This is a genomic window from Nocardia sp. NPDC005978 (assembly GCF_040614455.1).
GTDB lineage: Bacteria > Actinomycetota > Actinomycetes > Mycobacteriales > Mycobacteriaceae > Nocardia.
The window spans coordinates 1-57,671 of the sequence record NZ_JBEXUS010000014.1 but is presented as its reverse complement, the minus strand read 5'-3'; the positions used below and the strand labels follow the sequence as shown (position 1 = coordinate 57,671).

The 57,671-nt window shown below is 69.2% G+C and carries 49 protein-coding genes and 4 tRNA genes; 23 read left to right on the top strand and 30 right to left on the bottom strand.

The window, feature by feature from the left end; translation table 11 throughout:
* Nucleotides 1-297: 297 nt before the first annotated feature.
* From ABZ319_RS09240 to ABZ319_RS09215, 6 genes are all read right to left on the bottom strand, one after another.
* Nucleotides 298-933, bottom strand: coding sequence for an FABP family protein (locus ABZ319_RS09240; RefSeq protein WP_354985894.1), 636 nt, complete (start codon nt 931-933; stop codon nt 298-300).
* A gap of 268 nt (nt 934-1,201) precedes the next feature.
* Nucleotides 1,202-1,507 (bottom strand): DUF1416 domain-containing protein, encoded by a 306-nt coding sequence (locus tag ABZ319_RS09235; protein ID WP_354985838.1) that lies wholly within the window; start codon nt 1,505-1,507, stop codon nt 1,202-1,204.
* A 6-nt stretch (nt 1,508-1,513) separates the two neighbouring features.
* On the bottom strand, nt 1,514-2,347 hold the full coding sequence (locus tag ABZ319_RS09230; RefSeq protein WP_354985837.1) for a sulfurtransferase: 834 nt from the start codon (nt 2,345-2,347) through the stop codon (nt 1,514-1,516).
* 64 nt (nt 2,348-2,411) lie between these two features.
* Complete coding sequence (locus ABZ319_RS09225) at nt 2,412-2,900, bottom strand: DUF4395 domain-containing protein (protein WP_354985836.1); 489 nt, start codon at nt 2,898-2,900, stop codon at nt 2,412-2,414.
* Between the two features lie 257 nt (nt 2,901-3,157).
* Nucleotides 3,158-3,610, bottom strand: coding sequence for a thioredoxin family protein (locus tag ABZ319_RS09220; RefSeq protein WP_354985835.1), 453 nt, complete (start codon nt 3,608-3,610; stop codon nt 3,158-3,160).
* Nucleotides 3,607-4,452: an LmeA family phospholipid-binding protein gene (locus tag ABZ319_RS09215; RefSeq protein WP_354985834.1), complete on the bottom strand. Its 846-nt coding sequence runs from the start codon at nt 4,450-4,452 to the stop codon at nt 3,607-3,609. The genes ABZ319_RS09220 and ABZ319_RS09215 overlap by 4 nt, the downstream gene beginning before the upstream one ends.
* Nucleotides 4,453-4,674: 222 nt before the next feature.
* Here ABZ319_RS09215 and ABZ319_RS09210 point away from each other — a divergent pair, with 222 nt between their 5' ends.
* The 7 genes from ABZ319_RS09210 (at nt 4,675) to ABZ319_RS09180 (ending at nt 12,430) form a co-directional block, all read left to right on the top strand.
* Entirely contained in the window at nt 4,675-5,430 is a 756-nt protein-coding gene (locus tag ABZ319_RS09210) for a response regulator transcription factor (protein WP_354985833.1), read from the top strand.
* Entirely contained in the window at nt 5,430-6,326 is an 897-nt protein-coding gene (gene mshD, locus ABZ319_RS09205; protein WP_354985832.1) for a mycothiol synthase, read from the top strand. The genes ABZ319_RS09210 and mshD overlap by 1 nt, the downstream gene beginning before the upstream one ends.
* A gap of 280 nt (nt 6,327-6,606) precedes the next feature.
* Entirely contained in the window at nt 6,607-7,731 is a 1,125-nt protein-coding gene (gene pstS / locus ABZ319_RS09200; protein ID WP_354985831.1) for a phosphate ABC transporter substrate-binding protein PstS, read from the top strand.
* A 115-nt stretch (nt 7,732-7,846) separates the two neighbouring features.
* Nucleotides 7,847-8,815: a phosphate ABC transporter permease subunit PstC gene (pstC, locus tag ABZ319_RS09195; RefSeq protein ID WP_354985830.1), complete on the top strand. Its 969-nt coding sequence runs from the start codon at nt 7,847-7,849 to the stop codon at nt 8,813-8,815.
* Nucleotides 8,812-9,711 carry a phosphate ABC transporter permease PstA gene (pstA, locus tag ABZ319_RS09190; protein WP_354985829.1) on the top strand — a complete coding sequence of 300 codons (900 nt, stop codon included), beginning with the start codon at nt 8,812-8,814 and terminating at the stop codon, nt 9,709-9,711. The genes pstC and pstA overlap by 4 nt, the downstream gene beginning before the upstream one ends.
* 18 nt (nt 9,712-9,729) lie before the next feature.
* Complete coding sequence (gene pstB, locus ABZ319_RS09185) at nt 9,730-10,506, top strand: phosphate ABC transporter ATP-binding protein PstB (RefSeq protein ID WP_354985828.1); 777 nt, start codon at nt 9,730-9,732, stop codon at nt 10,504-10,506.
* A gap of 331 nt (nt 10,507-10,837) precedes the next feature.
* Nucleotides 10,838-12,430 carry an MFS transporter gene (locus ABZ319_RS09180; RefSeq protein WP_354985893.1) on the top strand — a complete coding sequence of 531 codons (1,593 nt, stop codon included), beginning with the start codon at nt 10,838-10,840 and terminating at the stop codon, nt 12,428-12,430.
* 162 nt (nt 12,431-12,592) lie between these two features.
* Here the strand turns inward: ABZ319_RS09180 and phoU are convergent, their stop codons facing one another.
* From phoU to ABZ319_RS09150, 6 genes are all read right to left on the bottom strand, one after another.
* On the bottom strand, nt 12,593-13,264 hold the full coding sequence (gene phoU, locus ABZ319_RS09175) for a phosphate signaling complex protein PhoU (protein WP_354985827.1): 672 nt from the start codon (nt 13,262-13,264) through the stop codon (nt 12,593-12,595).
* A 109-nt stretch (nt 13,265-13,373) separates the two neighbouring features.
* Nucleotides 13,374-15,629 carry an LCP family protein gene (locus ABZ319_RS09170; RefSeq protein WP_354985826.1) on the bottom strand — a complete coding sequence of 752 codons (2,256 nt, stop codon included), beginning with the start codon at nt 15,627-15,629 and terminating at the stop codon, nt 13,374-13,376.
* A 424-nt stretch (nt 15,630-16,053) separates the two neighbouring features.
* Nucleotides 16,054-17,205, bottom strand: a complete 1,152-nt coding sequence (gene dusB, locus ABZ319_RS09165; protein ID WP_354985825.1) for a tRNA dihydrouridine synthase DusB — start codon at nt 17,203-17,205, stop codon at nt 16,054-16,056.
* Between the two features lie 348 nt (nt 17,206-17,553).
* Nucleotides 17,554-18,531: an acyl-ACP desaturase gene (locus ABZ319_RS09160; protein ID WP_354985824.1), complete on the bottom strand. Its 978-nt coding sequence runs from the start codon at nt 18,529-18,531 to the stop codon at nt 17,554-17,556.
* A gap of 211 nt (nt 18,532-18,742) precedes the next feature.
* Nucleotides 18,743-19,357 carry a DUF937 domain-containing protein gene (locus tag ABZ319_RS09155; protein ID WP_354985823.1) on the bottom strand — a complete coding sequence of 205 codons (615 nt, stop codon included), beginning with the start codon at nt 19,355-19,357 and terminating at the stop codon, nt 18,743-18,745.
* A gap of 143 nt (nt 19,358-19,500) precedes the next feature.
* Nucleotides 19,501-19,573, bottom strand: a tRNA-Lys gene (locus ABZ319_RS09150).
* Between the two features lie 1,088 nt (nt 19,574-20,661).
* Here ABZ319_RS09150 and ABZ319_RS09145 point away from each other — a divergent pair.
* The 6 genes from ABZ319_RS09145 to ABZ319_RS09120 all read left to right on the top strand — a co-directional run bounded on the left by ABZ319_RS09145 (nt 20,662) and on the right by ABZ319_RS09120 (nt 22,768).
* Entirely contained in the window at nt 20,662-21,327 is a 666-nt protein-coding gene (locus tag ABZ319_RS09145) for a TetR/AcrR family transcriptional regulator (protein WP_354985822.1), read from the top strand.
* Between the two features lie 91 nt (nt 21,328-21,418).
* A tRNA-Glu gene (locus ABZ319_RS09140) sits at nt 21,419-21,491 on the top strand.
* A 36-nt stretch (nt 21,492-21,527) separates the two neighbouring features.
* Nucleotides 21,528-21,601, top strand: a tRNA-Asp gene (locus tag ABZ319_RS09135).
* Between the two features lie 35 nt (nt 21,602-21,636).
* Nucleotides 21,637-21,710 (top strand) — tRNA-Phe (locus tag ABZ319_RS09130).
* Between the two features lie 87 nt (nt 21,711-21,797).
* Complete coding sequence (locus ABZ319_RS09125; protein ID WP_354985821.1) at nt 21,798-21,968, top strand: hypothetical protein; 171 nt, start codon at nt 21,798-21,800, stop codon at nt 21,966-21,968.
* 59 nt (nt 21,969-22,027) lie between these two features.
* Nucleotides 22,028-22,768 carry a polyprenol monophosphomannose synthase gene (locus ABZ319_RS09120; protein ID WP_354985820.1) on the top strand — a complete coding sequence of 247 codons (741 nt, stop codon included), beginning with the start codon at nt 22,028-22,030 and terminating at the stop codon, nt 22,766-22,768.
* Between the two features lie 125 nt (nt 22,769-22,893).
* Here the strand turns inward: ABZ319_RS09120 and ABZ319_RS09115 are convergent, their stop codons facing one another.
* Nucleotides 22,894-24,417, bottom strand: coding sequence for an HAD-IB family hydrolase (locus ABZ319_RS09115; RefSeq protein WP_354985819.1), 1,524 nt, complete (start codon nt 24,415-24,417; stop codon nt 22,894-22,896).
* The gene (locus tag ABZ319_RS09110; RefSeq protein ID WP_354985818.1) at nt 24,414-26,780 is read right to left on the bottom strand and encodes a glycerol-3-phosphate 1-O-acyltransferase; all 2,367 of its coding nucleotides are present in this window, start codon (nt 26,778-26,780) and stop codon (nt 24,414-24,416) included. The genes ABZ319_RS09115 and ABZ319_RS09110 overlap by 4 nt, the downstream gene beginning before the upstream one ends.
* Before the next feature lie 210 nt (nt 26,781-26,990).
* Here ABZ319_RS09110 and ABZ319_RS09105 point away from each other — a divergent pair, with 210 nt between their 5' ends.
* On the top strand, nt 26,991-28,337 hold the full coding sequence (locus ABZ319_RS09105) for a salicylate synthase (RefSeq protein ID WP_354985817.1): 1,347 nt from the start codon (nt 26,991-26,993) through the stop codon (nt 28,335-28,337).
* On the opposite strand, the gene ABZ319_RS09100 is transcribed toward ABZ319_RS09105, so the two are convergent.
* Together ABZ319_RS09100 and ABZ319_RS09095 are read right to left on the bottom strand one after the other, a co-directional pair.
* Nucleotides 28,338-29,213, bottom strand: a complete 876-nt coding sequence (locus tag ABZ319_RS09100) for an oxidoreductase (protein ID WP_354985816.1) — start codon at nt 29,211-29,213, stop codon at nt 28,338-28,340.
* Nucleotides 29,214-29,352: 139 nt separating this feature from the next.
* Complete coding sequence (locus tag ABZ319_RS09095; RefSeq protein WP_354985815.1) at nt 29,353-30,975, bottom strand: AMP-binding protein; 1,623 nt, start codon at nt 30,973-30,975, stop codon at nt 29,353-29,355.
* Between the two features lie 137 nt (nt 30,976-31,112).
* On the opposite strand from ABZ319_RS09095, the gene ABZ319_RS09090 reads away from it, so the two are divergent.
* Nucleotides 31,113-34,985, top strand: coding sequence for an amino acid adenylation domain-containing protein (locus ABZ319_RS09090; RefSeq protein ID WP_354985814.1), 3,873 nt, complete (start codon nt 31,113-31,115; stop codon nt 34,983-34,985).
* Between the two features lie 96 nt (nt 34,986-35,081).
* Here ABZ319_RS09090 and ABZ319_RS09085 read toward each other — a convergent pair whose 3' ends face one another.
* Together ABZ319_RS09085 and ABZ319_RS09080 are read right to left on the bottom strand one after the other, a co-directional pair.
* Nucleotides 35,082-35,744: a disulfide bond formation protein B gene (locus ABZ319_RS09085; protein ID WP_354985813.1), complete on the bottom strand. Its 663-nt coding sequence runs from the start codon at nt 35,742-35,744 to the stop codon at nt 35,082-35,084.
* Nucleotides 35,738-35,902 carry a DUF5993 family protein gene (locus ABZ319_RS09080; RefSeq protein WP_354985812.1) on the bottom strand — a complete coding sequence of 55 codons (165 nt, stop codon included), beginning with the start codon at nt 35,900-35,902 and terminating at the stop codon, nt 35,738-35,740. Before ABZ319_RS09080 ends, ABZ319_RS09085 begins: the two co-directional genes overlap by 7 nt.
* 168 nt (nt 35,903-36,070) lie before the next feature.
* On the opposite strand from ABZ319_RS09080, the gene ABZ319_RS09075 reads away from it, so the two are divergent.
* Both ABZ319_RS09075 and ABZ319_RS09070 read left to right on the top strand, forming a co-directional pair.
* Entirely contained in the window at nt 36,071-36,955 is an 885-nt protein-coding gene (locus tag ABZ319_RS09075; protein WP_354985811.1) for an oxidoreductase, read from the top strand.
* Nucleotides 36,956-37,365: 410 nt separating this feature from the next.
* Nucleotides 37,366-38,457, top strand: coding sequence for a 3-deoxy-7-phosphoheptulonate synthase (locus ABZ319_RS09070; RefSeq protein WP_354985810.1), 1,092 nt, complete (start codon nt 37,366-37,368; stop codon nt 38,455-38,457).
* 19 nt (nt 38,458-38,476) lie between these two features.
* Here ABZ319_RS09070 and ABZ319_RS09065 read toward each other — a convergent pair whose 3' ends face one another.
* A complete protein-coding gene (locus ABZ319_RS09065) occupies nt 38,477-38,983 on the bottom strand; it encodes a class I SAM-dependent methyltransferase (RefSeq protein WP_354985809.1) in 507 nt (168 codons plus the stop codon).
* Nucleotides 38,984-39,018: 35 nt separating this feature from the next.
* Nucleotides 39,019-39,609, bottom strand: coding sequence for a GNAT family N-acetyltransferase (locus ABZ319_RS09060; RefSeq protein ID WP_354985808.1), 591 nt, complete (start codon nt 39,607-39,609; stop codon nt 39,019-39,021).
* Nucleotides 39,610-39,700: 91 nt separating this feature from the next.
* Between ABZ319_RS09060 and ABZ319_RS09055 the strand changes: the two genes are divergently transcribed.
* The 3 genes from ABZ319_RS09055 (at nt 39,701) to ABZ319_RS09045 (ending at nt 42,895) form a co-directional block, all read left to right on the top strand.
* On the top strand, nt 39,701-40,624 hold the full coding sequence (locus ABZ319_RS09055; protein WP_354985807.1) for a sigma-70 family RNA polymerase sigma factor: 924 nt from the start codon (nt 39,701-39,703) through the stop codon (nt 40,622-40,624).
* Between the two features lie 204 nt (nt 40,625-40,828).
* Nucleotides 40,829-42,010, top strand: a complete 1,182-nt coding sequence (locus ABZ319_RS09050; protein WP_354985806.1) for a pyridoxal phosphate-dependent aminotransferase — start codon at nt 40,829-40,831, stop codon at nt 42,008-42,010.
* A gap of 240 nt (nt 42,011-42,250) precedes the next feature.
* Nucleotides 42,251-42,895, top strand: a complete 645-nt coding sequence (locus ABZ319_RS09045; RefSeq protein ID WP_354985805.1) for a LysE family translocator — start codon at nt 42,251-42,253, stop codon at nt 42,893-42,895.
* A 94-nt stretch (nt 42,896-42,989) separates the two neighbouring features.
* On the opposite strand, the gene ABZ319_RS09040 is transcribed toward ABZ319_RS09045, so the two are convergent.
* The 4 genes from ABZ319_RS09040 to ABZ319_RS09025 form a co-directional block, all read right to left on the bottom strand.
* On the bottom strand, nt 42,990-44,399 hold the full coding sequence (locus ABZ319_RS09040) for a M1 family metallopeptidase (RefSeq protein WP_354985804.1): 1,410 nt from the start codon (nt 44,397-44,399) through the stop codon (nt 42,990-42,992).
* Between the two features lie 131 nt (nt 44,400-44,530).
* Complete coding sequence (locus tag ABZ319_RS09035; RefSeq protein ID WP_354985803.1) at nt 44,531-45,172, bottom strand: LysE family translocator; 642 nt, start codon at nt 45,170-45,172, stop codon at nt 44,531-44,533.
* A gap of 51 nt (nt 45,173-45,223) precedes the next feature.
* The gene (locus tag ABZ319_RS09030; RefSeq protein WP_354985802.1) at nt 45,224-45,889 is read right to left on the bottom strand and encodes a DUF3239 domain-containing protein; all 666 of its coding nucleotides are present in this window, start codon (nt 45,887-45,889) and stop codon (nt 45,224-45,226) included.
* Nucleotides 45,890-45,927: 38 nt separating this feature from the next.
* Nucleotides 45,928-47,595 carry a DNA repair helicase XPB gene (locus ABZ319_RS09025; protein ID WP_354985801.1) on the bottom strand — a complete coding sequence of 556 codons (1,668 nt, stop codon included), beginning with the start codon at nt 47,593-47,595 and terminating at the stop codon, nt 45,928-45,930.
* A 345-nt stretch (nt 47,596-47,940) separates the two neighbouring features.
* On the opposite strand from ABZ319_RS09025, the gene ABZ319_RS09020 reads away from it, so the two are divergent.
* Nucleotides 47,941-49,530 (top strand): cellulase family glycosylhydrolase, encoded by a 1,590-nt coding sequence (locus ABZ319_RS09020; RefSeq protein WP_354985800.1) that lies wholly within the window; start codon nt 47,941-47,943, stop codon nt 49,528-49,530.
* Between the two features lie 316 nt (nt 49,531-49,846).
* Nucleotides 49,847-50,374: a hypothetical protein gene (locus ABZ319_RS09015; protein WP_354985799.1), complete on the top strand. Its 528-nt coding sequence runs from the start codon at nt 49,847-49,849 to the stop codon at nt 50,372-50,374.
* A gap of 156 nt (nt 50,375-50,530) precedes the next feature.
* Here the strand turns inward: ABZ319_RS09015 and ABZ319_RS09010 are convergent, their stop codons facing one another.
* From ABZ319_RS09010 to ABZ319_RS08995, 4 genes are all read right to left on the bottom strand, one after another.
* Nucleotides 50,531-52,807 (bottom strand): helicase-associated domain-containing protein, encoded by a 2,277-nt coding sequence (locus ABZ319_RS09010; protein ID WP_354985892.1) that lies wholly within the window; start codon nt 52,805-52,807, stop codon nt 50,531-50,533.
* A 199-nt stretch (nt 52,808-53,006) separates the two neighbouring features.
* Nucleotides 53,007-53,195, bottom strand: a complete 189-nt coding sequence (locus ABZ319_RS09005) for a hypothetical protein (RefSeq protein ID WP_354985798.1) — start codon at nt 53,193-53,195, stop codon at nt 53,007-53,009.
* Nucleotides 53,196-53,276: 81 nt separating this feature from the next.
* A complete protein-coding gene (locus tag ABZ319_RS09000; protein ID WP_354985797.1) occupies nt 53,277-53,900 on the bottom strand; it encodes a resuscitation-promoting factor Rpf1 domain-containing protein in 624 nt (207 codons plus the stop codon).
* A gap of 506 nt (nt 53,901-54,406) precedes the next feature.
* A complete protein-coding gene (locus tag ABZ319_RS08995) occupies nt 54,407-54,637 on the bottom strand; it encodes a hypothetical protein (protein ID WP_354985796.1) in 231 nt (76 codons plus the stop codon).
* 183 nt (nt 54,638-54,820) lie between these two features.
* Between ABZ319_RS08995 and ABZ319_RS08990 the strand changes: the two genes are divergently transcribed.
* The gene (locus tag ABZ319_RS08990; RefSeq protein ID WP_354985891.1) at nt 54,821-55,261 is read left to right on the top strand and encodes a cold-shock protein; all 441 of its coding nucleotides are present in this window, start codon (nt 54,821-54,823) and stop codon (nt 55,259-55,261) included.
* 164 nt (nt 55,262-55,425) lie between these two features.
* Here ABZ319_RS08990 and ABZ319_RS08985 read toward each other — a convergent pair whose 3' ends face one another.
* A complete protein-coding gene (locus ABZ319_RS08985) occupies nt 55,426-55,965 on the bottom strand; it encodes a DUF2771 domain-containing protein (RefSeq protein ID WP_354985795.1) in 540 nt (179 codons plus the stop codon).
* A 16-nt stretch (nt 55,966-55,981) separates the two neighbouring features.
* A partial coding sequence (locus ABZ319_RS08980) for an MFS transporter (RefSeq protein WP_354985794.1) occupies nt 55,982-57,671 on the bottom strand: 1,690 nt, incomplete at its 5' end.

The following is a 57,671-nucleotide window of genomic DNA, read 5'->3' as shown; positions in this document are numbered from 1 at the left end:
GCTGCCCGCTAGGCACCCATCGCTGCAAACGGATTCACGTAGCGCGAAGTGCTGAGCGAATCCCAGGCAGCCACCCGGCCCCCGAGTCCCGGATCACGTCCTGATCCGGATCGCGTGAGTTGCATCCGCGATACGACTCGGGGGCTGACCCGTCTCTCCGCGAATTCAAGCATGACTCAGGTGCGCCGAAGGTTGCGTCGGCCGCTCTCCGTTCCAGCGTTGAAGAGTCAGCCCGTACCCGGTGAGTTACCCCGATACTCGCGAGATCACGAGTTGCTTTGGGGGAAGAACGAATACCTACCCGATGTAGCGCTGCAGGCGGGCCGACAGGCGGGGTTCCAGGACGCCGTCGGGGCCGATGCGCTCCTCGACGTAGCCGAGGTCGCCGCCCTCCACGATGCCGTAGAGGCGCTTGGCGCCGCCCACCACGATGCCGGACTGGCTGCGGATCACCACGTCGGTGGCGAGCTCCCAGGACGACTGGGTCAGGGCCTGGCCGTAGAACAGTTCGACGATGCCCGAGGAATGGGTGAGCAGCAGCTCCAGCACCTCGTCGTCACCGTCGATGCCGACCCGCCAGAAACCGCTCTCACGCAGATCCGGTCCGGTGTACGTGCCGTCGGTGTCGATGACCCACGAACGGGCCTCCCACGTCAGGTAGTCGCCGCCGTCGTGCGAAACGATGATCTGCTGACCGAAGCGATAGTCGCCGGTCTCGGGATCGTTGCCTTCGCCCTCGCCGCGCCAGACACCGACCAGCGGCAGCAGCGCGAGCATGGAGGAACTCAGGTCCGGACCCTGCCGCAGATTCGCGGTATCGATCGGTAGCGGGAGATCGGGGAGCGAGGGGATGTTCCGCGGCGCGGTCGACTTCGCCCGCTCGACCGCTTCGGCGACCGCTTGGTCACCGCTGCGGCGGGGCGACTCGTCCACACGCGCGGAAGCGTCGCGACCACCGGCGGACGCGTCCTGCGTCGTACCGTTGGCCACGTGTTCGGCGTTCTCGCTCGCCGACTCGCTCACGACTCGGTGAACAGCCGGTAGAGGACGTACAGACCGAACCAGGCGATCAGTAGCGATACGACGACCAGGAGGATCTCGAAGGCAAGCACCACGCCTCGGAGTCTAGCCGTCCGATTGCCGAGAACTGAAAACGACCCCGGGAAAATGAATCCCGGGGCCGTTCCCTGTATTTCGCTTCTTACTTGGCGACCGTGACGTCCACGTTGTGGATGCCGTTGCCCTCGGGGGCAACCTCGGCGGTGCCGTTGCCCGACGCCGAGAGCGCGCGAATGGTCCACGCGCCCGGCGCGGCGAAGAAGCGGAAGTCGCCGGTGCCCGAGGCCACGACCTCGGCGGTGAAATCGCCATTGCCGTCCAGCAGGCGGACGAACGCGCCACCGACGGTCTGGCCGTCAGCGGTCAGGACGCGGCCGGTGATGACCGTCTCCTTCTCCACGTCGACGCCCGCCGGAATGGCCTGTCCCTGGGTAGGTGCTGCACACATATTTGATTACGCTCCCAACTCGATCGGTGCACCGACGAGGGAGCCGTACTCGGTCCAGCTCCCGTCGTAGTTCTTGACGTTCTTGTGGCCCAGCAGCTCCTGCAGCACGAACCAGGTGTGCGAGGAACGCTCGCCGATGCGGCAGTAGGCGATGGTCTCCTTCTCGCCGTCCAGGCCCGCTTCCTTGTAGATGGCGGCGAGCTCGTCGTCGGACTTGAAGGTGCCGTCCTCGTTCGCGGCCTTGGACCACGGCACGTTGATGGCGGTCGGGATGTGGCCCGGACGCTGCGACTGCTCCTGCGGCAGGTGGGCCGGGGCCAGGATCTTGCCGGAGAACTCGTCGGGCGAGCGCACGTCGACCAGGTTCTTGTTGCCGATGGCGTTGATGGCCTCGTCGCGGAAGGCGCGGATCGACAGATCCTGCTCCGACGCCTTGTAGGCGGTGGCCGGACGGGTCTTGATGTCCTTGACCAGCGGGCGGGCGTCGAGCTCCCACTTCTTGCGGCCGCCGTCGAGGAGCTTCACGTCCTGGTGGCCGTAGAGCTTGAAGTACCAGTACGCGTAGGCCGCGAACCAGTTGTTGTTGCCGCCGTAGAGCACCACGGTGTCATCGTTGCCGATGCCGCGGGCGGACAGCAGATCGGAGAACTGCTCGCGGTTGACGAAGTCACGCCGAACCTGATCCTGCAGGTCCTGCTTCCAGTCCAGACGGACGGCGCCCTCGATGTGGCCGAGGTCGTAGGACGAGGTGTCCTCGTCGACCTCGACGAGGACGACGCCGGGGGTGTTCAGGTTCTCTTCGACCCAGTCTGCGGAGACCAGGACCTCGGAGCGAGCCATGTTGTTCCTTTCGGTGGTGCCGGGGTCAGGCGGTAGTGATGCGTTGGTTGGGATACAGGGTGGTTCAGGGGTTCTGGGTCGCGGTGGCCGCGGACTTGGGCAGCAGGCGCGCGGCGACGGGATAGATCAAGCAGCCCAGGCAGATTCCGAAGGCGGCGTTGAGGAAGGCGGCGAAGAGCGCGAAACCGGTGAAGATCGAGCCCGCCACCGGACTGCCCGCGGCGAAGCCGATGACGCCGAGCGCGGCGAAGACGAAGCCGACCAGCTGCGCGAACCGCAGCGGGGCAACGGGTTCGACCTCGGACGTAGGCCCGATGCGCGGCGCGACCAGGGCGGCGAAGATCCGCCCGTAGGGGCTGCGACGGGGACCGGAGAGCGCGCCGGCCGCGAAGACCACGGCCTGCACGGCCAGCAGGATCGCGGCGGCGGGAACGGAGAACACGGAGATCACGAGCACGAGCGCCAGGACGGCGGTGGTGATCCAGGCCGCGAAGCGCGGCCCGCGTACATCCACCTGACCATTGGGCGGTTTACCGGGATTGGGGTTCGACATGTGTGTGCTCCTGCGCTGAAGGGATTTCGGCCAGATCGCCGGAGGATCGAAACGACCTCATCTACGGCGGGGCATGTACCGGTCGGCGTCAGAAGTGAACGAAAGGCCGACCGGCTAGCGGCACAGGCAGCAACAACCACCGAGGCGGCACAGGTCTACCGTGCGGCGTCGGGTGAGCATCAGCTCGCGGTTGGATTGCACGAAAGGGAGTTTACCCGGTTTTCGGGGGAAATTGGACCCGGGGCCCGTAATACTGGTCACTCGACCGCCCCGGAAACCGTTAGCGAAGCCAATGACCTGCGGATATCCGCCGCTTTCGGAACACCCGAAATCCGGAAGCGCTCCTGCCCCGCGGCGTCCAGGACGAAGGTCGTGGGCAGCGAGAGCACGTTCAGCACCCGGGCCAATTCCGGATTGGCGTCGATGTCGAGTTCCAGATCCAGCGGTGCGTCCGGTTCCCCGGCGAGCTCGCCGGCCACGCCCGCCACGACTCGGCGCACGGCCGCGCAGGGGCCGCACCAGTCCGCGGAGAAATGCAGAACAGTCGGACGGCCGGGCAGTACGCCCGCGGCGGCGAGCAACGCCGCGCGTTCGTCACCGGCCCGCTCGGGGGCGGCGCTCGCGCGCACCCGGCCCTCGTTGCGGCGCAACAGCAATCCCGCGCCCACCGCGGCAGCGAGCGCGACCAGCAGTACGGCCAGCGCGGTCACGGCTGCTGTAGCCGATCCAGATCTACGGTCACATCATCGCCTTTGCCCTCGACCACGATCTGCCCGCCGATCGCCTCCACCTTCGTGGGCACGATGCCGAACGGGAGATCCCGAGTATCGATGGTACGGGTGAACATGGCGAGCACCCTGGGCTTGTCGGCCTCGGAGATCACCCGGGGGGAGGTGTCCGCGCCGCTCAGCACGGTGTTCTCGGTGCCCCGGTAGATATCGGTCGCGGTGATCTGAATCTGATCCCCGACCAGGCGCAGCGTCGCCAGCACGCTCACCGCCTCCTTGCTGCGGGTGCTGACGGTCAGCGGGCCGGGGGACTCCGGGGCCGAGTCCAGGGGCATGGTGCCGGTGAGGATGATCACGCCGTCGTTGGTCATACCCGATCCACCGGAACCGCCGAGGCCGTCCGACTTGTCCGCGGGCGGGCCGAACACCTGCAGATCCGGAATCTTGAACAGCCGGCCGAGTTCGTTGGGCTCCACGCGCATCCGGGCCTCGACCAGGTCCACCGGCACCTTGCTGACGTTGCCGTCGGTGAGATCCCCGAACGGCAGATGCACGCCGCGCAAGTTGGCTTCGACCCGAATTTCGCCCGGAATGTCGGGACGCACCGCACGCGCCCGAATGTCCACGTTCTGGAACTCGCCGTTCATGGCCTGCAGTACGAAGGGGAAGCCGTGAAAGGTCACCTCGGGGTCCGCGCCCAGGTCCGAACCCTCGCGCAGCAGCCGCGACACCCGGTATTCGGAATAGGCGGCCATGCCGAAATCGAGTACGACCGCCAGCCCCGCCAGACAGAGCAGGCCAATGATCACCCTCCGGAAACCCATGCCCGCAACCCTAATGGGGGCGGGCGCGGTCGGTCCCGGCCGCGGTCGCTCCGGTCGCGAATGCCGGTGTTTCGATAGCCGAGCCCCGCTGGGCCGCCTCGATGACTCGGCCCGGCGGCGGGACACGCTAATGTAGCAACCGACTTACCTGTGATAACCAGCATGATGTCGTGGCGTACAGAGCGGTTGCCACGCACGTGCCAGATGGGATGGAGGGCCCCCATGGAGCTGCTCCTGCTGACCTCCGACCCCAACCCCGAGGCGGTCCTGCCGTCGCTGGCGTTGTTGCCGCACCACGTGCGGCCCGCGCCGACCGAGGTCGCGTCATTGCTCGAAGCCGGATCCGCCGATGTCGCACTGGTCGACGCCCGGACCGACCTGGCCGCCGCGCGCGGACTGTGTCGTTTGCTGGGCAGCACCGGTTCCTCGGTGCCGGTCGTGGCGGTGCTCACCGAAGGCGGTCTCGTCGCGGTGAACGCGGACTGGGGGCTGGACGACATCCTGCTGCCCGGCACCGGCCCCGCGGAACTGGACGCCCGGCTGCGGCTGCTGGTCGCCCGCAACGGCGGCGTCGCCAGCCCGGAGAACACCGGCAAGATCACCCTCGGCGAGCTGGTGATCGACGAGGGCACCTACACCGCCCGGCTGCGCGGCCGCCCACTCGATCTGACCTACAAGGAGTTCGAACTCCTCAAGTACCTCGCACAGCACGCGGGCCGGGTCTTCACCCGCGCGCAGCTGCTGCAGGAGGTCTGGGGCTACGACTTCTTCGGCGGCACCCGCACCGTGGACGTCCACGTGCGGCGACTGCGCGCCAAGCTCGGCAGTGAATACGAGTCGCTCATCGGCACCGTCCGCAACGTGGGCTACAAGGCGGTGCGCCCGGCGCGCACCGCGGCCGGCAAGGGCGAGACGGTCACCTTCCCCGATTCCGAAGGCGCCGACGACGAATTGACTACGGCGAACGGTTCTCTCTGATGTCTTCCCCGGCCGACCGCCTGCCCGCCGAGACCGCCGGGGTGGTGCGGGAACTGATCGAACGCGCCACCGCGGCCGACGGCGTCGCGCCCATCTCGGAACAGGCCGTGCTGTCGCTGACCGCGGACGACATCGAGGCCAGGCATTTCGTGACGGTCCGGGACGGCGTGCCCGCCGGATACGCGAATCTGGCTCCCGCGCACGGTGATCACCCCGCCATGGCCGAGGTCGCCGTCGATCCGGAACGGCGCGGGCAGGGCATCGGCTCCGAGCTGGTGCGCACGGCGCTCGCCGCGGGCGGACCCGGTGCGCGGGTCTGGGCGCACGGTGATCTGCCTCCGGCCAAGGCGGTCGCGGCCCGGCTGGGGCTGCGGGTCGCACGCGAACTGTGGCAAATGCGCCGGGATCTCGCTACTACCGAGCTACCGGAACTGACGGTGCCGGACGGCCTGGAATTGCGCACCTACGCGGGTCCGGCGGACGACGCCGAGATCCTGCGCGTCAACAACGCCGCCTTCTCCTGGCATCCGGAACAGGGCGGCTGGACCGAGCGCGACATCGCCGCGCGCCGCGCCGAATCCTGGTTCGACCCCGAGGGTTTGTTCCTCGCCGTCGACCCCGCCGATCCGGACCGAGTTCTCGGTTTTCACTGGACCAAGGTCCATCACGATGAAAAGCCGCCGCTCGGTGAGGTTTACGTGGTCGGCGTCGATCCGGCCGCGCAGGGCCGCGGCCTCGGGCGGGTGCTGACGCTGGCGGGATTGCGGTATCTGCGCGACCGCGGGCTGCCGCAGGTGCTGCTCTACACCGAGGCGGACAACACCGCCGCCGTGCACACCTACACGAAGCTGGGTTTCGCCCCGGCGCACGTGGATGTGGCCTACACCGCCGGATAGCGGATTCCGCGCGGCGCCGGAAGCGCCGCCGTGAATGTCCGGACTTCGAGCCTCCGGCTACCCTGAGGCAATTGTCACAGAACGTGCAGCGTAATCGCGCCGGGTTGTTCATCTCCCGTTCACCTGCCCAGGTCCAACTGGCCACCAGCCCCCCTTACTTTGCTTGTGGGCGGTACCGAACTGCCCGGTGCGCGAGTTCCCAGCGAACAGCCACCAATCATCGCGCCCGTCCGACCGTTGAGGGGTTGGGCGTGCGGACCGTGATTCGCGGAGGAACCAAGTGAATCTCAAGCGCAGCAGCGCCCTGATCGGTGTGCTGGCCGCGGCCGGCGCCCTTACGCTGACCGCCTGTGGCAGCGACGAGAACGACGTCGCGGGCGGCGTCGAGAAGCAGGCTGTCGAGTGTGGCGGCAAGAACGCCCTCAAGGCCAGCGGCTCGTCGGCGCAGAAGAACGCGATGGATCGTTTCGTCGCCGCCTACGAGAAGAATTGCGACGGATTCAAGCTCGACTACACCTCGTCGGGCTCCGGCGCCGGTGTGAAGGAATTCCTCGGCGGCCAGACCGATTTCGCCGGTTCGGACTCCCCGCTCTCGGCCAAGAAGGACGAGACCAAGCAGGCCGAGACCCGCTGCGGCGCGCCCGCGTGGAACCTGCCGACCGTCTTCGGCCCGATCGCCGTGACCTACAACCTGCCCGGCGTGACCGACCTCGTGCTCGACGCGCCGACGATCGCCAAGATCTTCAACGGCACCATCACCACCTGGAACGACACCGCCATCAAGGCGCTGAACTCGGCCAAGGCCGACAAGCTCCCGGGTGACAAGATCGCCGTGATCTACCGCTCGGACGAGTCGGGCACCACCGACAACTTCCAGCAGTACCTCGACGCCGCTTCCGAGGGCGCCTGGGGCAAGGGCGCCGGCAAGGCGTTCACCGGTGGCATCGGCGAGGGCGCCAAGGGCAACGAGGGCACCTCGGCCGCGGTCAAGAACACCCAGTTCTCGATCACCTACAACGAGTGGTCCTTCGCCAAGGCGCAGGGGCTGTCCATCAGCCGCATCCTGACGGCGACGACCTCCAACGACCCGAAGCCGGTCGAGCTGACCTCCGAGACCGCCGGTAAGGCGATCAACGGCGTGAAGATCTCCGGTCAGGGCAACGACCTGGTGCTGGACACCTCCTCGTTCTACAAGCCGACCGTCGGCGGCGCGTACCCGCTGATGATGCCGACCTACGAGATCGTGTGCTCCAAGTACAGCGACAGCGCCACCGCCAAGGCGGTCAAGGCCTTCCTGACCTCGGCGACCGGCAACGGCCAGCAGGGACTCTCGGACGCCGGCTACGTGCCGATCCCGGACGAGTTCAAGACCAAGCTGACCACCGCGATCAACGCCATCTCCTGATCGACCCGATCGAGAGCACATCATGACCGTGCACGACGAAATAGCATCCGCGGGCCAGTCCGTTTCGACCGGCCCGCGGGGGAACCGTGCCCAGCCGCCGGGGGATACTGCGCTCATGCCGACCGAACCCAGCACGAAGCCGGCCGCGCGGCGCGGCGTCTCCAAGTACGGCGCGGAGTTCGTCTTCCGCTCCGCGGCCACGGCGGCCGGCGCCGTCATCGTCGGTGCGATCGCCTTGATCGCGCTGTTCCTGTTGATCAGGGCGGTGCCGTCGGTACTGGCGAATGACGCGAACTTCTTCACCAGCACCGAGTTCAACACCTCCGATGCCAACCATCTGCGGTTCGGCATCAAGGACCTGTTCATGGTCACGGTGCTGAGTTCGATCGTCGCGCTGGTGATCGCCGTGCCGATCGGCGTGGGCATCGCGTTGTTCCTGACGCAGTACGCGCCCAAGGCGCTGGCCCGCCCGTTCTCGATGATCGTCGACTTGCTCGCGGCGGTGCCCTCGATCGTGTTCGGCCTCTGGGGATTCCTGGTGCTGGCTCCGAAGCTGGAGCCGGTCCAGACCTTCCTCAACGACAAACTCGGCTGGTTCTTCCTGTTCGCCGACGGCAATGTGAGCATCGCCGGCGGCGGCACGATCTTCACCGCGGGCATCGTGCTCGCGGTGATGATCCTGCCGATCATCACCTCGGTGAGCCGTGAGGTCTTCGGCCTCACCCCGCGCACCCACATCGAGGCCGCGCAGGCCCTGGGCGCCACCAAGTGGGAGGTCGTGCGCATGACGGTGCTGCCGTACGGCCGCTCCGGCATGATCGCCGGTTCCATGCTGGGCCTGGGCCGCGCACTCGGTGAGACCATCGCGGTGCTCGTGGTGCTGCGCACCTCGGCGCAGGCCGGGCACTGGTCGGTCTTCGACGGCGGGTACACCTTCGCCTCCAAGATCGCCTCGGCCGCTGCCGAATTCAGTTCCAAGCTGCCGACCGGCGCCTACATCGCCGCCGGCTTCGTTTTGTTCGCGCTGACCTTCGTCGTCAACGCCCTGGCGCGGCTCGCCGCGGGCGGGAAGGTGAACGGATGACCACCACCCTCGACAAGCCGGTCAAGGCCCCCACCTTCCGGCACACGAGCACGAGCCGGCGGATTCGCAACAACGTCGCGACCGGCACGGTGTGGGCCTGCTTCGCCATCGCGCTGGTGCCGCTGCTGTGGGTGCTCTACACCGTCATCGAACGCGGTTGGAGCGCAATCGCTTCGGCGGACTGGTGGGCCAAGTCCCAGAAGGGCGTGCTGCCCGAGGTCGAGGCCGGCGGTGTCTACCACGCCATCTACGGCACCATCGCCCAGTCCGCGGTGGCCGCGATCATCGCGGTGCCGCTCGGCGTGATGGCCGCTGTCTACCTGGTGGAATACGGCCGCGGCTGGCTGGCCAAGACCACCACGTTCATGGTGGACATCCTGGCCGGTGTGCCCTCGATCGTGGCCGCGCTGTTCATCTTCGCGCTGTGGATCGCCACCTTCGGCGCCCCGCAGAGCGCGCTCGCGGTCTCGCTGGCCCTGGTGCTGCTCATGCTGCCGGTGGTGGTGCGCAGCACCGAGGAGATGCTGAAGCTGGTTCCCGACGAATTGCGGGAAGCCTCCTACGCGCTCGGCATTCCCAAGTGGAAAACCATTGTGAAGATCGTGGTTCCGACCGCGGCGCCCGGCATGATCAGCGGCATCCTGCTGTCGCTGGCCCGTGTCATGGGTGAGACCGCGCCGGTGCTGGTCCTGGTCGGCTACTCGAAGTCGATCAACTACAACATCTTCGACGGCAACATGGCCTCGCTGCCGCTGATGATCTACCAGGAGCTGGCCAACCCCGAGCCCGCCGGCCGGGCGCGCGTGTGGGGTGCGGCCCTGACGCTGATCCTGCTGATCGCACTCCTGTACGTCGCCGCTGCGGCGGTCAACAAGCTGCTGACGCGGAATCGATAGAGGGAACGGAAAAGACTGATGGCCAAGCGCATCGACGTCAAAGACCTCAATATCTACTACGGCAAGTTCCACGCCATCTCCAACGTGGGACTGACCGTGCTGCCGCGCAGCGTGACCGCCTTCATCGGCCCCTCGGGCTGTGGCAAGTCCACCGTGCTGCGCTCGCTCAACCGCATGCACGAGGTGACCCCCGGCGCTCGCGTCGAGGGCGCGGTGCTGCTGGACGGCGAGGACATCTACGGCGCGAACATCGACCCGGTCGGCGTGCGCCGCACCATCGGCATGGTGTTCCAGCGCCCGAACCCGTTCCCCACCATGTCCATTCGCGACAACGTGGTGGCCGGGCTCAAGCTCCAGGGCGTGCGCGGCAAGAAGGAGCTCGACGAGGTCGCCGAGCGTTCGCTGCGCGGCGCCAACCTCTGGAACGAGGTCAAGGACCGCCTCGACAAGCCGGGCGGTGGCCTGTCCGGTGGTCAGCAGCAGCGCCTGTGCATCGCCCGCGCCATCGCGGTGTCACCGGACGTGCTGCTGATGGACGAGCCGTGTTCGGCGCTGGACCCCATCTCCACGCTCGCGATCGAGGATCTGATCTCCGAGCTGAAGAAGGAGTTCACGATCGTCATCGTCACGCACAACATGCAGCAGGCCGCGCGCGTGAGCGACCAGACCGCGTTCTTCAACCTGGAGGCGCAGGGTAAGCCGGGCAAGCTCGTCGAGATCGACGAGACCGAGAAGATCTTCTCCAACCCGACCCAGAAGTCGACCGAGGATTACATCTCGGGCCGCTTCGGGTAGGAAGCGCTCGTTCGCGGCGGCCCTCGTTCCCGGTGGGAACGGGGGCCGCTGTCGTGAGAGCCGATCGCTATGGCGAGGTGCGCGGCTTACGCCGAGCCGGGTGATCCGGCCGCGCGCCGCCGCCTTCCATCTGGCCCCGGACCAGTCGGTCCGGGGCTTTTCTCGGCCCTATCGGCCGTTCGCGCGCTGTGTGCTGAGTCATAGCGGGCTCGCAGTATTGTATGCAACCGTCAGTTACATCTAACCTATTCCGAGACGGTAAACCGATCGGTCTAGTAGGAGGTGTCGGGTGACGGTTTCAACGGCGAAACACGAAGCCGGGACCGCGGGATTGAGTCAGCGCGGCAAGATCGCGGCGTTGATCGCCATCTGTCTCGCGGAACTGCTCGTGGTCCTGGACAACACGCTCGTGAATGTGGCGCTGCCATCGATGGCGGTGCAGCTCGAGGCCGATATGAGCGGCCTGCAGTGGATCGTGGACGCGTTCACCCTGGCCTTCTCGGGCCTGCTGCTCGCCATGGGTCACCTCGGCGACCGGTACGGGCGGCGCAAGTTCATGATCATCGGCCTGGCCGGTGTGGCGGCCATGTCCGCGGCCGGTGCACTGGCCTCGGGCCTGGGTCAGGTGATCGCCGCCCGCGCCGGCATGGGCGTGTTCGCGGCCGTGGTCTTCCCGGCCACCCTGGCCCTGCTCACCAATATCTTCACCGAGGCGCGGGAGCGGGCCGCGGCCATCGCGCTGTGGACCGCCATGGCCGGCATCGCCATCGCCATCGGGCCCACGGTCGGCGGCTGGCTGCTCGAGTACTTCTCCTGGCATTCGGTGTTCTGGATCAATGTGCCGGTGGCGCTGCTGGCCATCGCCGCGGTGCTGCTCACGGTGCCGGAGTCCAAGGGCGCGCATCCGGGCCGGCTGGACCGGGTCGGCATCGTGCTCTCGCTGGCGGGCATCACCGCGCTGGTGTGGTCGATCATCGAGGCCCCCAAATACGGCTGGTTCGCCGCGCAAAGCCTTGCCGGATACCTGCTTTCGGTGATCGCGCTGGCGCTGTTCGTGACCTGGGAACTGCGGGTCGAGTCGCCGGTGCTCAATATGCGGCTGTTCCGCATCCGGCGCTTCGCGGTGCCGTCGGCGGCCATTACCGTGTCCTACTTCTGCGCCTTCGGATTCCTGTTCCTGATCACCCAGTACTTCCAGGGCGTGAAGGAACTGACCCCGCTCGAATTCGGCATCCATTCCCTGCCTTTCGCGGTCGCGGTGGGTGTGGGCGCGCCCCTGGCGACCATGCTCGCGCAGCGGCTGGGCACGACGGCGATGCTGGTGAGCGGACTGCTGATCCTGGCGGTGGCCATGTACATCGCCGGCCGCACCACGGTCGACACCCCCTACGTGGGACCGGTGGTGGTGTCGATGATCCTCATGGGCCTGGGCTTCGCGGTGGTGCAGGGCCCGGCGACCGAATCCATCATGGGCTCGGTGCCTTTGAACGAGGCGGGCGCGGGGTCGGCGGTCAACGACACCACCCGCGAGGTGGGCGGAGCGCTCGGGGTGGCCCTGCTGGGCTCGATCATGACCTCGGTCTACGCGAGCAAGGTCAGCGATCGGATCGCCGGCATTCCGGCCTCGATCATGAACGACCGGCAGAAGGAATTGGCGAGCAACACCCCGATCAGCGTGCTGGAGATCATCAAGGCGCCGGTGAATCCCCTGGTGGCACAGGCGAAGACCGAGCTGATCCAGGCGATGAAGGTGGCCTCGCTACAGGGCGCCACGGCGGCGTCCTACGTCGCGGTGGGCACGCTGGTGGTCTGTGCCGCGGTCGTCGCGGTGGCGCTGCCCTGGCGGCCCGAACGCGGGCAGTCGATTCTGCTGGGCTGGCGCGAAAAGGATTCCGCCGCCGCCGAATCCGAGGCCCGCGACTGATCCGTCACGCGGCGGAGTTCGGGCCGGGGGCGAAAACCTCCGGCCCGCAACGACGGAACCCCGGCCCGCGCACCGTGTCGTGTGCGTCGGCCGGGGTTCCGGGTTTCACGGTGTTCGGCACACCGCGGGCGTCGTCCGGGGTGCGCCCGAAGGCTCAGCGCCTCAGATGCTTTCCTTCTCCGAATCCGGATCGGGCGGCAGCACGCCGGTCACCAGGAACACCACGCGGCGCCCGATCTCCACGGCGTGGTCGGCGAAGCGCTCGTAGTAGCGGCCGAGCAGCGCGACGTCCACGGCCGAGGCCACGCCGAACTGCCAGTCGCGGTCCATGATCAGCGTGAACAGATGCTTGCGCAGATCGTCCATCGCCTCGTCGTCGTCGTTGAGCTTGGCGGCGCGCTCGGGGTCGCGGGTCTCGAGGACGTCCTTGGCGGTCGCGCCCATCTTGACCGCGATGCGGCCCATCTCCGCGAAGTAGCTGTTGACCGCTTCCGGCACGGCGTGGTTCGGGAAGCGGCGGCGGGTCATCTTGGCCACGTGCAGCGACAGCACGCCCATGCGGTTCACATCGGCGACGATCTGAATGGCACTGACCACCTGGCGCAGATCACCGGCGACGGGAGCCTGCAGGGCGAGCAGCGCGAACGCCTTCTCCTCGGCCAGCTGGATCATCTCGGCGATGCGGTCGTATTCGGTGATGACCTGTTCGGCGAGCTCGAGGTCGGCACCCAGGAGCGACTGGGTCGCCCGCTCCATCGCGGATCCGGCGAGGCCGGCCATACCGCCGAGTAGATCGGCCAGTTCGGCCATTTGTTCGTTGTAGATGACACGCATGAGTCAAGACAGTAGTGGTAGCGCCTGACCAAGTCACCAACGGCAGGTGAATCGTCCGTGCCGGTCGCTCCCGGGCCGGTCGGAGCGTACCGGCCCGCCGCCGGACCCGCTATTTGCAGGTCTCGTCGGCCGCGTTGACGTGCTCGAGATCGGAGGGCAGTGTGACCGGCGCCGCATTGGCCGCTTCGGCGGGGGTGTCGGGCAGCACCTGGCCGAAGGCGGTGGGGGTGCGCACGGTGCCCAGGTAGTCGCTGCCGACCACGACCTCGACGATGCTGCCGAGCCCGGCGGTGGACTCGAGGGTCGCGCCCGGGATCGAGCTGGCGACCGTGGCCGCGGCGGCCTCGTGCCCGCTGGAGTAGCGGACCTTGGTCTTGTCCACGGTGCCGTCGGCGTTGTTGCCGGTGCTGTAGATGTTGAAGCCCTGATTGGAGAGCTTGGTCGCGGTGGTGGAGGCCAGTCCGGCCTTGCCCGAGCCGTTGGAGACCTGCAGCGAGATCGTGCTGGGGTCGACCGCGATCAGCGTGGGCTTGGTGGGCGGGGCCTCGGTGGTGGACTCGGGGGTCTCGTCCTTCTTCTCGCCCGGCAGCGGCTGGTCGTCGATGACCGCGCGGAAGATGGCCTTGATGTCGGATTCGCGCGGAATCTCGTTGCCGTAGGACGTGGTTCCCGCGGTGGGCACGGTGAGGAAGGTGATGGCGCCCGCGTCGACCTTCTGCAGTGAGCGGCCCAGGGTGAGCAGGTCCTTGGTGGTGACGTTGTCCATGAAGGAGTGCTCGGAGAAGGCGTTGATGACGCTGTTCAGCTTGCCCGCGTTGAAGAGCACCTTGCTGGACATGGCGCCGCGCAGCAGCGAGGACAGGAAGCGCTGCTGCCGGTTGATGCGGTCGTAGTCGCTGCGCTCCTCACCGACGACGTGGCGGGCGCGCACGTAGTCCAGCGCGGTGGAGCCGTTGACGACCTGCTTGCCGGGGGTGGTGAGGATGGTGCCCAGGATTTCGTCGACGAGCGGCTTGGTGGAGCACACCTCGACGCCGTCGATGGTGTCGACCATGGCCTCGAAGCCCGCGAAGTCGATGCCCACGAAGTGGTTGATGCTCAGGCCGGACATCTTCTGGATGACCTTGGTCAGGCATTTGGGCCCGCCGAGCGCGTAGATGGCGTTGAGCTTGTCGCCGGGGGCGGCCGGGAAGGTCTCCTTGGTGTAGGCGCCCTTGTCGTTGTCCCAGCCTTCGCACTGCGGCCGGGTGACGTCCAGGTCGCGCGGGAAGGACACGGCCACCACGCGGTCGCGGCTCTTGGGGATGTTGACCAGCATGACGGTGTCGGCGCGCGCGCCTTCGGCGTCGTCGGTGGTGCCCGCGCCCAGTTGGGAGTTCACGCCCGCACGGGTGTCGGTGCCGACGATCAGGAAGTTCTCGTCGCCGTACTGCAGGTTCGGGTCGATGATGTCTTCGGAGTCGGTCTGGACCGCGTCGACGGTGTTGAACGCGTTGTCCTTGACGTGCAGGTAGCTCCAGCCGGTGCCGGTGATGAGCAGCGCGATGGCGGCGACCACGATCAGGGTGGCGCGCCCGGCCATCTGCATCTTGCGATTGCGGCGGCTGCGCCCGGCGGCCAAGCGGGACAGCGGTTTCCCGATGGCCGTCGGCAGCGCGGTGGTGGGGTAGTCGGCGGGGGACTCGACGGCCCGGGTGGCCGGGCGCACGGCCTTGACCCGTTCGCGGGGCGGGTCGGTGATGACGGGTAGCTCTTCGGTGGGCGGATCCGCCGGCGCGGCGCGGCGTGCGCCGCCCGCGGTCTCGAGCGGGGGACGAGAAGCGTTGGGGGCGGCCGGTTCCGGGGGTACCGCGCGCCGGGATCCGGTGGCGGCGGGGGATTCGGGGGGTACGGCGCGGCGAGAACCGGTGGAATTGACCGGATCCTGGGGTACCGCGCGCCGGGAACCCGTCGAGTTGACCGGGTCCTGGGGGACCGCGCGGCGAGATCCCGTGGAGTTCACCGGGTCCTGGGGCGCGGGTCGCCGGGTCACCGTGCTGTCGGCGGCCTCGGGGCTCGGCGTGCGGCGGGCTCCGGTGCCGCCCGGGTCGCTCGCGCCGCGTTCGGCCTCGGGCCAGCCCGCGGAGTTGGCGGGGGCGGGGGTGGCGGGGTCGGAACGCCGGCGGCGCCGGGAGCGGCGCTCGCTGTCCACGCGCTCGACCAGATCCTGCACCGAGATGGGCGCGGAGCCGGGCGACGAATTGTCGTTGTGCCGGGCCCGGCGCGAGGTGGATGGCTGGTCGTCCGCGTCGTCGTCCGTGGCGTAGCGCTCCCACGGGGCGCGACCTCCGGGCCGAGGCGTACGCCCGTACCGATCGTCACCCACCAACGAACCTCACTTTGCTTTTCGATGCCGACCGTCATGATAACGATTCCGCCACGATCGACCACTCGAACGGTGATCCATCGTGCGCAACTCACATTTCTCACGGCCCCGAATTCGGGCCGTACCGCGGTGGGCCGGAAAGCTCCCACCCCGGAAATTCTGCCAGGCTCTGCGCGATCGGTTCGGGAACACGATCGGGTCGTTCGCGGGCGGTGCAGCGTAAATCGTGGCGGGTCGCCGCGTTTACCAGTGTGAATCGGTGAAAAAAGCGCCGGACGGCGGCGAGCGCGAACCGTCCGGAGAAGTGAAAACGGTTCGGCGATAAAGCCGTCCATCGCCGTGGAGCGCGCGGATCGCGTGCCCGGGGGCGGTGCGATTTCACGGCGCGAATGCGCCGCCGTCGCGGTCCGCGCGGAGTGGAACTCTAGCCGCCGCTGTGCATGACGTCGGCGGCGCAGGGGACCGTGGGATCCTCCGGGTCGTCGAGCCAGCCGTCGGGCAGCGCGACCTTGCCGGGGGAGCCCTGGCGGCCGCGCGGGCCCTCGGCGTCCTTGGGGAAGGGCACCTCGGGATCGAGTTGGCCGATCAGGTCCACGAGCTGGTTCATGCTGCCGACGGTGGCGAAGCTGCGCCGCAGATCGCCGCCGATCGGGAAGCCCATCAGGTACCAGGCCATGTGCTTGCGGATGTCACGCATGGCCTTGTCCTCGCCGTCGTGCGCGACGAGCAGTTCCGAATGTCTGCGCAGGATCTCCCCGACCCGGCCCAGGTTCGGGGCGGCGGGCAGCGCCTCGCCGCGCAGCGCGGCCTGTAGCTCGGCGAAAAGCCAAGGGCGGCCCAGGCATCCGCGGCCGACGACGACGCCGTCGCAGCCGGTCTCGGCCATCATGCGCACCGCGTCGGCGGCGCTGAAGATGTCGCCGTTGCCCAGTACCGGGATGGTGGTGACGGCTTCCTTGAGGCGGGCGATGGCGGTCCAGTCGGCCTCGCCCGAGTAGCGCTGGGCGGCGGTGCGCGCGTGCAGCGCGACGGCGGCGACGCCCTCGGCCTCGGCGATGCGGCCGGTGTCGAGGTAGGTGTGGTGCTCGTCGTCGATGCCGATGCGGAATTTCACCGTGATGGGGACGCCGGCGGGTTCGGCCGCGCTCACCATGTTCCGCACGATGTCGCGGAACAGCTGCCGCTTGTAGGGCAGGGCCGCGCCGCCGCCGAGCCGGGTCACCTTGGGCACCGGGCAGCCCAGGTTGAGGTCGATGTGGTCGGCCCAGCCCTCGCCGACGATTATCTTGACGGCTTCGCCGACGGTCTTCGGGTCGACCGCGTACAGCTGCATCGAGCGCGGGCTCTCGTCCGCGTCGAACGCCATCATGTGCAGCGTCTTCTCGTTGCGCTCGACCACCGCTCGCGCGGTGATCATCTCGCACACGTAGATGGAAGTGCTGCTGCCGAATTCGCGGCACAGCTTCCGGAAGGCGACGTTGGTGATACCCGCCATCGGCGCCAGCACGACCGGCGGATCAACCGGGTAGGGGCCGATTCGCAGCGCGGTCGTCGAGGCATCGAGCGAGGTCGTCACGCCGACCAGTGTAGGTTCCGCGCGAAAGTGCCCCGGGACACGTCCCGCTTCCGCGCGTATGACAGCGCCCGATACCGAAGCCCGCGGGTCCACGCACCTGGCGAAGCGATCACGTCCGTGCGGCCGCGCACGACCGGCCGGGCCGGGTGGTGGCGTCGTCGACCGGGGTTGGGTTCTTGCCGACCGGCCGGGTTCCTGCCGACCGGGTGGCGGGACCCTGCCCGCCGGGGTGCCGGCTGTTGCCCGTCTGTCCGGGTGGCGGTGCCACCCACCCTTCGGGGGGCCGGGGGCTGGGCCCCCGGTTCCTCCCTCACGGGGGTTCGGGGGCGAAGCCCCCGGGACCCGTCGTCAGACGTTCGCCATTTCCTTGTCCCGCTTGGCGGCCTCGCGGGCCAGCATGCGGTCGCGCTGCTCCTCGAACTTGAGGACGTCGCCGCCGAGCTTCTCGAGGAAGTTCCCGAGGCGCTCGCGGGTCTCCTCGCCGCGCGCGGTGAAGTCGTCGCGCTCGAAGATGCGCCACTTCTTCAGGACCGGGTTCACGACCTCTTCCAGGTGCTGGCGCAGGTCGTAGATGCCGTGCTTGGCCATCAGGACGCCGTTGCGGCGGAAGTTGGGCATGCCGGCGCCCGGCATCTGGAAGTTCTCCAGGATGAGGGTGATGGCTTCGATGGTCTGGTCCGGCGAAAGGTCCAGCGCCGCACCGCACATGTTGCGGTAGAAGATCATGTGCAGGTTCTCGTCGGCGGCGATGCGCTGCAGCAGCCGATCGGCGATGGGGTCGTCGCACACGCGCCCGGTGTTGCGGTGCGAGACGCGGGTGGCGAGTTCCTGGAAGGTCACGTACGCGACCGAGTACAGGAAGCCGGCGTCGACTTCACCGTCGGTGACCGTTGCGGGCGAAGCGAATCCGTTGGTCATGTGGATCATGCGCGCCTGTTCGAGCGCGACGGGATCGACGCCGCGGGTGACGACGAGGTAGTCGCGCATGGCGATGCCGTGCCGGTTCTCCTCGGCGGTCCAGCGGCCGACCCAGGTGCCCCAGGCGCCGTCCTGGGAGAAGTTCTCGGCGATCTCCCGGTGGTAGGAGGGGAGGTTGTCCTCGGTGAGCAGGTTGGTGATCATGGCCGCCTTGGCCAGCTCGCTCAGCTTCGACTGTTCGGGATCCCAGTCGATGCCGCCCATGGCGGCGAAGTTACGGCCCTCGTCCCACGGCACGTAGTCGTGGGGATGCCATTCCTTGGCCAGGGACAGGTGCCGATCGACGTTCGCCGCGGCAACCGGCTCCAACTCCGTGAGCAGCTCGAGTTGAGTCAGATCCTTTGCCATACATAAGCCCTTCGTATCGTGCGATCTAGCTGGTCGTACCCTCGCTGGTCTGCCGCCGCGGCCCATACCTTACGTCACCGTAGGGTGATGTGAAACTCATCCGGTTGCCATTGCGCGGCCAGTGATGGATGTCATAAGAGTTGCGACCCGGGGCGATGGTCTATCGCCGCGGGCCGCAATTCGTTAGCCGCACATTGTGATCGGGTGCGACCTACTTCTTGCCGCCCAGCAGGCCGCCCAGCACGTTGCCGAGGACACTGCCCGCGTTCTGCCCGACGGCCTTGCCGAGAATGTCTCCGAGACCGCCGGCGCCACCCTTGCCTCCGGTGGCTCCACCCAGCAGGCTACCGAGAATGTCGCCCAAAGGCCCGGCGCTGCCGCCCGCGGCGGCGGTTTCGGTCGCGGGCGCGCCGCCCGCCGCGCCGCCGCCGAGCATCTTCTTGCTCAGGTAGGCCAGCACGATGGGGGCGAGCAGGGGGAGCAGCTTCGCCATGAGGTCCTGACCGTTGCCGCCGCCGACGCCGCCGAGCGCGCTGATCACCGTGTTCTTCTCGGCCCCGAACGTCTGGTCGACGATCTGGTTGCCGCTGTCGGTATCGACCTGGTCGATGTCGACGCCGCCGTCGAGCAGCGTGGCGGGCTGGTTGGCGACCTCGCCCTCGAGATTCAGGCCGACGTCGGGGTTGCCGGCCTGCGCCTGGAAACCGCCGAGGAGAACGGGGATCGCCGCGTTGATCGCGGTGGTTGCGGTCGCTTCGTCAACTCCGAGTTTGGAGGCGATCTGTGCGACGGGGACGTTCGAGATCAGGTCATCGAAGGAAGTCATGAACTCCGCCTGTGTGTTGGCATCCCGGAAAAGCCGTACCGGGGTCACGGTAGGCGAAAACCGGACAGATTGCCACGGATTCGCGGATGTCCGGGATGTGTCGAAGGGCCCGGATTCGGCGTCCGGGCCCCTCGGCGGAAAGGTGCCCCCACCAGGGCTCGAACCTGGGACCTGCGGATTAAAAGTCCGTAGCTCTACCAACTGAGCTATAGGGGCGCGGCGGTGAGTTTAGTGGGTTGAGCGCACAAGTACTAAACGAGTATCCGGTTGCGTTCGGCGGTGCGGTGTTTGCGCTGGTCATGGTGGTTTGTCCGGGCGGGTGGCCGGGGCGTCGAGCGTGTCGGCGGCGTGGGCGGCGGGATCGGGGGGCGGTGGAAGGGGTGGTTGTGGCGGCGGGCGGGTCCGACCAGGGGGCGTCGCCGGGGCGGTGTGCGGGCGGCGCGGGGGCGGTGCGAAGCGTGCGGACCGGTCGGTGGGGATGGGTGGGTGCGTAGGGGATTCGATCGGGGGGCCGGGCGGGCGCGCGCCCGGCGTCGACGCGGCGTTGCGCCGGGCCGGCGGAGAGGGCCCGGCGGCGGCGAGGTGAGCGCGCGCTGACGTACCGGCCGGCGACACCGGAGCAATCGCGTTGCCACTCAGATTGTTTCGATATGGGCACGTGTGAATATCATCCAATGGTGATGTGTGGCAAGCTATTTGGTGCAGGAGGTGGGGACCGGTCTTTGTCGCGGCGTGGGCCGGGACGGGGGCCGGTGGCGGATGCGGTGCGGGCGGGGCTGATTACGGCAGGGGTGATCAATGAGCCGAACACCGATGGGATATCGATGAATTCAGCTATTCAGACCAATCGCCCAGCTGGTAGCTGGGGAATTGCCCTATGTGATAGGGGGCATGCTGGCTAACTGACTCGCCGGTACACCTCACGCAGGGTGCGCTTTCCGGGTACGGTGACCGACTGGTGAATTCCTGAAGAACCGGGATTGCCCCGGACGCACGGGATTCGGCTTATCGTTGATGTGCCCGAACGTGTCGCGGACGGTCTGGCCGATCGCGACTCCATCAGATGTTGCTGCGGGAGGCCAATCCAGACAAGAGGAACGCCCGGGTGCGCACCCCCTGCGGCGCACCCGGGCGGGAAAAACTATACCAGTTGGTGTGTTTCAAGTTTTTCGCGCTTTTTCGTACCAAGAGTTTGGTAATTCGGGCAAAAGCCCGTTCTGAAGTATTTGAAAGACACGTAACTTTGCGTCGAGGACACAGCTAACGCGTCCGCGACGGTAGCTAGCTTCGGAGGCGTTTCGAGCATGGCACGGCAGCAAGAGCGGGCCCGCCGGACACGCGCGGCGATCATCAGGTCCGCCGCCGTTGAGTTCGGGAAGAGCGGCTATGCCGCTGCATCGCTCAACCGCATATTGGAAGGTTCACGCGCCACCAAGGGCGCCATGTACTTTCACTTCGACTCCAAGGAGGATTTGGCCCGCGCGGTCTTGGAAGCGGCAGTCGACCGCTACCGCGTGTCCACTGAAAGATGGCTCGGCCGAGCGGATCTCGGCCCCCTGGACGTCCTGCACGGCATGATCGACGAGATCGCGCTGCGGCTGGAGAACGACATCATCATCCAGGCCGAGTTCCGGCTCATCATCGAACCCGAGTTCTACCGCGACATCCAGGCGGGTGGCGGGCGCATTCTGGGCCGGTCCATCCGTCAGCTCGCGGTCCGCGCCACCGAGCACAAACAGTTGCGCGGTGACTCCGACCCGGATCGCTTCACCCGGACCCTGGCGGCGGCCCTGGCGGGCCAGCGCTACATCGCCGATGTCCTGGGTGGTCCCGCTGATCTGCGTTCCCGTTTCACCGAGGCGCTCGAGGTGGTCGTGGATGCCACCGCGACACCGGAGTGGATCGAGGAGTTCCGGCGGGTCGGCTGGCGGGTGTCCGCGAAGCTGGAAGATCTCAATTTGGCGATCTGACCAGCGGATTTGGGAATCACACGGATGCTGTCATAAGCTATCTCCGCTCCCAACGGAAGCCGTTGAGCAACGGTCCGGAGAAATCCGGCGGGCCCCCTTCGTCTAGCGGCCTAGGACGCCGCCCTTTCAAGGCGGTAGCGCGGGTTCGAATCCCGTAGGGGGTACAACGATGGTGACATCGTTGTAGTTGGAGCAAGCAAGGCCCTGTGGCGCAGTTGGTTAGCGCGCCGCCCTGTCACGGCGGAGGTCGCGGGTTCGAGTCCCGTCAGGGTCGCAAGACTATAGCTTGGCATTCGTTCCGGGTGCCCCGGCCAGGTAGCTCAGTTGGTACGAGCGTCCGCCTGAAAAGCGGAAGGTCGCCGGTTCGATCCCGGCTCTGGCCACAAGATCGGCAAAGGCCGCATCCACCAGGATGCGGCCTTTTTCGTGTGTTCACCCACCCCGGCCGATCTTGATGAGATGCTGGAGTTATGTCTGATGACAACGAGTGGTACTACTGCATCGAGCATCACCGGGCGGAACAGGGCAAACAGTGCTGGGTGGGCGGCCGCATGGGGCCGTACCCCGACAAGGCCACCGCGGAGCGCGCACTCGAAATCGCAAAGGCCCGAAACAAAGCCGCCGACGCCGAAGAAGACTGACGACCCGCGGGAAAAGGTTGTCGCGCGTGAGCTAGGGTTTCTTGGGCGTATGGCCATGAATGCGAGCGGGAGGGCGACCCTTGAAGGTAACCGTGGTGGTGCCGACCTACAACGAGCGGGAGAACCTGCCGGTGGCGGTGGAGCGACTGACGGCGCTCGGGGTCGACGACCTGCACGTGCTGGTGGTCGATGACAACTCACCCGACGGCACCGGCGAGGTAGCCGACAAGTTGGCGGCGGATCTGCCCAACGTCGTCAGCGTGCTGCACCGTACCGAGAAGGACGGGCTGGGCCGCGCGTACATCGCCGGCATCACCCGCGCCCTGGAGGACGGCGCCGACGTGGTGATCCAGATGGACGCGGATCTCTCGCATCCGGCCGAGGTCATTCCGGCCATGCTGGAGAAGCTGGCGACCACCGACGCGGGCGTCGTGCTCGGATCCCGGTATGTGCCCGGCGGTTCCACGGCCGAGGAGTGGAAGTGGTACCGCAAGGCGCTGTCCGCCTGGGCCAACTTCTACGTGAACCTGATCCTGCGCCTGGGCGTCAAGGACGCCACCGCGGGCTTCAAGGCGTGGAAGGCCGATACGCTGCGCGCGATCGACGTGTCCTCCATCAAGAGCAACGGTTACTCGTTCCAGGTGGAGATGAACCACCGCACCGTGCGCAAGGGCATCGCCATCGCCGAGGTGCCGATCAGATTCGAGGAGCGCACGCTGGGCGACTCCAAGATGAGCCTGAAGGTGCAGCTCGAATCGGCCCTGATGCCGTGGAAGCTGTTGTTCGGCAAGCAGGTCTGAGCTCCCCCGCCTCCCCGCATATTCAGCGCACGGCAAAGAGCCGTTGCCTGTTGGGGACGCGTGACTCGGTTGGGAGCCGCGTCAATTTTGGGCGTACCCCGGGAGTTACCCCGATCCTTGCGAAATCAGTTGTCGCGTTGGGAGACTGCGGGGGGTTCGGGCCAGTTCAGTAGGGTGTTCTGCATCAGGGTGCGGACTGCCTCTATCTGGGTGTCCATGGCGGTTGGGTCCCAGGCGCTTACGTCTATCGGTGGTAGGACCGCCACGTCGACCACGCCCTTGCGGACGACGGCTGAATTGCGCCAGGCTATTTCGCCCGCGTTGCGGATGACCACCGGGATGATCGGGGCGCCCGCCTGTAGGGCTATGTGGAACGCGCCCTTCTTGAAGGGGCCTATGCGCGGGGTCAGGGAGCGGGTGCCCTCGGGGGCGATCACGACGGACAGGCCGCCGCGCAGAGTCTCGACCACCGGGGCGAGCGCGGCCCTGGCGGCGATCTTGTCGGTGCGGTCGATGAAGGTGACCTCGACCAGGCGCATCAGCGGTCCGAAGACCGGGTTGTTGGCGACTTCCTTCTTGGCGACGCCGGTGAAGCCGGTGTCGAGCACCTCGGCCAGCACGATGATGTCGAACTGGCTCTGGTGATTGAAGATGAAGACCGCGGGGCGCGGCGCGCGGGTGTGTTCGCGCCCGCTCACCCGGACACGGACCCCGCTGCCGCGCAGGGTGGAGTCGGCGGCGTGCACCAGCATGGAATCGGCCATCTGCCTGCGTTTCTTGGTGGCGGCCTTGGCCGCGACGCCGAACAGCGCCCCGCCGATCAGGCCGCCGAACGCGCCGAAGGTGCGCAGGTAGTCGCCGGTGCGCGGCGTGCGGCGCGGCCGGAAATGCAGGACGGGCCAGTCCTTTTCGGTGGCCTCCAGCACCACGCGCGGATCCGGGTTGACCGCGGTGGGCCGCCCGGCCACCTGCAGCAGCGGTAGATCCGCGGCGCTGTCGGCGTAGACCCAGCTCTCGCCCAGGTCGATGTCGCGGGCGGCGGCGAAGCGGCGGACCGCGTCGGCTTTGCCGTTGCGCCAGAGCGGTTTTCCGGCGACGTGCCCGGTGAGCACGCCGTCCTGCACCGACATGGTGGTGCACAGCACGTGCGCGATGCCGAGTTCGTCGGCGACCGGCTGCACCTGGTATCTGGTCAGCGAGCTCACCAGTAGCACGGTGTGCCCGGCGGTTTCGTGTTCGCGCACCAGCCGCCACGCTTCGGGGAACAGGTGCCCGTGCACGGTCCGCTGGAACAGTTCGGCCCCGAGCTCGGCCAGCGTGTGCTCGGGCACCCCGGCCCAGGTGTACATGGCCTGCTGCAGGAAGCGCTCGTACTCGCCCTCGCTGCGCGCCCCGCGGATGCTGGAGAGCAGGCTGGTGGCCAGGGCCCGGGCGGCCGGGCGGCGGGCCAGGCGGGGCAGCAGGCCGGGCGGGTCGAAGCCGGCGACCACGGTGCCGCCGAAGTCGAAGACGGCGGCCACGCGCGGTCCCCGCGGCCCGGAGCGGATGGCGGCGACCGCGGCCTCGATGTCCGTGGCGCCCGGGGCCGCGCGGGTGATGCCCGCGCCGGGTAGGGGCGGGTGCAGGTCCCCGCTCGCGGGGTGGGTCATCGCGGGTCCAGCCGGTTGGACGGGTCCAGGGTGGCGGCGCGGGAGATGCGCGCGGAGATGTCGCGGAGCTCGGCGGCGAAGCGCACGCGGCGCTCGACGAGGTCCGCCGGGTCGTCGCCGGGGGCGAGCAGATTGTGGTTGGCGGCGAGTTTGAGTGCGCTGCCGAACAATTCCGAGGACACCGATTCCGGGCTGTGCAGCCGCTGTTGCAGCAGCATCTGTTTGCCGACCTGCAGGCATTCGTCCAGGAACGCCTTCTTGTCGACGGGGATCTCGGGGTCGTGCGCGGCGAGCCGTTCGGCCATCACCAGTTGCGCGTCGAAGAACGAGCGCAACACCCGGTGCGCCATCATGAAGCCGGAATCGGCGAGCTGGGCCAGGATTTCGCTGCCGACGGTGCCCGCGGCGGTGCGGCGATGCCAGTGCGGGTCGACCCGCAGCATCTCCGCGGTGAGCTGGCTGGTGAACTCGGCGCGCTCGGGGAAGAAGAATTCGAATTTGAGCAGATCGCGCAGCCGGTAGGCCGCTTCCCAGCCGACGCGCAACTGATCGCCCTCGGGCGCCTCGACCGCGCTGAGCACCGCGAGTTCGAGGATGGCGCGATTGGCGAACCAGTGCACGGCGCTGTTGCGGTAGAACGCGGCTTCCAGGTGCGCGCCGGCCCCGATGGAGTACACCGGTTCCAGCCCGCCCCGGTACACGGTGACGACCTTGGCCACGGCGAGCTGTTCGAGCACCACCGACAGCCCGTGATCGGTGCGCAGGGTGCCGAGTTCGCCGCGCGGCAGGTCCCGGCTCTCGATGTAGCCGAGCACGGGTGCGATGGCCGCGCCCAATTCGGTTCGGGTGAGCGCCCGTTCGTGCACGCCGAGCAGTACCAGGGTGGTGAGGGCGTTGACGGTGATGGGGGTGACCTCGTTGATGCCGACCGCGACCTCGAAGGCCAGGCGCTGTACGGCGCGCTGTTCCAGATCGGCCTGTTCGGGGTTCTCGGCGGCGGTGGGCGGCCCGAGCGGATCACCGTGTGCGGCGAGGCGTTCGCGGCCCGACAGCGGCGTGCCGAAGCGCACGTACACGTGCCCGGCCGAATGCTGTTGATTGCGAACGTATCGCGCGAGCCAGGCCAATCCCTCGGCCTGTTTGCGCCCGCCGGTCTGTTCGTCGGCAATGGCGCCGATCTCGTTGAGCCGTTCGTAGGTAATGGAGACCGGCACCAGCATGACATCGTCGATGCGCGATGAACGCAGAGCCGCCGCAAGGTAATTCAATAACCCGTAGCGCGGCGGCCGGAGTTTTCCGGTGCGGGTGCGCCCGCCTTCGAAGTACCACTCCAGATTGAATCGTTTGGCGAGCAGATAGGCGAAGTATTCTTCGACGACCGCTTTGTACACTTCGTCGTCGCCGAAACTGCGCCGGATGAATACCGTTCCGGTGCGCCGGGCGATGGAGCCGAGCGGCCAGAAACTCAGGTTTGCCCCGCCCACCACATGATTGGGCGGAAAGTCGTTGCGGGCCAGAATGTCACCGAGCACGAACGCGTCGACATAGGACCTGTGCGAGGGCAGGAATACCAGGGGATAGCGGCGATTGAGCGCGCGCAGTCCGTCGAGTCCGGCGGGGTCGTCGTCGACCTTCCAGGTGGAGGCGTGCACCGGCCGCATCGCCTGGGTGAACAGATCCGAGACCAGCCGGCTCTGCGCGGCGACCAGTTCGCGCAACGCCTTCTCCGCGCGCCGGTACACCTCGCGCGCGGGCAGCTCCGCCGCGGCGGCGACGGCGTCGAGCCTGCGCAGGAAGGCGGGGGAGTCCAGGATCTCCTCGACCACCAGGCGCGGCACCTTGTAGCGGTCGCCGATGACGGCGCGTTCGGCGCGTTCGAGGGCGACGATGCCCGCGCGCACGATGGCGCGGGCGAACGCCTCGGGCGCACCGGCCGCGCCCGGATTGTTGGCGCGCAACTCGCTCAGCCGGGCGGGGGCGCCGGTGAGCACCAGGTGCCGGTCGGGGGCCTTGGTGACCAGGCGCCGCTGCATGAACCGGTTCGGCTTGCGCGGGTTGGACATGGTGAGCAGATCACCGAAGCTGGTGCGCCGCACGCCGTCCCGTTCGGGCGGGAGCCACAGGACGCGGACGGGCACCACGAGCGGGTCGTCCTGGCGGCCGACGAGGCGGTTGCTCACCGCGCCCGGATCGAGGTCCAATTGGGTGACGGGCGCGGTGGTTCCGAACTCCTGCGCGATGCCGCCCGCGGCGAGCCAGTTACCGATGAGCTCGCGTTCGACCCGGCCGGCGGCGTCGACCAGTGCCACCACCGAACCCGGGGTGGTAGCCGCTGCCGGGAGCCGGCTGTAGTGATCGAGCATCTCTGGATCCCTCCGCACGTGAACCGCCGCAATCCATTGAAGCGGAAACGCGGGCGCGGGGTGGGAGGTCGCACAATTCACGGCCCGGTTCGAAGTATGCGCGGACGAGGGCAGAGGTGATATTGCCCATGGCGTCCGACTTCGCCATAAACGGAAAGGTAATGCTAACCTCACTCATTAAAGTAAGGTAAGCATAACCTTGGAGGTCTGGTGTCGGCCACGGACGAACGGGTACGGCTCGATGGCGAGCAGCGCTGGGGCGAGTACGTCACCGATCCGGTCGCGGCGGTGTCCGCGCTGGCAGCAACGGAACGTTTCGGCGAATACGTAGTCTATGAACGGCCCGGAGCATGGGTTTTCGCCGCGGATCCGATCGGCGGCGTGGAGCTGGACGCGGACGAGCTGCGGGTTTCCTGGGAAGGGAACATCACCACCGGAACGTGGGATGGCAGTCCCGCGCAGGCCGTGGATCGCGCTCTCGCCGGGTTGCCGCTGGGCGCTCGTAACGCGTACGGCTGGATCGGTTTCGAGTTCTGCGCTTGGTCGCTCGGCGCGACCGCGCACGTGCATCCGCGAGCCACCCTGGCGCATCTGATGATTCCCCGCATCGAGGTCCGCATCGACGCCGCCGGTGTGCGCGTGTCCGGCGCCTCGCCCGCGGAGACCTCCGACATCCACGAGCTGATCGCGGCCTCGCAGGGCACCGCGCTGCCGGTCGCGCATCCGGTCGATGTGACCGTGGACCCGACCGGGTACGCCGATCGCGTGGCCACCGGCGTCGCCGAGATCAACGGCGGCAAGTACCAGAAGGTCATCCTGTCGCGGAAGGTGGAACTGCCCTTCGCGGTGGACGTTCCGGCCACCTATCGCCTCGGCCGGGCCAACAACACCCCGGCCCGGTCGTTCCTGCTGCGCCTGGGCGGCCTGGAAGCCGCCGGGTTCAGCCCGGAGCTGGTGGCCTCGGTCGACAGCGACCGCGTGGTCACCACCGAGCCGCTGGCCGGCACCCGCGCCTTCGGCCGCGGTAACGACGTGGACATGGCGGCGCGCGCGGACCTGCTCAGCGACCCCAAGGAGATTGTCGAGCACGCGATTTCGGTGCAGACCTCCTTCTCGGAGATCGCCGCGGTCGCCGAGCCCGAGACCACCGCCGTCTCGGATTTCATGGCGGTGCGCGAGCGCGGCAGCGTGCAGCACCTGGCCTCCACGGTGCAGGGCCGGCTGGCCGCGGACCGCAGCCCGTGGGACGCGCTGGAAATGCTCTTCCCGTCGGTCACCGCCTCGGGCATCCCGAAGGCAGCCGGCGTGGATGCGGTGTTCCGGCTCGATCACGACCCGCGCGGGCTGTATTCCGGCGCCGTGGTGACGATCTCGCCGGACGGCGCGCTCGAGGCGACGCTGGTGCTGCGCGCGGTCTACCAGAGCGGCGCGGACGCCTGGCTGCGCGCCGGCGCGGGCGTGGTCGGGCAGTCCCGGCCCGAGCGCGAGTTCGAGGAGACCTGCGAGAAGCTCGGCAGCGTGGCGCCCTACGTGGTGCGCGCACCCGAACGGGACTGATCAGACCCGCAGTTCCACACCTGTCGACCGCTCGGCCAGCTCACAGAGCTGACGGGCGGTTTTCTCGTCGTGCGAGGCGGCGCTGGACGCGGTCTCCACCGGATGCCCGCGCCACCCCCACCAGGAGTCCGGCCCGTAGTACGCGCCCGGCCGGGCGGCCGCGACCGCGGCGTACAGCGTTGGCAGCGCACCCATCTCGACACTCTGGGCCAGCACCCGGTTGCCGATGTCGATGAACTGCTCGAGGAAGTTCTCGGCCTTGGAGTTGATCTCGGTCGCGGCGTAGCCGGGATGGGCGGCCACCGCGAGCTTGGGCGAGCCCGCGCTGTCGAACCGGCGCTGGAGTTCGTAGGTGAGGTGCAGCAGCGCGAGCTTGGTCTGCGCGTACGCGCCGAACCGGCTGTAGGCGCGCCGTTCCCAGTGCGGATCCTCGAGATCGATGCGCCCGATGTAGTGGGTGTGGCTGGAGACGTTCACCACGCGCTCGGAAATCCGGTCCAGCAGTAGGCCGGTCAGCGCGAAGTGACCGAGGAAGTTCGTGCCGAAGTGCGTTTCGAAGCCGTCCGCGGTGCGGCCCCTGGGCACCGCCATCACCCCGGCGTTGTTGATCAGCACGTCCGCGTGCTCGACGGAGTCGGCGAAGGCGCGCACCGAGTTCAGATCGGCGAGGTCCAGTGCCCTGATCTGGACCCGTCCGCCGGTGATGGTGTGCGCGACCGCCTGCGCCTTGATCTCGTTGCGGCAGGCCATGATCACCTGGGCGCCGGCCTCGGCGAGCCCGCGCGCGGTGGCCGCGCCCAGCCCGCTGGTGGCCCCGGTGACGATGTACGTCCGCCCGGACAAGTCGGGAATGTTCGCTGTGTTCCAGCCGCCCATAGCATCACTCTATGACGCTTCGGGCGTGTGCGCCCGTGGTAGTGCGGTGCGGAAATTCACACGCGCACAAAAGATTCGAAGCGGGCGATCGGGATACGCACGCGCGCGATTCGTGCTCGCGCGTATCCCGGCGCGGGTCTCAGGCCCCGCGCAGCGCCTTCTTGTCGATCTTGCCGACCGCGGTGACGGGCAGCGTGTCCGCCTGGCGCAGCACGTCCGGCAGCTTGTAGGTGGCCAGGCCGCGCCCGGTCAGGAAGGTCTTGATCTCCGCCAGCGACGGCATCGCGTCCTCGACCACCAGTACCGCGCAGGCCTTTTCGCCGAGCACCGCGTCGGGCAGCCCGACCGCCGCCGCGTGCCGGACACCCGGGTAGGCGAGCAGATGTTCCTCGAGTTCGTCGCAGGAGATGTTCTCGCCGCCGCGGTTGATCACGTCCTTGATGCGGCCCGACACGATGAGGTGCCCGCTCGGCAGCTGCCGCACCAGATCGCCGCTGCGGTAGAAGCCGTCGGGGGTGAAGGCCCGCGCATTGTGTTCGGGCGCACGGTAATAGCCGCGCAGGGTGTAGGGCCCGCGGGTGAGCAGTTCGCCCTCCTCGCCCGGCGGCACGTCGTTGCCCTCGCCGTCGACCACGCGCACTTCGTCGGCGGGGGAGAGCGGACGGCCCTGGGTGGTGCAGACCAGATCGTCCGAGTCCTCGGCGCGGGTGTAGTTGAGCAGCCCCTCGGCCATGCCGAAGACCTGTTGCAGCCGCACGTTCAGTGCCGGAACCACTTCGCGCGCATTGACTTCGGCCAGGCGCGCGCCGCCGACCTGGAGCAGGCGCAGGGTGGACAGGTCCGCGTCCTCCCAGTCCACCGCGGCGGACCACAGCTGGGCCAGCGGCGGTACAACGGCGGTGACGGTGACGCCGTGCCGTTCGATGGCGGCGAAGGCGCTCTCCGGGCTGGGATCGGTGATGAAGGCCATCGCGCCGCCGGTGGCGATGGTGCCCAGTACGCCGGGGCAGGCGAGCGGGAAGTTGTGCGCCACCGGCAGTGTCGCGAGGTAGACGTCCTCGGGGCCTAGTTCGCACACGGCCGCACTGGCCTTCGCGTTGTAGGCGTAGTCGTCGTGGGTGCGGGCGATCAGCTTGGGCAGGCCCGTGGTGCCGCCGGAGACCAGCATGAGCGCGATATCGGACGCGTCCACCTCGGGCAGCGAATCGCCGTCGGCGGGAACGCTGTTCAGGTCGGTGAACTCGCCCGGGTCGCCGAGCACCAGCACGTGCGCCAGGGTGGGCGCGGCGGCGCGGACCTCGGCGGCCAGCACGCGGTAGTCGAAATCGGCCGCGCGGTCGGCGATCACGTAGGCGACCGCGCCGGACAGATTGGTGAGGTGCTCGATCTCGGCCCGGCGGTGCGCGGGCAGGGTGAGCACCGGGATGACCCCGGCGCGCAGCAGGCCGAACAGGACCGTGATGAACTCGGGGGTGTTGGGCAGCTGCACCACGACCCGGTCGCCCGGCGCGATGCCGAGGGCGAGCAGGCCGTGCGCCATGCGATCGGCCGCCGCGTCGAGGTCGGCGTAGGTCGCCGCGGGCCGGTCCGCCGTGGCCACCAGGGCGGTGCGCTCGGGCCACCGCACGGCCGCGGCGCGCAGCAGTTCGCCGAGCGGATCGCCCGCCCAGTAGCCCTCGCGCCGGTACCGCTCGGCGAATTCGGCGGGGAAGGGGACGAAGCCGGCACGGTGATCCGGTGCGGCGGTGGGTATCGATGTCACTGCTCAGGCCTCGCGTAAAGGGGATAAGGGTCTCATTACAAAGGTTAGGCAACCCTATCTCAATGGGTTACGCTCCTTCCGAACCCATCCGGGAATCCCGGGTCGGGACGGGCACCAGACAAGGAGTACCAGCGGAAATGGAGTCATCGCAGGGCGCGGGCGCGACCATTGCCAGGGACGAGATCCGGGCCGCGGTCGCCGGGCACCTCGGCCTCGAACCGGACGCCATCGCCGACCACGACGACCTCATTCAACTCGGTCTGGACTCCATCCGCACGATGAAGCTCGCGGGCTCCTGGCGCAAGCGCGGGCTGCCGGTGAACTTCGCCCAGCTCGCCGCCGAACCCAGCGTCGCCGCCTGGCATCTGCTGCTCGGTGGATCGGACGCGCCCGCCGAGACGACCGCCGCACCCGCCACCGGCGAGCCGGCTGCCGAGCCCGCCGCTGCCGCCGAGCCCGCCGCCCCGGCGCTCGTCGATGACGGCACCCCCTTCGGTCTGGCGCCCATGCAGCACGCCTACTGGGTCGGCCGCGGGGAGGGCCAGCAGCTCGGCGCGGTCGCCGCCCACCTGTACGTGGAATTCGACGGCGCGGACGTGGACGCCGAACGCCTGGAGACCGCCGCCGCCGCCCTCGTCCAGCGCCACCCGATGCTGCGCACCCGCTTCCTGGGCGACGGCACCCAGCAGACCCTGGACCGCCCCGGCCGTCCGGTGTGGAGCCTGACCGATCTGCGCGCCGCCGACGCCGAGACCGCCGAGCGCACCCTGGAAGCGTTGCGGGACAAGCGCACCCACCAGCTGATGGCGGTGGAGGACGGCCAGGTCATCGACATCGCGCTGACCCTGCTGCCGGACGGTCGCACGCGCCTGCACCTGGACGTCGACATGCTGGCCGCGGACGCCATGAGCTACCGCATCCTGATCTCTGACCTGGCCCGGCTCTACCACGGTGAGCAGTTGCCCGCGCAGGACTACACCTTCCGCGAGTACCTCGCCCGGCACGCCGAACCCGCGCCCGAACACGAGAACGACCGGCGGTGGTGGCAGCAGCGGCTGCCCGACATGGCCGGTGCGCCCGAACTTCCGCTCGCCACCGCGGCCGGTGACACCGCCGCGCGGACCGTGCGCCTGCACCGCTGGCTCTCGCCCGAGGCCAAGGCGCGCGTGTTCGCCGCCGCCCACGCCCGGGGCATAACCCCGGCCATGGCACTGGCCTCGGTGTTCGCCGAGACCATCGGCGGCTGGTCGTCCCAGCGCCGGTTCCTGCTGAATCTGCCGCTGTTCCACCGGGAACCGGTGCATCCGCAGGTGGACGGGGTCGTCGGCGACTTCACCTCCTCGGTGCTGCTCGAGGTCGACGTGACCGCGCCCGCCACCGTGACCGAGCGCGCCCAGGCACTGCAGCGCGAATTGCACGCCGCCGGTTCGCATTCGGGCTACTCCGGCCTCGAGGTGCTGCGCGATCTGGGCCGTCAGCGCGGTGAGCCGGTGCTCGCGCCGATCGTCTACACCAGCGCCATCAACCTCGGCGAGCTGTTCGCCGGGCAGGTCACCGAGACCTTCGGCGACCCGGTCTGGATCATCTCCCAGGGCCCGCAGGTGCTGCTGGACGCCCAGGTCACCGAGGTGCGCGGCGGGATCCTGTTGAACTGGGACATCCGCGAGGACGCGTTCCCCGCGGCGATGGTCGAGACGATGTTCGCCCGCTACATCGACGCGGTCCTGCGCCTGGCCGAGGTGGACGCCGACGGCCGCGAACACGCCCCGGCGGGCGGCGCGGGCTGGGACGCCGACGCCGCGGTGCGAATCCCCCTGGAACAGGCCGTGATCCGCGCCCAGGTGAACGCCACCGACGGCCCGGTGACCGGCCGCGCCCTGCACACGGGCCTGTTCGACCACGCCGCCGCGAACCCCGGCGCTCCCGCGGTGATCTGGGAGCGCGACGCGAGCACCGACCACATCGCCGCCACGGTGTCGTCGACCGGCGGCGCGGCATCGAACGGCAGCGCGGCATCGAACAGTAGCGCGAGCTCGAACGACGACACGGGTTCGAGCGTCACTGCGGCGTCGAACAACGCGGGATCGAACGCCGATACGGCGTCGACCGAAAGTGCGGCGTCGACCGGTAGCGCGTCGGTGGACGGTAGCGCGGGGTCGACCGGTAGTGCGGGGTCGACCGGCCTTGGGCTTCCGGGCGGGAATGGGGCATCGACCGTCGCTGCGGCGCAGGGTGATTCCGGCGCATCGGACCCGGTCGTGGAGACGCTGACCTACGGCGGGCTGGCCGCGCAGGCGCTGGCCATCGCCGGGGCCCTGCGCGCGGCGGGCGTCCGCCCGGGCGACGCCGTCGCCGTGCAGCTGCCCAAGGGGCCGGATCAGATCGTGGCGACCGTGGGCGTGCTGGCCGCGGGCGGCGTGTACGTGCCGATCGGCTTCGACCAGCCGGCCGCGCGGCGGGCCGAGATCCTGCGGACCGGCACGGTGGTGGCGGCGCTGACCGCGGGGGCGGTGGTGCCCGAGGTGCCGACCCTGGACCTGGCGGACGCGCGCGTGTACCCGGAACCCCTGGATGAGCCGGTGATCGGCGACTCCGAGGGCATCGCCTACGTGCTGTTCACCTCCGGATCGACCGGTAAGCCCAAGGGCGTGGAGGTGCCGCATCGCGCCGCCATGAACACCATCGACGACCTGAACGAGCGCTTCGAGATCGGCCCGGCCGACCGCGCGCTGGCGCTGTCGGCCCTCGAATTCGACCTCTCGGTGTACGACATCTTCGGCCTGCTCAGCGTCGGCGGCGCGGTCGTCGCGGTGAACGACGCCCAGCGCACCGATCCGGCCCGCTGGGTGGAACTGCTGCGGCGGCACGGTGTTTCGGTGCTGAACTGCGTGCCCAGCCTGCTGGACATGACGCTGGCGGCCGCCGCCGGTCAGCGCCTGGACAGCCTGCGCATGGTGATCCTGGGCGGCGACTGGGTCGATGTGGCGCTGCCCGGCCGGCTGGCCGCGGTGGCCCCGCGCTGCCGCTTCGCGGGCCTGGGCGGCGCGACCGAGACCGCCATCCACTCCACGATCTGCGAGGTGGTCGGCGCGCAGGTGCCCGCCGAATGGTCGGCGGTGCCGTACGGCACCCCGCTGCGCAACGTGCGCTGCCGGGTCGTCGGCCCGTCCGGCAACGACTGCCCGGACTGGGTCACCGGCGAACTGTGGATCGGCGGCGACGGCGTGGCCGCGGGCTACCGCGGCGACCCCGAGCGCACCGCGGACCGCTTCGTCGCGCACGAGGGCCTGAACTGGTACCGCACCGGCGATCTCGCGCGCTACCTGCCCGACGGCGGCCTGGAGTTCCTGGGCCGCGCCGATCACCAGGTGAAGATCCGCGGCTACCGCGTGGAACTCGGCGAGGTGGAGAGCGCCCTGCGCGCGCTGCCCGGTGTCCGGCACGCCATCGCGGCCATCATCGGCATGGCCGCGCCCAAGCTCAGCGCCGTGGTGGTGCCCGATGACGGTGTGACCCTCGCGGTTCCGGAGCTGCTGACCGCGGCCGCGGAGCTGCTGCCCGGCTACATGATCCCCACCCGGGTGGAACTGCTCACCGAACTGCCCTTCACCTCGAACGGCAAACCGGACCGCAAGGCCATCGCGGGGCTGCTCGCGGCGGAGGACGAGACCGGTGAATTCGTCGCGCCCGCAACCGATCCCGAGCGGGCGGTGGCGGACATCGTGGCCACCGTGCTGGATCGCGACCGGGTCGGCGCGACGGACGACTTCTTCGCCCTCGGCGGCGACTCGGTGCTGGCCACGGCCGTCATCGCCCGGGTCCGCGACTGGCTCGATTCGCCCGACGCCGTGGTGGCGGACTTCTTCGCCGCCCGCACGGTCGCGGGCCTGACCGGGCGGCTGCTGGACCGCGAGCAGCGCGCCGGGCAGGCGGGCCGCCTGGCCAAGGTGGCCGCGCTCTACCTCGAGGTGGCCGCGATGACCGACGACGAGGTGCTCTCACACTCCTGAGAGCTGACGACTCTCTTGCGAAAACGGTGATCCCCGTGCCTGTTTCGGCGCGGGGGTCACTGTGCTGTCCGCACCGGCGCGAGTGGACCGTCCGGCTCAGTGCGAGTCCGGCAGCACGCAGCCGCCCTGCAGAATGCCGAGATCGTGCGGCAGCCGATAGCAGGCGGGATCGTCGGGCAGCTTCCAGTGGAAGCCCTCCAGGAAGAACGTCGCCACCAGGTTCACGATGATCACCAGCGCCAACAAGCCCAGTGCCGCCGCGCCGATCGCGCGATGCGGGCGATCCGGCAGGTCGGTGGCGGCCGTGCTGTGCGAGAAGGCCAGCGCCACACCGACGGTCGTGACCGCCGCGACGAACAGCACCAGCGCCCACACGTACAGGTGCAGACCCAGATACGCGCCGCCGTAACCCTTGTCGCCCGGCAGGATGTGCAGCATGGTCTGACGCCAGGCGGTGAAGCCGCCGCCGAAACAGGCCACGATGGCCAGGCCCCAGCCGACGGCGTAGTCACGCGGCGTGATGCGCCCGTTCATGCCCTTGCGCACGATGTAGGCGCCGCCCAGCGCCGCCAGCATCATGAAGTAGCGCTGCAGCATGCACAGCGGGCACGGGTACTCCCAGTTGCCGAACTGGAAGCCGAGCCCGCCGCAGACCACACCGGCCCAGCCCACCACGAAGATGACGGCCAGCCAGTACTGCACCTGCCCGAGCGCGCCGGTGGCCCGGGCGCCGGTCGTGGCGGCGGTGGCGCTCACCATGTCAGGCCCAATCCGAGTCCGCTGGTGATGTGCAGCCTCAGCAGGAGGCCGCACGCGAGGAAGGCGAGGAACCAGCCGGTCAGAACAGACCGCCGGGAACTGTCTCGGAGGATCAGGAAAAGCACGCACAGCAAACCCATGAGTATGAGCGTGTCCATCTCGCGGACGCTACCTATTCGGCCGGTCGGTTCGGGTGGAACGCGCGCGGACACGCCGCTGCCGCGACGTGACTCGAAGGGTGTGGCTAACTCTCGGATACATGAACGTTCCGGCGGGTTGAATTCGACACCCGGCGGCCGTACCCGGACCACCCTAAACTCGATCCGGTGAGTGGTTGGGACATCGCGGACATCCCGGATCAGACCGGTCGGACGATCGTCGTGACGGGCGCCAACAGCGGGCTCGGCAAGGTCACCGCCGGAGCGCTGGCGCGCGCGGGCGCGCAGGTGATCATGGCCTGCCGCAACGAGGTCAAGGCTCGCGGCGTCGCCGACGAGATCGGCCACGGCGCGCAGGTGCGCCGCCTGGACCTCGCCGATCTGACCTCGGTGCGCGAGTTCGCCGATGGCGTCGACACGGTCGATGTGCTGATCAACAACGCGGGCATCATGGCTCCGCCCGCGGGCCGCACCGCCGATGGTTTCGAAACCCAGTTCGGCACCAATCATCTCGGTCATTTCGCGCTGACCGGGCTGCTGCTGGATCGGGTCCGGGAGCGGGTGGTGACGGTGTCCAGCGGCGCGCACGCCGCCGGAAAGATCGATCTCGCGGACCCGAACTGGGAGCGCCGCAAGTATCAGCGCTGGCCCGCCTACGGCCAGTCCAAACTCGCCAACCTGATGTTCGCCTACGAATTGCAGCGCAGGCTCACCGCCGCCGGTTCGGCCAAACTCTCGGTCGCCGCGCATCCCGGCTATGCCGCCACCGGCCTGCAATCACATACCGACTCCTTCTACGACGGTCTCATGGCCGTGGGTAACCGGGTATTCGCGCAGAGCGCGCACATGGGCGCGCTGCCGACGCTGTACGCCGCCGTCGCGCCCGAGGTCGAACCCGGCGGCTACTACGGACCGGGCGGCCCGCTGGGGCTGCGCGGCCATCCGGCCAGCAGTGGTTCCACCACCGCCTCCCGCGACGAGGTCACCGCGCGGCGCCTCTGGGAACTCTCGGAACAACTGACCAAGGTCACCTTCCCCTTCACCCGCCGCTAGCCCCCGCCCCGCCCGGCCTCGCCCGCCCCGGCCCCGCCCCGCCCCCCCCGAATGCGCGGCCGGTACTCCCGCTCAAAGGTTCGCGGCCGTCTCGGTCTGGACTGACGGAGCGGAGGAGCGAAGCGGGGGAGCGGAGGAGGGAAGACCGAGACCTCGGGGCCGCGAACCCCGCCCGGAGCGCAGCGGAGGGCAATAGACACAGTGTCGGACGCCACACGCATGAAGTGTCATTTCTGGTACGGTGCAGGACATGCAGCGCGTGTATTTCTGGTTTAGCCAGCCGGCCCCGGGTGGGCCGAGCGGCGTGAACCTGCGCTGACTTCCTCCACCCCGAGCCGGACACGAGACCGGCTCCACGGGGAATTCGAAACCCTCTGCGTGGGTCGGCCTGAGAAAAGGAACCCACGATCATGACACTCGCCGCGGATCTGACACGGCACGCCGACCTCGACGACCAGCGCACGCTGAGCGTGAGCCCGCTGCTGTCGCCCGCCGACGTGCGCGCCTCGCATCCGATCGACGACACCCTCGCCGACGTCGTGCGCGCGGGCCGCAAGGCCACCGTCGACGTTCTCAACGGCGACGACGACCGCCTCATGGTGATCGTCGGCCCGTGTTCGGTGCACGACACCGATGCCGCCATGGATTACGCGCGCCGCCTCGCGGCCAAGGCGCAGGAACTCGGCGACCGGCTGCACGTGGTCATGCGCGTCTACTTCGAGAAGCCGCGCACCACGCTCGGGTGGAAGGGTCTGATCAACGACCCGCACCTGGACGGCAGCTTCGACATCAACACCGGTCTGCAGGTCGGCCGCCAGCTGCTGGTGGACATCACCGCGCTGGGTCTGCCCATGGCCGTGGAATACCTCGATCCCATCACCCCGCAGTACATCGCGGATCTGGTCTCCTACGGCGCGATCGGCGCCCGCACCGCCGCCAGCCAGGTGCACCGCCAGCTCTCCAGCGCCCTGTCCATGCCGGTCGGCATCAAGAACGGCACCGACGGTGACGTCCAGGTCGCGGTCGACGGCGTGCGCGCCGCGGCGGCCAGCCACGTCTTCCCCGGCACCGACCTCGACGGCCGCTCGGCGCTGATCCGCACCGCAGGCAACCCGGACTGCCACGTGATCCTGCGCGGCGGCAGCAACGGCACCAACTTCGACGCCGACTCCTGCGCGGAAGCCCTGCTGCGCCTGGAGAAGTCGTCGCTGGCCCAGCGCCTGGTGGTGGACGCCAGCCACGGCAACAGCAACAAGGACCACAACAAGCAGGTCGACGTCGTCACCGACATCGCCGAGCGCATCGCCGGCGGCGAGCGCACCGTCGTGGGCCTGATGATGGAGAGCTTCCTGGTGGCCGGCCGCCAGGACCTCACCCTGGGCAAGGCCGAGGAGCTCACCTACGGCCAGTCCATCACCGACGCCTGCCTGGACTGGAACGTCACCGCCGAGCAGCTCGACCGCCTGGCCGACGCCGTCGCCCGCCGCCGCGCGCAGGCCTGAAAACCCGCGCCGCCGAGCGTTATTCGCCGCCCCGCGGGGTGGCGATGACGCACAGCAGGTCCCCGGCGTGCACCACGCGCTGATCGAAACCCGCCGCCGACAAGTGTCCGAACAGCTTGTCCGGGGCGGGTTTCGGGCTTTCCGGAGGATCGTCGGGCCCGCCGTAGCCGTACACGAGATACAGGATTCCGCCGGGCGCGAGCAGCTCGCGCACCATCGCGAGTCCGCCATCGGCGTCGCGAGTCCAGAACAGATTCACGTTGCACGCCAGGATCCGGTCGAACGGGCCGCCCGCCGCCCGGAGCAGCGCGGTCGCGCCCGGGCTCGGCACATCCGCGTGGACCAGGTGCAGCCTGCCCGAATCGAGCAGGGCGGCATGCTTTTTCGCCGACCGGGCGATCGCGGTGGCGGACCGGTCGACGACCACCAGCGTGCCGGTGCGCAGCCCAGCGGCCAGGTATGCCGCCGACGGACTCGACCCCGCGCCGATCTCCAGGATCCGATCGCTCGCCCGGATGTCCAGCATCCGTGCGATCCATTCGAACCGGTCCTCGCCGGCCATCAGGCGGGCCGCGGGGAGATCGGCCAGGCCGGGGCGGGGCCCGGGGGATCGCTGATCAGGCGGCTCGCTATCCAGCAGTCGTGGCGGGTGCCGCGCTGGAGGGTGCCGCCGCGCAGCAGGCCCTCGTAGCGGAAACCCGCGCGCCTGGCCACCGCGGCCGAGTCGTGATTGCCCGCCAGCGCCCGCCATTCGATGCGCACCAGGCCCAGGAAGCCCGGGTCGAAACCGGCCGCGCAGACCAGGTTCACCGCGCGGGTCATCAGCCCGCGTCCGCGCAGTTCGGGGGCGAGCCAGAAGCCGATCTCGCTCGCGCCGTCGTCGCGCCGGGACTCGCTGGGGCCCAGCCCGATCATGCCCCGCACCGCCCCGTGCTCACCCAGCCGCAGCGCCCATGTGGGGGTGCGTGCGGCCCAGCCCGGGATCACCGCGTCGCACACGAAAGTCTCGGCGTCACTGCGGCGGTAGGGGACCGGCATCGTGGTCCAGCGGCCGACCGACGGCTCCTGACAGCAGGCGGTGATGGCGTCGATGTCGTGCACGGTCGGCGGGGAGAGCCAGAGCGGGCCGTCCGAGAGCGTCTGCGGATCCACCGGGCCATGCTGACACGGAACCGCGCACGGGCGCACCGGGTTTGCGGGTCCGGTGCGGGCCGGGCCGGGTCCCCTCCGTAGCATCGGAGCGATGGTTGCCGCTCTGCTCGCCGACTTGTTCGAAGGCCACAGGTCCCACCTGCTGTCGGTGGCCTACCGCCTCACGGGCAGTGTCGCCGACGCCGAGGACGCCGTACAGGAGGGCTGGCTGCGCCTGGCCGTGGCCCGGCAATCGGAGATCGAGGACCTGCGCGCCTGGCTCACCACGGTCGTCAGCCGCATCTGCCTGGACCGGCTGCGCAGCGCCGCCGTCCGCCGCGAACAGTACGTCGGGCAGTGGCTGCCCGAACCCATCGTCACCTCCGCCGCGCCGTCCAGCACCCCCGATCCGCTGGCCGCGCTGGTGCGCAAACAGGACTGCCGTTTCGCCGCGCTGGTCGTCATGGACGCGCTGACCCCGCCGCAGCGGGTGGCCTTCGTGCTGCACGACGGCTTCGGGGTGCCGTTCGACGAGATCGCCGGCGTGCTCGACATCTCGGTCGAGGCCGCGCGGCAACTGGCGGTGCGCGCTCGGAAAGCCTTGGCGCACACGCCCGAACCAGTCCCGGACGAGGAACACAACCTCGCCGTGCAGCAGTTCCTGGAGGCGCTGCTGCGGGGCGATGTGAACAGCGTGATCGCCGCGCTGCACCCGGACGCGCGCACCATCGGCGACGCCGGCGGCACCACCGGCACCGCGATCAACATCGTGGAGGGTGCGGAGAAGAACACCCGCCTGTGGCTGGGCCTGCGCACCCGGTACGGCTTCAACGATCCCGAACGTCTCGCGGGCGGTTTCGAACCCGTGCTGGTCAACGGGCAGCTGGGCATGCTCATTCACGAGCGCGCCTCGGAGAACGGCTACCCGGGCACCCCCATGCGGATCTACGGCTACACCGTGCGGGACGGAAAGGTCTGGGGCATCTACGATCTGGTGAATCCGGCCAAGCTCACCGGCGTCCGGCTGCCGAATTAGCTCGCGCTGATCCGAATGCGCGCCGCGCCCGGCGCACCCCCGGCGAGCCGTGTGCTCGGCGCGGGAAATGCCGACGTGAACCCGCCGCCGAGCTGCCCGGCCCCCGCTCGAGCCCCGCGGGACATCGCGCTGAGCTGCGGAGCGAGCGGCCGCGCCGAACCCGGCCGGGCGGCTCGGCGCGCCCGGTTCGACTATTCTCCGGGCATGCCCGAAATTCCCACCGTCGCCCGGCTGCGCCCGTACGCGTCGACGATCTTCGCGGAGATGACAGAGCTCGCCGTGCGGCACGGTGCGGTCAATCTGGGGCAGGGTTTCCCCGACACCGACGGGCCCGCGGGCATGCTGGAGGTCGCCCGTCAGGCCATCGCCGACGGCTTCAACCAGTACCCGCCCGGCCGCGGGGTCCCAGCGCTGCGCCAGGCCATCGCGGTGGACCGGGTCCGGCGCTACGGCACCCACTACGACCCGAACAGCCAGATCCTGGTGACGGTCGGGGCGACCGAGGCCATCGCCGCCACGATCCTGGGCCTGGTCGAGCCCGGCGACGAAGTGGTGCTCATCGAGCCGTACTACGACTCCTACGCCGCGGCCGTGGCGCTGGCGGGCGCGCACCGCCGCACCGCGCGACTGGTGCCCGACGGTGACGGCTTCGTCCTGGACCTGGACAGCCTGCGCGCCGCGATCACGCCGAAAACCCGGATGCTGCTGGTGAATTCGCCGCACAACCCCACCGGCACCGTGCTCTCGCTCGCCGATCTCACCGCCATCGCCGAATTGGCCATCGAACACGACCTGTACGTCATGTCCGACGAGGCGTACGAGCACCTGACCTTCGACGGGCATCGGCACCACAGCATTTCGACGCTGCCCGGCATGTACGAGCGCACCATCGTGATCTCCAGCGCCGCGAAGACCTTCAGCGTCACGGGCTGGAAGATCGGCTGGGCCTGCGCCCCCGCCCCGCTGCTGGACGCGGTGCTCGCCGCCAAGCAGTTCCTCACCTTCGTCGGCGGCGGCCCGTTCCAGCCCGCCATCGCGCACGCCCTCACCCACGAACAACACTGGGTCGAGGCGTTGCGCGACACCATCGCCGACAAGCGCCTGCGCCTGTCCGCGGCCCTGTCCGAGGCGGGCTTCGGCGTGAAACGCAGCGACGGAACCTATTTCGTCTGCGCCGACATCACCCCCCTCGGCGCGACCGACGCCTACGACTTCTGCCGCGAACTCCCCGCCCGCCTCGGCGTGGCGGCGGTCCCGGTCAGCGTCTTCGCGGACGACAAGGAGAGCTGGAATCACCTGGTGCGCTTCACATTCTGCAAGAAAGAGGAAACGATCGCCGAGGGCGTCCGTCGCCTGCGCGCGGGCAGCACCGCCGCGACCAGGTAGCCCCGCCTCCGGCCGCCGAGCAGTGGTCGGACATCGGCGGATTCGCTCCTGACGCCCCCCGCGCTTCTTCTGGCCTGCGAGCAGCGGGGACGGCTCATGTCGGTTCGGATGCGGAGTGCGCGGCCGCCCGCGCCGTCGGATGGCCGGCGAGCTCGCGTCGTGCCGTGTGGGTCGCCGTGCGGTCCAGCGGTCGCCGACTGGACCGCGACAGGGCGCGGCCGGTCGCGCAGGATCGAGGACATGATCGGAACTGCGGCGGTGCTCGGGGTTGCGGCGGCGGCACTGACGATGGTGCTGACGCCGGGGCCGAACATGATGTATCTGGTGTCGCGGACCGTCTCGCAGGGGCGGCGGGCCGGATTCGTGTCGCTGGCCGGGGTCGCGGTGGGGTTCGCGGTGTATCTGGCGGCGGCCACGGCCGGGATCACCGCGGTGTTCGCGGTGGTGCCCGGGTTGTATCTGGCGCTGAAGCTGGCCGGGGCGGCGTATCTGTGCTGGCTGGCGTGGAAGGCGCTGCGGCCGGGCGGGGTGTCGGCGTTCGCGCCGGCCGAGCTGCCCGCGGACCCGGCCCGGCGGCTGTTCACCATGGGCCTGGTCACCAACCTGCTCAATCCCAAGATCGCCATCATGTACATGGCGCTGATTCCGCAGTTCGTGGTTCCCGCGGCCGGGAGCGTGTGGTTGCAGAGCCTGTCGCTGGGCGCGGTGCAGATCGCGGTGGCCCTGACGGTCAACGCGCTGATCGTGGTGAGCGCGGGCGCGGTCGCGACCTTCCTCGGCGGCCGCCCGCTCTGGCTGCGCGCCCAGCGCTACGTCACCGGCACGGTGCTGGGGGCGATGGCCGCCCTCGTCGCCACCGACCGAGCCCGTCCGCTGCCCGCCTGAGTCCACGCGAATCCTGTTGCGCGCGAGCGGCAGTACACCGGCGGCGACTCGTGCGCCGTCGCCGGGCCGCACCCGCACCGGCCCGGGACTCGCGCTACAGGTGCAGGCTGCCCGGGTACAGGTACTCGTCGGCGGGCGGCTCGGTGCGATCCAGCCACGCCTCGAAGAATCCGGTCAGCTCGTGGGTTGTCCTGGACTGCATGAACTTCCGGAACTCCGGCATCGAGGCGTTGCCGAAGCGGTGCGTGCTCACGAACTCCTGGATCGCGGGGAAGAACACCGCGTCCCCGATCGTGCGGCGCAGCGCGTGCAGGAACAGCGGCCCCCGGTAGTAGACCGAGGTGAATTCCTTTCCGGCGCCGGGGTTCTGCAGCGCGTTCTGCCAGAACTTGGGATTGCCGTAGAACTCGTCGAGGGTCTCGTGGTACATCGCGTCCACGTCCTTACCCTCCTTGCGCTCGGGCCACAGGTAGTCCGCGGTGTAACTGGCGAAGCATTCGTTCAGGCAGATGTCGGACCACTGCTTCACCGACATGGAGTCGCCCCACCACTGATGGGCGATCTCGTGCACCACCGTGTCGAGTTCGGTCCAGGGCGCGTAGATGGGCCGGGACTGCGTCTCGAGCGAGAACTCGAGTTCGGTGTCCACGTAGATCCCGCCCGCGGTGTCGAACGGGTAGGGCCCGTACAGCTCCTCGCTGAAATCCAGGATCTCGGGCAGTCGCCGTTCGGTCTCCATCGCCTTCATCGCCTCCGGCGCGAACGCGCTCAGCAGCGGGGTGCCGTTGGCGCGCCGCTGCTCCAGGAATTCGAACCGGTCGATGGCGATGGTGGTCAGATAGCCGATCACCGGCTGGCGCATCTCGAAATCCACGGTGCGATCCGCTCCGCGCACCTCGTCCCGCACCTTCGCCCCGATCGACATGACCTCCCATTCGGCGGGCACCGTCGCGTGCAGCGTGAAAGTGGCCTTGTCCAAAGGCGTGTCGTTGAGCGGATACCAGCTGCTGGCCGAATGCGGTTCGCCCGCGGTGAAGGCCCCGCCGCTGGGGGACAGCACCCAGCCCTCGCCGTCGGTGTCGGTCACCGCGCCCGCGTAGTCGACCTGCACCGAGAACGGCAGCCCGGGCAGCAGCGGCAGCAGCGGCGTGAGCACCAGTTCGTGCTCGCCCGTGCGCTCGAACCAGGCGGGCAGATTGTTGACCGACACCTTGGTGACCGGCGGCCCGCTGTAGTCGAGGTTGAACATGCGCAGCGGCTGCGTCGCGGTCGCGTCCACCCGGGTGGAACCGGTCAGCTCGTGCGTCTGCGGCACGTAGCCGAGGGTGACGTCGTAGTGCCGGACGTCGTAACCGCCGTTGCCGTCCAGCGGATAGTAGGGGTCGCCCACACCCGCCGCGCCCACGAACGGATCGCTCACCTCGGCCCGCGCCGGACTCGCCGTCGCCACGGCCAGCGCCGCGACGCCGATCACGGTGTACCGCCGCCACTTCGTGCTGCTCATGCGCCGCGCAAACCCCTTTCCGGCGTTCATCGCCGATGAGGCGATGCTAGCCGCCGTGCGCTCGTGAGCCCGGCAACCGACTCGTTGCGGCCCCTTCGCGGGGGCGCCGATCGCGGCCGGCGGCCCCGGCGTCAGTGGCCGGTGGAGCCGGACACCGCGACGCTCGCGCCCAGCCCGATGATCATCACGCCGCCCGCGCCGCCGACCGCCTCCAGCCGCTTGGGCGAGCGCGCGAACCACTCTCGGGCGAGCCCGGCCATCAACGCCCACGAGGAGTCCGAGACCAGCGCGATGCCGATGAAGATCAATCCGAAGATCAGCAGCTGCAGCGGGACCGGCCCGCCCTCGGGCGCGACGAACTGCGGCAGCACCGCCGAGAAGAAGATGATGGCCTTCGGATTGCTCACCCCGACCAGGAACGCCTGTCGCAGCATCCGCCCGCCTTCGCCCGGATCGGCGGACGCCTCCCAGGCCTCGCGCAGCGACCGGCGCTGCCGAATCGCCTGTATTCCCAGGTGAATCAGATACACCGCGCCCGCCAGTTTCACCACGGTGAGCGCGACGGCCGAGGCCGCGATCACCACGCCGAGACCGGCGGCGACGAACAGCAGGACCACGAGCACCCCGGCGGAATGCCCGAGCACGGAGAACATCGCGGCCCGGCGGCCGTGCGTGAGTGCGCGGCCGATGACGAACAGCACGCCCGGACCGGGGATGACGATCAGGGCCACGGCGGCAACGAAGAAGGCCACCAGATTCGCGCCGGGGATCATCCTGTCGATGCTACTCAGCGGCACAAGCCTTTTCGCCGGAACGACGGCGGGCTACCCGCGCATTTCCTCGGGCAGCTGCTGGGGATCGAGCAGCAGTCGCTTGGCGTCGACCCGGCGGGCCTTGGCGGCCAGGTCGAGATTATCGGTGAGCAGCTGCCACTCCACTTCGCGGATGGCGGCGCGAGCCCGTTCGATGACGTTCAGATCCCGGGTGCCCCAGGCGATGGGCATGGCGCTGACCGTCTGCCGCAGATCGACCGACCCCGGTGCCCGATCGACCCGGACCGTGACCGCGGGCACCCGCTCCCCGGCGCGCGCGTGATGGCCCGGCAGCGTGCGCACCGAGCGCGTCACCAGCGCGTAGCGCGGCCCGTCCGAACTGGGTTTGGCCAGCTTCACGAGCGCCAGCAGCAGGACCCCGCGGCCGTTGATCTCCGACACCACCGCCGGCACGAGTTCGCCTGCGGCGTACAGCTTGTCGACCCGGCCCCGGTGCGGGGTCCACAGCCCGATGAACAGCGAGGTGGCCGCGCCCAGCGCGAACGCCACCGCGAGCAGGTACGACCACGGATGATCCAGCCACACCAGGTAGGCGGTGCCGACCCCGAGCAGCACGGCCGCCCCGATCGCCACCACCCGCAACCGCCGCAGATCCGCGACGACTTCGTTGACCGCCCGGGCATGCTCACGGTCCACCGCGAATTCGAAGCGTCGCACGTGCGTTCCCTCTCGCCTACTGGAGGCTGTCTCTCCAGTTATCCTAACGTCGGCCCCAGCAGGTCGTCCGCATCGGTGATGCGGTAGGCATACCCCTGCTCGGCCAGGAAACGCTGCCGGTGCGCGGCGTATTCGGCGTCCAGGGTGTCACGCGCGACCACCGAATAGAAGTGCGCCTGGCCGCCGTCCTGTTTGGGTCGCAGCAGCCGCCCGAGTCGCTGCGCCTCCTCCTGCCGCGAGCCGAAGGTGCCCGAAACCTGAACCGCCACAGAGGCTTCCGGTAGATCGATGGAGAAGTTCGCGACCTTGGACACCACCAGCACCGGGATCTCCCCGCGCCGGAAGGCGTCGAAGAGCTCCTCGCGCTCCTTCGTGCGGGTGGAGCCCTGGATGACGGGCGCGTTCAGATGCGCGCCCAGCTCCTCGAGCTGATCCAGGTACGCCCCGATCACCAGGCTCGGCGAACCCTGGTGCCGAGCCAGAATCGATTCCACCACCGGCAGTTTGGTGCGCGCGGTCGAGCACAGCTTGTAGCGCTCCTCCGGCTCGGCGACCGCGTAGGCCATGCGCTCGGCGTCGGTGAGGGTCACCCGGACCTCGACGCAGTCGGCCGGGGCGATCCAGCCCTGTGCCTCGATGTCCTTCCACGGCGCGTCGTAGCGCTTGGGGCCGATGAGCGAGAACACGTCGCCCTCGCGGCCGTCCTCGCGCACCAGGGTCGCGGTCAGGCCGAGGCGGCGGCGCGACTGCAGATCCGCGGTCATGCGGAACACCGGCGCGGGCAGCAGGTGCACCTCGTCGTAGATGACCAGGCCCCAGTCGCGGCTGTCGAACAGCTCGAGATGCCGGTACTCGCCCTTGGATTTCCGCGTGATCACCTGGTACGTGGCGATGGTGACGGGGCGGATCTCCTTGCGCTCGCCGGAGTATTCGCCGATCTCGTCCTCGGTGAGCGAGGTGCGCGCGAGCAGCTCGCGCCGCCACTGCCGCCCGGCCACGGTATTGGTGACCAAAATGAGGGTGGTCGCCTTGGCCTTGGCCATCGCCGCCGCGCCGACCATGGTCTTGCCCGCGCCGCAGGGCAGCACCACCACGCCCGAGCCGCCCGCCCAGAACGAGTCGGCGGCCAGTTCCTGATAGTCGCGCAGGTGCCAGTTGCCGCCGGAGTAGTCCAGGTCGATGGTGTGCGCCTCGCCGTCGACGTACCCGGCGAGGTCCTCGGCCGGCCAGCCGATCTTGAGCAGCATCTGCTTGATGCGCCCGCGCTCGGAGGGATGCACCACCACGGTGTCCGGGTCCACACGCGCGCCGAACATGGGCGCGAGCTTCTTGTGCCGCAGCACCTCCTCGAGCACCGCGCGATCCAGGCTCACCAGGGTCAGGCCGTGCGCGGGATTCTTCACCAGCTGCAGGCGGCCGTACCGGGCCATGGTGTCGACGATGTCCACCAGCAGCGGCTGCGGGACCGCGTACCGGGAGTACTTCACCAGCGCGTCCACCACCTGCTCGGCGTCGTGCCCGGCCGCGCGCGCGTTCCACAGCGCCAGCGGGGTGATGCGATAGGTGTGCACGTGTTCGGGCGCGCGTTCGAGCTCGGCGAAGGGTGCGATGGCCTGGCGGGCGGCGTTGGCCGCGGCGTGGTCGATCTCCAGCAGTAGTGTCTTGTCGCTTTGAACGATGAGCGGACCCTGGACCGAATCGGTCACGGCACCTCCTGGCTTGTCGGACCCGATCGGGCCGTTGTCCATTGTTCCTGATCGCGCCGACAGGTTGTCGCGCGGAGCGCGGGTCCGCTACCACCGGCGCGAGCACCGCCGGTGACGGGCAGGGGGCCGGGCGGGTGGGGACGGTTCTGGTGTCCGGCACGGCCGGGCGCGCTCGTCGAGCGTGGACAACGTCCACCGCGGCTCGAGTATTTCGGCCGAAACGATCAAGCCCCCAGTTTTCGTGGCTACGATCACACCCAACTTGGGCAACTGTCCAAGTTGGACGATTGATCCACACCGCCCGGTTCACGAGACCGGGCGGCGACACCTGAATAGAGGTTGCCGATGCGCAGGGGACACCGAGGCGGACGATGGGCGGCGGGGCTGATCACCGCGGCGCTCGGGGCCGCGCTACTGACCGCGCCGCCGAACGCGACCGCCGCACCGGCGGGCGAGACCCTGCACATCGAGGGCGGCGACTTCGTCGACGAATCCGGACGCGTCGTGCTGCTGCACGGTGTGAACAACGTGGACAAGGACGCGCCCTACGTCGAACTCGGCGACGGCTTCACCCTCACCGATCAGGACGCGGCGCTGCTGGCCGGGCACGGCTTCAACACCGTGCGGCTCGGGGTCTCCTTCGACGGCCTGATGCCCACCCGCGGCGTGGTCGATACCGCCTACCTGGACCGGGTCGGCGCGGTGGTGGACACCCTGGCGCAGTACGGAATCCACACCCTGCTCGACAACCACCAGGACGGGCTGTCGAAGATCTGGGGCGGCAACGGCTTTCCCGAATGGTCGCTGAGTTCACGCCCGAGCGCCCTCGAACCCAACCTCGGCTTCCCGCTCTACTACCTCATGCCCAGCATGAACCTGGGCTGGGACGAGGTGTGGAACAACAACAACGGCGTCCTGGACTACCTGGGCCAGGCGCTCGGCGCGCTCGCCGCCGAAATGAACGGGCGCGCGGGGGTACTCGGCATCGAGTTGATCAACGAGCCCTGGCCGGGCACCCCGTTCCTGTCCTGCTTCCCCAACGGCTGCCCCGGCTTCGACGCCAAATATCAAGGGGCCATGCAGAAGTTGACCGACGCGGTGCGAGCGCGCAACGGCGACATCATGGTGTTCTGGGAACCCAACGTGACCTGGAACGAGACCATGCCCACGAACCTGGGCAAGAATCCGCCGATCACCGCGCCGCAGATCGCCTTCGCCCCGCACGACTACTGCATCCCCAGTCAGCTCGCGATCTATCTCGGCCTGCCCGCGTTCCTGCGCGGCCTGTGCCCGGTGCAGCAGGACAAGACCTGGGGCAACATCGACAGCTTCACCGCGCGCACCGACCTGCCCACGTTGGTCACCGAATTCGGCGACGGCGACCCGACGGTGCTGCGCAACACCCTGAAACGCGCCGACGAGCGTTTCATCGGCTGGCAGTACTGGCACTACTCCTCGCGGTTCGGCGCGGGCGGCCCGCGCCCGGATCCGTTCCTCGGCGACATCGGCCGCGAACTCGTGCGCACCTATCCGCGGGCGACCGCGGGCACGCCGGGTCGCATGATCTTCGATCCGGCCGACGGCGATTTCGCCTACCGCTACACCCCGCGCGCGCTCGCCGCGCCGACCGAGATCTACGTATCGGATCTGCACTACCCCGGCGGCTACGAGGTGCGGGTGGACGGCGGGACGGTGACCTCCGCGCCGGGTGCGCGCCTGGTGACCGTGACCGCCGCCGGCTCGGGGCCGGTCAGCGTCTACATCAACCGGCCCGGCTCCCCGGGCGCGACCGTGCCCACCGGGCCCGTGGGCACCGGATCGGGCGGTTCGTCCGCGGGCTCCGCGGACTCCGGATCGGGTTCGGGTTCCGCGGATTCGGGTTCGTCCCCGGGTTCGGCCGACTCCGGTTCGGCGGGTAGCGGATCCGGGCGCTGACCGGGAATATTTTCTGGGTTCGCGGGTGTAACGACCGTTCGCCCGGGAACGACACACGTGCGAGGCGCCGCTGCTGGACATGCGCCCAGATCGAGAGGGAACACATGATCGCCTTCAGCCCGCAGCTGTTCACCCAACTGCTCCCGATGATGCTCGGTTACGCCTGGTTGGGTATGCGCGGACTGTCCATGCTCTGAGATCTTCGGCTCGCACGTCGGAAACAGGCGGCCGCGGTGCTGCGGCCGCCGATCTCGCACAGGTATCCTCACCGCGTTCACGGCAGCCGTGAATGGTTCGGTGAGAAAGGTTTTCGCACGTGAAGTTCGCAGGTACGAGGCTGATCACGCGCCTCGTCATCGCCCTGGTGGCGATGGCCGTGGCAATGTTGGCCGTCACCGGGTGTTCGATGATCAAGGACGCCAGCAAATCCGAGACCGCCAAGTCGAAGGTCGGTGACTGCATCAACGTCATCGAGGGCTCGATGGTCGATTCCAAGACGGAGCCCATCGACTGCTCCTCGGAGAAGGCGGTCTACAAGATCGCCCAGGTCTTCGACACCAAGACCGAGTGCAAGGACGAGCAGACCTCCTACGAGGAGACGCTCAACGGTGGCACGACCGCGTTCCTGTGCCTGACGCCCAACTTCAAGGAGGGCGCCTGCTACAACGAAAGCCCCACCACCGGTTACAAGTTCGTGGATTGCAACGCCCCCGAGGCGAGCTTCAAGGTGACCAAGCGGGTCGACGGCCAGGCCGACGAGTTCCTCTGCGATCCGGCCACCGACACCAACTTCCACGCCCTGACCGAAGCCAAGATCACCTTCTGCCTGGGCAACCCCAAGTAGATCGGCCGACTCTCGGGGGCTTCGCCCCCCGAACCCCGACAGAACCTGGCTTCGCCCGAACCCGGGCGGGCGGCGAATTCGATCGTGGCCTTCGGTGAAACCCCGGCGGCGGCGTCCCAGTGACGTTGTCCCGGGGTTTTCGCGTTCGCGCGGACGTCAGTCGATCAGGGCGACCGAGGCGATGCGATGCAGGGTGAACTGGCGGACCGCGCCGGTCACCGGATCGACGGCGTCGAGTTGACCGCTGGTGATGTTCAGCGGTTCGACCACGCGCTGGGTCGCGACGCCGGCGGCGTCCACGTAGCTGATGTGCACGCTGCGGCGGGTGCGGGCGGCCAGCTGCAGCAGGTTCATGGTGGCGGTGGTGGTCGTGCGCGAACCGTCCGCGCGCACGGTCTGCCCGCCCCGGGCATGGGCCGCGCGCTCACCGGCGCGCAGTTCGGCGACCAGTGACCGGAGTTGGTCGGGGGAGGGCGGATTGGGCCGCCACTGCTGCTTCTGCTGCCCGCGCCCGGCGATGCGGGCGCCCCGCGCGCGCAGGTCCACGATCGCCCCGGAGGAATCCTCGCCCGCCGGGCTGAAACCCGCGGCGCGCAGCTTCTCCAGCACCTCGCCGAGCGCGGCCTGGGAGATCGCGACCGTGGGCGCCACCGCGCGCAGTGCCAGCTCACCGGCGACGGGCGCGGCCAGCACCTCGGCCAGCAGCGCGGGATCCTCACTGCGCACGAAGGATTGCGCCATTCCCGCGCGCAGGCGGCCGTGCCTGCGGGCCACATCGTCGATGAGATAGGTCAGCGCCTGGGGCACGGGGGTGCGCGAGTGGGTGGTGAACAGATGGTGCAGTTCGGCCGCGGTCGCGCCCGCGTCCAGCGCCCGCCGCACCGAGTTCTCGCTGACCCGGTACACCGTTGCCGCACCGGCGGATTCGACGTCCGCGACCAGCGACACCCGATCCTGCAGGTCGGGGATCAGCGGCCCGGGCGCGATGACCGTCAGATCCGCCTGCACCAGTACGTGATCCACGGGTGCGGGCAGCGCGGCCGCCATCTCGGACTCGGCGTCCTCCTGGCTACCGTGCAGCAACGCACGGCCGGCGGAGGTGATCGCCCCGCGTGCCACCAGGCCGAGCGCCTGCGCCTCGGCCAGGGTCCGCTCCACCGACTCCAACCGGTAGTGCCGCCGCCAGCGCGGCTGCCGCCACGCCAGCGCGCGGCCCAGATCGGCGGTGGACACGGTGGTGCCGGTGGGATATTCGGCCAGCAGGCTCAGGATGGCGCGGCGATCGCGCACCGCGTGCGCGTTCCGCAGCTCGGGGGAGAGCGCGGCCAGGGGTTTGTCGTTGGCGTCGCGCAGCCCGATCATCCACGGGAAGCGGTCCAGCTCCAGCCAGGCCTGGGCGAGCAGCACCCAGCGCCGCGCCGGCGGCACGGCCAGCCAGGCGTCGGACACCGCGGTGGGCGCCCAGAAGTCGTCGTCGCCCGCGTCCGGGGCCGGTTCGGGCGTGCCCCGATCCAGCAGCCGTGCCGCCGCCAGCACCTCGGCGAGCAGGCCGACCCGCTGTTCGTCCACCCCGGTCTGCTTGACCACGCGCCGCGCCTCGCGCACGCCGAGTCCGCCCGAGCGCAGCACCGGCGCGGGCGCCTGGCCCAGCACCTCGAGCACGGCGGCGCTGTGCCGCAGCAGTTCACCGACCTCGCCGGCGGCCGCGGCGTTCACGTCGGCGGCGGCCAGTTTGATCAGCGCGGGTTTGGGGGCGGCGAGCGCGTGCGGATCGGTGACCGGTTCCCCGCGCAGCACCTGACCCACCGAGACGGGCAGCTCCACCGTCTCCTCGTCGATCCGGTTCAGCAGGCGCAGCCCCAGCAGCCGGGGCACCGGCCGGTCCGCCGGGGTGCCGGGCGCCGCGTCCCGGGTGCGCCCGCGCGGGCCCGTGGTGGCCAGCTTCTCCAGCAGGCCGCGTTCCTGGATGCTCAATTCGCCCAGGGCCGCGGCGATCTCGGGTTCGGTGAGCGCGTCCGGCAGCTCGGTGGTGCTGCCCAGCGGCCACGGCAGCGCTTCCTGGGCGGCCGGGGTGAGATGCAGTTCGGCGTCCGCGCCCCAGATGATCGCGCGGGCGCGCAGTTTGTCCACGCTCGCGTTCAGCGCGGTGACGGTGACCCGATCGCCCAGCAGTTCGCGCAGGCGCGGCCTGGGCACGGGCGCGCCGGTGCGCGGATCCGCGGCGCCCTGCACCACCAGGGTCTCGATGACCGCGAAATCGAGGGTGTCGAGTTCGTCGGTGGCCCGCAGCACCGAGGCCCGCTGTTCGGTCCGGCCCGCCAGCACCGCCATGGTGCCCGGCAGCGGCACGGCCAGATCCGGGCGCAGCTGCAGCAGGGCGACCAACTGGTCGTCGCTGAGCGCGGCCAGCCATTCGGGCAGGGTTGCCGGAATCGGAGCGGCCTTGGCGGCGCGGCTCTTTCGGGCCTTGGGGGCGGTGTCGGTCACTTCACCCGATCCGGGACACGGGTACGGCGCAACGGCGGAATCGGGCGCGGTTCAGCGACCGCCGCGGCGACCGGGGTCGCGTCCGCGGCGGTCGCCGGACAGTGTGCCGCGCCGATAACCGCATGGTTGTCGGATGTGAGGCGAATCAGCGGTTGATGACCGTGTGCGGATGCACGTAGGGCAGCTGATCGACCGGAAGCGGGAACTCGGTGTCCTCGCCGTACGGCGAGAGTCCACCCGAGCGGGTCGAGGAAAGCTCGGTGACCGCGTGGTCTCCCTGGGCCGTCTCCGGCCAGCCATTGTCGACGTAGGGTTTCTTCGATTTGTTCACCACGGCCTCATTCTGGCATGCGAATCACGAACGCCCCGCATCGACATTGATGCGGGGCGTTTGCGCAGTGCGAACGGTGACGGCTCAGCCCGGGAGCAGGCCCTTGTTCGCCTGGTAGAAGTTCACGATCTGCGGGTCGAGCTGCCCGCCGGCCTTGGTGGCGTTGAAGAAGTCCATCACCGGCTGCGGGATCGCAATGCCCTGCTGCTGGACAACTTCCACCGCGCGATCCACGGCCTGGAAGACTTCCTGGGCGCCGTTGGCGGCCTGGGCGGGACCCGGGTTCGGGTTCCAGCGCGGCGCTTCCTGCTGCGGCGCGGGCGCGGTGCGCTGCGTCGGGCCGCTGGTCAGGCCGAGGCTCGAGGAGCAGGACGGCCACGCGCCCCAGCCCTGGGTGGCGAGCACCTTCTCGGCGACGGCGATCTGCTGCTCGCGGCTGGCCTGGTTGGCGGTCGCGGCGTAATCGCCGCCGCCGTGGGCCTTCCAGGTGCTGGGCGAGAACTGCAGCCCGCCCTGGTAACCGTTGCCGGTGTTGATGCCCCAGTTACCGCCGGCCTCACACTGTGCGAGACGGTCCCAGTCGGAGTCGGGTGCCGCACTGGCGTTTCCGGCCAGGGCCACTCCTGCACCGCCGACGATCGCGCTGGTCAGTGCGACCTTGGCGACGGTGCGTCCGGTGTTACTCGGCTTGCGATGGCGTCCACTCATGTTCGGGTCGTTCCTCTCGTACGCTCCTGCGAGACCGACTACCGGGGGCGAACTGAGAGGTCGTCCGGCCCGGCGCGCTGCTGCGCGCTGTTTCTCGCCCTCACCCCTTCGTCCAGTTGGGGGTCCGTACCCGCGGGGTGAGGTTGGTGCGGCGGGCCGGTGGCGCCGGGCTGACCCGGCTGATGAGTGACCATACGGCGGTCTCGGTCAAAAATCACCATTTGGTAACCGTCGTGTCCGTCGGGTCGCTATCCGGCGCAACGGGTTCCGTTTCGCTTCTGTGCAGGTGGTCGCGGCGAGCCCGCGCCGATAGGCGTCCGTCACCCTGCCGTGACCGTTTCGTTATGTGATGAAGATCACAAGTGTGCCGCCGTGGCGAACGGGGCAATCCGTCGTGTCGGCGTCGGCCGGTACGGTGAATTGCGCGGTGCGCCACGGCATCGGAAGCGGTGCGCGCGCGGCATCGGAAATTGCCCCGCCCATATCCGTGCGACGGGTGTGCCGGACTAACGCGCGCGGCGACCCGACCACAGCGCGTAGCCGATGCCGAGCAGAAATGCGAGCGGCGAGAGCATCGCGACCAGATAGAGCCACAACCATGGCTCGGTATCGGTCAGCAGACCGATGACGAAGATGGCGATGATCGCCAGCAACCCCACCGCGAATAAAGCGATGATGATGGTGAGCGGCCAGCCGCCGGACCTGCGCGGAGCCTGCCGCGAAGAAGAGTCGGACACGTGAAGACCGTAAAACTGATGTGCTCGCGCTATTCACACCGGGGTAGACTCGATGTCATTCGCGTCCTGCCTAGCTGTGGGGCGCGTTCTTTTCGCAAACGGTGAAGGTTGCGGACGATTGGTCCGACAATCACGACAGTGCCCGGATAGTCCCGGGCATCGAATAGTGAACGGGTGAGCGCAGTGCCGACCGGCAAGGTGAAGTGGTACGACGTCGAAAAGGGCTTCGGTTTCCTTTCCCAGGATGAGGGTGAGGACGTCTACGTTCGATCGTCGGCCCTGCCCGAGGGTGTCGAGGCGCTCAAGCCCGGGCAGCGGGTGGAGTTCGGAATGGCCGCCGGTCGCCGCGGGCCGCAAGCGCTGAGCCTCAAGCTGCTGGAGACCCCGCCGCCGCTGCGCAACGAGCGCGCCGAACGCGGTGAGCGCGGTGAGCGCCGCCGCTCGAACGAGGCGCCGGTCGTCCGCAAGTCCACCGATGAGCTGCACGGCCTCATCGAGGACATGATCACCCTGCTGGAGACCAAGGTGCAGCCGGACCTGCGCCGGGGCAAGTACCCGGATCGCAAGATGTCCCAGCGGATCGCGGAAGTGGTGCGCGGCGTGGCTCGGGAGCTCGACCACTAGTTGTGGTCGCGTAGGACATTCGGGCCCCGGTGAGCTGACGCTCACCGGGGCCCGTTGTGTGAGTGGGGATTCCGGCCGGGGCCGGGTTCGCGCCGAAGGCCGGGCCTCGCATTCGTGGCGCGTGGTCCGGGGCGCGGCCCGGACCACGCGCGGGATTCGGCCCGCTAGGAATCCTTCTGGATGCTCTGGATCGACCAGACCGCGTGCGGGATGTAGCCCTCGTTGCCGTCCGCGTCGCGGGCCGGGACCGGGAGCTGGATCTCCACCACGGCCAGTTGCAGGCGCGGGTCGGGCGGGGTCTGCACCGTGATGGCGCGCGCGTTCTCTGGGTAGTCGCGGTGCGTGGCAACCTGTTTCACCGCGGTGCCGTCCGGCAGCGCGTAGACCATCACCATCTGCCACGGGGCGTCGGAGATCTGCTTGGGCAGCGACAGCTGCAGCGGGTAGCCCGGCGGCACGTCCAGCGCGGCCACGAACTGGCTCTCCTCGCAGTCGCGCAGATCGAGCATGTTGTTCTCGACGTGGACGGTGCAGTACATGAACGGGTCCACGGTCACCGACTTGCCGTGCGCGTACGCGGTGATCTGCGGGTCCGGCGCCTCCACGTCGCGGGCGACGTAGGCGATGACGGCGAAATAGGCCACGGCCACCACGAGCAGGGCCGCGAGCAGTGCGACGATCGTGCGGGCTTTGGGTGTGCTCACCGTTGGTTCCTGTCCGTCACTGAGTGGGTTCGCCGGCGCCGTGTGCGCCGGGGATCTCCTGCTTCGCGTGTTGCGGTCGGTTACCGCCCAAACCGGGCAGCAGCGAATGCCCACGGTAGCTGACGACGGTTTGTATCAATCCAAGTGCCATGACCGCCGTGACCGCGGCGAAACCTTCCCACCACACGGTCGGCAGCAGTACGCCCATGGAACCGCCCAGCACCCAGGACAATTGGAGAACGGTCTCCGAACGCCCGAAGCCCGAGGCGATGGACTCCGCGGGCAGGTCGTCCTGGATCGAGGCGTCCAGCGACACCTTGGCCAGGGCGCTTGCCCCCGCCGCGACCAGCGTCGCGACCGCCGCCCCGATGAGATTGTTCAGCAGCGCAGCCGCCACCGCGACGCCCACGCAGGCGCAGGTGCAGGCCAGCACGATCGGGGTCGGGCGGCCCAGCTTCATGCGCGCCCCGCTGAAGTTGCCGGCGAAATTGCCCAGCGCCGCGGCCGCGCCGACGATGCCGAGCATGGCGGCCTGCTGTGCCGGGCGGTGTTCGGTGGCCTTGGCGACGAAGGCGACGTAGAAGGTCAGGAAGCCGGTCAGGATGCGGACGGTGCCGTTGCCCCACAGGCCGGTCACCACGGCCCGGCCCAGCGGCTGGCGGCGGCGGCTCGGCTGCACCGTGACGTCCTGGCCCGGTTCCAATACCTCGGTGCGCGAATCGGACCCGTGATAGGTCAGGGTCGCGGGCACCTCGCCCTCGGTGACCTCGACCCAGGACGGAATCCGCAGACTCAGGTACGCACCGAGTGCGGCCAGGCAGGCGGCGAACACCAGCACGCCGGGCGAATGCGCGATCACCGCGATCAGGCCCGCGATGCCGCCCGCGCCCAGGGTCCCGCCCACCAGGCCGAACACGGTGAGCCGGGAGTTGGTGCGCACCAGGTCGATTCCCGGCGGCAGCACGCGCGGGGTCACCGCGCTCTTGAGCACCGAGAACGATTTGCTCAGGATCATCATGCAGAGCGCGAGCGGATACAGCGCCCAGTTGTCGATATTGAAGATCAGCAGCAGCGCCACGCCCACGCGGATCGCGAACGAGCCCGCCAGCGCGAGTCGCCTGCCGCGCTGCAGGCGGTCCAGCATCGGCCCGATCAGCGGCGCGATCACCGCGAACGGGGCGATGGTGATGAGCAGATACAGCGCGACCTTGGTCTTGGATTCGGCGGTGGCGCTGGCGAAGAAGAGCGTGTTGGCCAGGGCCACCGCGACCGCGGCGTCCGTCGCGAAATTGGCCATGGTGGCGTAGACGAGCGCGGTGAGGCCCGATTCCTCCGCGCCGTCGGCCTTGGCCGCGCGCTGGAAGGTGGCTATGCCGCGTTCGGTCAGTTCCCGGCTGCGCCGCGCCGCGACCCGGGTGACGGTCAATTTCCGTGGCGGCTTGTGCAATCCGGTGTACTCGGGTTCGGCGGCCGCGTCCTGTGCGAACTCCTGGCCCGGCGACGTCTCCGGGCGGGTGGGATGCGGTTCGCCGCGGGCGGGCGGGGGATCCTGCTCGCGCGCACGCTGATTCGCGGCCGGGGCCGGGCGGGTCGGGTGGGTCGGGTGGTCGTCGTGGTTCGCGGCGTCCCCGTGCCCGGCGAGGGGCCGGGTGGGGGGTGCTTCGACGCGGCGTCGCGACCAGCGCGCGGTGCTCCCGCGCGCCGGC

What these genes read in the sequence shown, in the direction of transcription:
- ABZ319_RS09145 (WP_354985822.1), top strand. Translation starts at nt 20,662, where the DNA reads ATGGCACGGCAGCAAGAGCGGGCCCGCCGGACACGCGCGGCGATCATC.
- ABZ319_RS09085 (WP_354985813.1), bottom strand. Translation starts at nt 35,744, where the DNA reads ATGGTGAGCGCCACCGCCGCCACGACCGGCGCCCGGGCCACCGGCGCG.
- ABZ319_RS09065 (WP_354985809.1), bottom strand. Translation starts at nt 38,983, where the DNA reads ATGCTGGACATCCGGGCGAGCGATCGGATCCTGGAGATCGGCGCGGGG.
- pstA (WP_354985829.1), top strand. Translation starts at nt 8,812, where the DNA reads ATGACCACCACCCTCGACAAGCCGGTCAAGGCCCCCACCTTCCGGCAC.
- ABZ319_RS09160 (WP_354985824.1), bottom strand. Translation starts at nt 18,531, where the DNA reads ATGGCAAAGGATCTGACTCAACTCGAGCTGCTCACGGAGTTGGAGCCG.
- ABZ319_RS09050 (WP_354985806.1), top strand. Translation starts at nt 40,829, where the DNA reads ATGCCCGAAATTCCCACCGTCGCCCGGCTGCGCCCGTACGCGTCGACG.
- ABZ319_RS09125 (WP_354985821.1), top strand. Translation starts at nt 21,798, where the DNA reads ATGTCTGATGACAACGAGTGGTACTACTGCATCGAGCATCACCGGGCG.
- mshD (WP_354985832.1), top strand. Translation starts at nt 5,430, where the DNA reads ATGTCTTCCCCGGCCGACCGCCTGCCCGCCGAGACCGCCGGGGTGGTG.
- ABZ319_RS09020 (WP_354985800.1), top strand. Translation starts at nt 47,941, where the DNA reads ATGCGCAGGGGACACCGAGGCGGACGATGGGCGGCGGGGCTGATCACC.
- ABZ319_RS09000 (WP_354985797.1), bottom strand. Translation starts at nt 53,900, where the DNA reads ATGAGTGGACGCCATCGCAAGCCGAGTAACACCGGACGCACCGTCGCC.
- ABZ319_RS09070 (WP_354985810.1), top strand. Translation starts at nt 37,366, where the DNA reads ATGACACTCGCCGCGGATCTGACACGGCACGCCGACCTCGACGACCAG.
- ABZ319_RS09155 (WP_354985823.1), bottom strand. Translation starts at nt 19,357, where the DNA reads ATGACTTCCTTCGATGACCTGATCTCGAACGTCCCCGTCGCACAGATC.
- ABZ319_RS09080 (WP_354985812.1), bottom strand. Translation starts at nt 35,902, where the DNA reads ATGGACACGCTCATACTCATGGGTTTGCTGTGCGTGCTTTTCCTGATC.
- ABZ319_RS09100 (WP_354985816.1), bottom strand. Translation starts at nt 29,213, where the DNA reads ATGGGCGGCTGGAACACAGCGAACATTCCCGACTTGTCCGGGCGGACG.
- ABZ319_RS09215 (WP_354985834.1), bottom strand. Translation starts at nt 4,452, where the DNA reads ATGGGTTTCCGGAGGGTGATCATTGGCCTGCTCTGTCTGGCGGGGCTG.
- pstB (WP_354985828.1), top strand. Translation starts at nt 9,730, where the DNA reads ATGGCCAAGCGCATCGACGTCAAAGACCTCAATATCTACTACGGCAAG.
- ABZ319_RS09230 (WP_354985837.1), bottom strand. Translation starts at nt 2,347, where the DNA reads ATGGCTCGCTCCGAGGTCCTGGTCTCCGCAGACTGGGTCGAAGAGAAC.
- ABZ319_RS09115 (WP_354985819.1), bottom strand. Translation starts at nt 24,417, where the DNA reads ATGACCCACCCCGCGAGCGGGGACCTGCACCCGCCCCTACCCGGCGCG.
- ABZ319_RS09210 (WP_354985833.1), top strand. Translation starts at nt 4,675, where the DNA reads ATGGAGCTGCTCCTGCTGACCTCCGACCCCAACCCCGAGGCGGTCCTG.
- ABZ319_RS09235 (WP_354985838.1), bottom strand. Translation starts at nt 1,507, where the DNA reads ATGTGTGCAGCACCTACCCAGGGACAGGCCATTCCGGCGGGCGTCGAC.
- ABZ319_RS09055 (WP_354985807.1), top strand. Translation starts at nt 39,701, where the DNA reads ATGGTTGCCGCTCTGCTCGCCGACTTGTTCGAAGGCCACAGGTCCCAC.
- ABZ319_RS09090 (WP_354985814.1), top strand. Translation starts at nt 31,113, where the DNA reads ATGGAGTCATCGCAGGGCGCGGGCGCGACCATTGCCAGGGACGAGATC.
- ABZ319_RS09040 (WP_354985804.1), bottom strand. Translation starts at nt 44,399, where the DNA reads ATGAGCAGCACGAAGTGGCGGCGGTACACCGTGATCGGCGTCGCGGCG.
- pstC (WP_354985830.1), top strand. Translation starts at nt 7,847, where the DNA reads ATGCCGACCGAACCCAGCACGAAGCCGGCCGCGCGGCGCGGCGTCTCC.
- ABZ319_RS09120 (WP_354985820.1), top strand. Translation starts at nt 22,028, where the DNA reads ATGCGAGCGGGAGGGCGACCCTTGAAGGTAACCGTGGTGGTGCCGACC.
- ABZ319_RS09225 (WP_354985836.1), bottom strand. Translation starts at nt 2,900, where the DNA reads ATGTCGAACCCCAATCCCGGTAAACCGCCCAATGGTCAGGTGGATGTA.
- phoU (WP_354985827.1), bottom strand. Translation starts at nt 13,264, where the DNA reads ATGCGTGTCATCTACAACGAACAAATGGCCGAACTGGCCGATCTACTC.
- ABZ319_RS09110 (WP_354985818.1), bottom strand. Translation starts at nt 26,780, where the DNA reads ATGCTCGATCACTACAGCCGGCTCCCGGCAGCGGCTACCACCCCGGGT.
- ABZ319_RS09045 (WP_354985805.1), top strand. Translation starts at nt 42,251, where the DNA reads ATGATCGGAACTGCGGCGGTGCTCGGGGTTGCGGCGGCGGCACTGACG.
- ABZ319_RS09035 (WP_354985803.1), bottom strand. Translation starts at nt 45,172, where the DNA reads ATGATCCCCGGCGCGAATCTGGTGGCCTTCTTCGTTGCCGCCGTGGCC.